Raw genomic sequence first — 51,893 nt, 5'->3', positions numbered from 1 at the left:
ACCGCGGTGGTCGGGGTGGGCATCTGGCTGCTCTCGGCGCCGCTCGGCATCCCGATCCCGCTCCCCTGGGCGCTCGTCTTCGGCGCGCTGATCAGCCCGACCGATCCGGTCGCCGTGCTCTCGACGCTGAAGGTCGTGCGCGTGCCGGCCGCGCTCGAGACCGAGATGAAGGGCGAGAGCCTGTTCAACGACGGCGTCGGCGTCGTCCTCTTCACCGTCCTCCTCGCCATCGCCATCGGCACCGGCCCCGAGCACGACGCGGCGACGCCGCTCGGCATCGCCCGGCTCTTCGTGGTGGAGGCGGGCGGCGGCGCGGCGCTCGGCGCCGCCGCCGGCTGGCTCGCCTACCGCATGATGCGGCAGGTGGACGACTACCCGATCGAGGCGCTGATCACCCTCGGCCTCGTCACCGGCACCTACGCACTCGCGCAGGCGCTGCACCTGTCGGGCCCGATCGCGGTGGTGGTCGCAGGCCTGCTGGTCGGCCACCGCGGCCCGCAGGACGCGATGAGCGAGGACACGCAACGCCACGTCTTCGGCTTCTGGACGCTGCTCGACGAGGTGCTGAACTCGGTCCTGTTCCTGCTGATCGGGCTGGAGGTCCTGGTGCTGCGCTTCGACCCGGGCTTCGCCGGCCTCGCCGCCGCGGCGATCCCGCTCGCCCTGCTCGGCCGCCTGGCCGCGGTGTCGGGCCCGGTCGTCGCGCTGCGCCCCTGGCTCGACTTCGGCCCGGGCACGGTGCGGCTCCTCACCTGGGGCGGGCTGCGCGGCGGGATCTCGGTCGCGCTCGCCCTTTCCCTGCCGGAGGTGGAGGCCAAGCCGGCGCTGCTCGCCGCGACCTACGCCGTGGTCGTGTTCAGCATCGTGGTGCAGGGCTCCTCGCTCGCCGCGGTGGCGCGGGCGGCGTCGCGGCCGGCGGTTCGGTGAGGGGCGCGGTCACGCGGCCGGCTCCGCCTGCGGCGCCTCGGCCGGGTCCGCCAGCTCCTCCCGCAGCCAGGCGGCGAGCAGGCGGCCGTCGCGCTGGCGCAGCAGGCCCGGGCGGGTGACCAGCCAGTAGGCCGTCCCGCTCGCCACCGCCGGCCCGAGCGCGACCACGCGGCGCGCGCCGAGGTCCGCGGCGCAGGCCGGCAGGCGCCCGAGCGCCACGCCGAGGCCCTGCGCCGCCGCCTCGAGCCCCATGTGCGCCGTGTCGAAGCGCAGCCCCCTCCTCGGATCGGGCGGCGCCGCCATTCCCGTCCGCGACGCCCAGGCCGCCCAGTCCTCGCTCACCGTGGTCAGGTGGATCGCCGGCAGCCGCGCCAGCGCCGCCTCGAGCGACAGCCCGGCGAACGCGGGCGCCGCGACCGGGACCAGGCGCTCCTGCACCAGCCGGTGCCACTCGCCCGGCCCCGACGGCTCCCGCGCCATGCGGATGGCCAGGTCGCGGCGCCCGTCGCCGAGATCCACCCAGTCCTGCTCGGTGGTGATGCTGATCGCCAGGGCCGGATGCCGCCGCCGCAGCGCCGGCAGGCGCGGCAGCAGCCAGCGCGCGGCGAAGGTCGGCGCCACGCTGATGCGGAGCCCCGCCTCGTGCCGCGCCGCGACGAGCCGCCCGACCGTGCCCGCGAGCGCGTCGAAGGCCCGGCTCGCCTCGGCCAGCAGCGCCTCGCCCGCCGGCGTCAGCGCGAGGCCGCGCGGATCGCGCCGGAACAGCGGCAGGCCGAGATGGTCCTCCAGCGTGCGCACGGCGTGGCTGACGGCGCTCGGCGTGACGCCGAGTTCCTCGGCCGCGGCGGTGAAGCCGCCGCGCCGGCCCGCCGCCTCGAACACCCGGAGCGCCGCGAGCGGCGGCAACTGCCTGCGCATCATGCCGGTCGCCTCTTTGCTGCATTGCAACCAGAAAGGCCGGTGCCGCTCCACGCCAAGGGCAGCATGACTGACCTGTTCCCGGCGCGCTCCTCGCGACCGCGGGCGTCGCGGCGGGCTGGTGAACGACGCTCATCGCACTTGAGGAGGTCTCGGTCGCGACGGCCGCGCGCGCCGTGCAGGCTCGCATCGCTGCCAGACCGGAGATGCGACCATGACGACCGAGACCGACCTCCGGCCCGCCCGCCGCCGCGCCCTCGCCCGCGAGGCCGAACCGGACCTCCCGATCGCGGGCGCTTGCCGCGCCGGGCCGGCGGGCCCACACCCGCGCCCGTCCGATCCGCGGATGGGGGTGCCTGCGGCCCGGGCCCCCGCCCTCCCGCGTGCCGAACCGGTCGCCGCGCGCCTCGCCGCCCCGGCGGACGCCAACGGCATCGCGACCGGCGTGCCCCGGCGCCGCCCGGAGGGAACCGCCGGCGTCGCCCTCGCGATCGAGCGCGCGTCGCGGACCCTCGGGCTGTGGCTGGAGCGCGCGCGGCAGCGCCGCCGCCTCGCCGCGCTGACCGACGCCGCGCTCAGGGACATCGGCATCAGCCGCCACGACGCGGCGCGCGAGGCGTCCAAGCCCTTCTGGCGCGCATAGGGGAGCGCCATGCACATCGGCCGTCGCGACATCGCGCCCTCCTGCGACCTCGAACGATGCAGCCGGGGTGCCGGCGCGGCCTCCGCCGTGCCCGCGACGCCGGCGGGCAGGCCTAGCTGCCGGCCCCTCGGCGGACGGTTCGCATCGCTCCTGCGCCTTCCGGCAACGCTGTTCCTCCGATGGCGGCGGCGCATGACCGAGGCTCACGAGCTCGCCGCCCTGTCCGACCGCGAACTGCGGGACATCGGCCTGAACCGCTACGAGGTCGCGCGCACGCTGGGCAGGCCGTTCCGGAGCCCGTGGTGACGGCGCGGCCGGACGCCGCCCGGCCGTTCCGCCCGCTCCCGGGCGCCCGTCGGCCGGCGCGGTGCCGCTCGACCCGTCCCGCCGGCGCCGGCCTCCGGCGCCCGCCGCCCGCGCCTCACCGCGTCGTGATGCGCGACCGCGGCCGCCCGCAGCCCGGGCGATGGCGGGCCCCCGTGCCTCGCCCCCATCTTCCGCCCCGCCAGGCCGCGGCGGCGGCGAAGGAGAGGGCGAGAGATGCGGCAGCAGCACCAGTCGGCCATCGCGCAGCCGATGCGCTACCTCGACAGGGCGATGGGCGCGCTGCGCGACCTCGGCCTGCCGCTGCCCGAGCCCTCGGCCCGGGAGAGCCCGATCACCGGCCTGCTCTCGCGCATCGGCGAGCTCGACCCGAACCGTGTCGCGCTGATCGCGCGCGTGCTCAACCAGGCCACCGTCTTCAACGAGGTGGTGCGCGAGCAGATCCGCGCGATGGAGATCGGCAGCCGCTACGAGACCATCACCGAGAGCTTCAACTCGATCCGCGACGACGCGCGGACCATGGTGCGCCAGATCGAGGACGGCCGCATCTCCACCCTCGAGCGCCTGTCCAACATCTGGCAGAAGGCCAGGCGCGGCGACATCGCCCAGCGCTTCGACCGCATCCGCGCCGCCTACCTCGACGTTTCCCGCGACACCAAGGAGAACATCGAGCGCGAGCGCGCCATCCTCGAGGCCTACCGCGACTTCCGCGGCGCGCTGAAGGAGGCGGAGGTGATGGCGCTCGAGCTGCTGCACGCCGCCGAGCGCCACCTCGAGGAACGGCGGCGCGCGATGGAAGCGGCCTCCGCCGCGGTCGAGAACGCCACCCCCGCGGACCCCGCCGCCCGCGCCCGGCTCGAGCTCGCGCGCGACGAGGCGCTGCGCGCGCTCCAGCAGGAGGAGGCGCGCTACCAGATCGTCAAGGACCTCGCCGACAACCTAACCGTCTCCTACAACACCTCCGAGGTCATCATGGCCCGCCTGGTGCAGATCACCAGCGCGAAGGAGCGCGTCTACCAGCAGTCGGTCAGCTTCTTCTCCACCAACGAGGCGGTGCTGACCGCGCTGACCGCGAGCTTCACCGGCATGCACGGCCTGCACGAGAGCACGCGCACGCTGGAGGGCATGAAGGCGGGCGTGGAGCGGAGCCTGGAGACGCTGGCCGAGATCGGCGGCAAGGTGCAGGAGGAGGCGCTGCGCGCCGGCTACGGCCCGACGATCCGCGCCGAGGCGGTGAAGAGGCTCGTGGACAGCGTCGTCAATTACCAGGAACGCTCGCGCGAGATCATCGCCGAGATGCGCCGGCTCGCCACCGAGAACAGCGAGGAGATCCGCCGCAGCGTCGAGGACGCGAAGCGGCGCATGGCGCGCCTGGCGCAGGAGGCGGCCGCCCTGCCGCCGGCGCCCGCCGCGGCCGCGGGGGCACCCGGTCCGACGCATGCCGCCTGACGCCCCCGCGGCGCCGGCGCGGCCCGATGCCGCCCCGCCCCGCCCTCCCGGGGAGCCGCCGCCCCCCGCGCTCGACGAGACCATGCTCGCGATGGACGTGGTGGACACGCTCCGCCACGCCGAGACCCTGGTCGAGCGCGAGCTGCAGGGCGACGCGCGCCGCGCGCGCCTCAAGCAGCGCCTGCGCGAGATCTACGCCACCCAGGGCATCGAGGTTCCGGAGCGCATCCTCGACCAAGGCGTCGCCGCGCTCGAGCAGCAGCGCTTCGCCTACCGGCCGACGCCGCCCTCCTTCCAGCGCAGCCTCGCGACCCTCTGGGCGACGCGCGCGCGCTGGGGGCGCGCGGCGCTGTTCGCCCTCGGCGCCCTGCTCCTCCTTGGCGGCGGCTGGTGGTTCGGCATCCGCCTGCCGGCCGAGCGCGCCCGCGTCGCCCTCCAGGCCGAGCTCGAGACCGGCCTGCCCGGCGCCCTGCGCGCCGAGCGCGAGCGGGTGCTCGCCGCCACCGAGGCGCCGGAGGCGCGCGCCGAGGCCGACCGCCTGGTCGCGGAGGGCGAGGCGGCGGCCCGCGCCGGCGCGGCCGCGGACGCCCGCGCGCGCCTCGCGCAGCTCCAGGCGCTGCGCCAGCAGGCCTCCCTCGCCTACACGGTGCGCATCGTCAGCCGGCCCGGCGAGCCCTCCGGCGTCTGGCGCGTGCCGGAGGACAACCCGCGGGCGCGCAACTTCTACCTGATCGTCGAGGCGGTGGACCGCGACGGGCGACCGGTGGAGGTGCCGGTGACGAGCGAGGAGGACGGGCACCGCGCCACCGTCTCGCGCTGGGGCCTGCGGGTGACGCCCGAGGAGTTCGAGCGCGTGCGCCAGGACAAGCTCGCCGACGGCGTGATCGACCGGCCGGTGGTCGGCGTGAAGCGCGCCGGCGCGCTGCGGCCGGAGTGGAGCGTGGACACGACGGGGGGCGCGATCCTGCGGTGGTGACGATGGACTGGCGGGGCAGCGCGATCCGTGGCGGCGGCCGACGGGGCGCCGACCGCGGCGACGGCGCGTTCACCGGCGGCGACCTCATGCAGGGCGTGGACGAGCGCCTCGCCCGCGCCGAGCGCGAGGCGCGGGCCGTGCAGGAGGAAGCCGACAGCCTCGCCGCCCGGCGCGACGCGCTGCGCGGCGAGGAGGCCGAGGCGCTGCGCGAACTCGCGCGGATGCGGCTCGACGCCCTGCGGCGGGGCGCGGACGGCGGCGTGGTGCTCGAACGGCTCGACGAGGCCGGGCGGAGGGCGCGCGCGCTGATCGAACGGGGCACGCAGGCCCGGACCGCGTTCGAGGCCGAGCTCGCCGAGCGCCAGGCCGCGCTGCTGGCGGCGAACGCGGCGCGCGACCGGGCGGCGGCGCGGCTGGACGAGGCGGAGGCGGCGGCCGAGCGGGCGCTCGAGGAGACGCGCGCGCGGCTTGCCGCCGCCGACCCTGAATGGCGCCGCCGCCGCGACGCGGCCATCGAGGCCGCGCAGGTCGCCCGGCACGCCGACCGGAAGGCCGCCTTCGCGCGCCGCGACCGCGAGGAGAAGGGCAGGCCCTACGAGGCCGATCCGCTCTTCCTCTACCTCTGGCGACGCGGCTACGGCACGCCCGCCTACCGCGCCGGCCCGATCGCGCGGCTGCTCGACGGCTGGGTCGCGCGCGTCGCGCGCTACGAGTCCGCGCGGCGCAGCTACGCGCTCCTGACCGAGCTGCCCGAACGCCTCGCCGAGCACGCCGCGCGGATGCGCGACGCCGCCGAGGCGGCGGCGGCCGACCTCGCCGAATACGAACGCGCGGCGGCGGCGGGCGCCGCGACGGTGCCGGAGGCGCTGCGCCAGGCGCTCGAGCGCGCGGAGGACGCGGTGGAGGCCGCGCACGCCGCGCTCGAGGAGACCGAGCGCCGCCGCGCCGCGCTGACCGCCGGCGAGGACGCCGCCACGCGCGGGGCCGTCGCGGCGCTCGAGGCCGCCCTCGCCCACGCCAGCGTGCGCGAGCTGCGCGAGGCCGCCGCGCGCACGCCGACGCCGCAGGACGACGCGGTGGTCGCCCGCATGGAGCGCGCCGCGGCGGAGCGGGCGGAGGTCGAACGCCGCCTCGGCGAACGGCGGACCGAGGCCGAGGCCGCGCGGCGGCGGGTCGAGGAGCTGCTCGCCATCCGCCAGGAGATGCGCCGGCGCGGCTACGCCCAGGATCGCTGGAGCTTCGGCGACGGCGCCCTGGTCGGCATGCTGCTGAGCGAGCTGCTGCGCGGCGCGCTGAGCCGCGACGGCTTCTGGGACCGCATGGACCAGCACCGCATCCCGCAAGGCGGCGGCGCCTCGCCGGGCGGCACGGGCGGCGGAAGCTTCGGCGGACGGGGCGGCTTCCGCACCGGCGGCACCATCCGCGGCGGCGGCTTCAGGACCGGCGGATCGTTCTGAGCCGGAGCGGGCGGCCGCGCGGCGTCCGGGAAGGGATGCAGGGGCGCGGCGGCGGCCGGAGCGCTGGAATCCGATTGTCGGATCACCTTCCTAATGGTATATATCTCTCGTTAGGTTTCCACCCTTGGTTTAGAAGGAGCCGGCTATGGGCAGCGACCTCCTGGCCACCCTCCGGGCCGAGGAGATGCGACTCTGCGCCGAGTTGCGCGCCACCACGACCTTCCGCCGGCTTGCGGCGGTGGGGCGGGTGCTGGAGCTCTACCGCGACGAGCCGTCCAGTCCGCGGTCGCCGTCGCACGAGATCACCGCGTCGCCCGAAACCGCCCTGCCGGTGGCGGCCGCCATGGACCCGCCGACCGGGTCCGCGGACGCGCCGCCGACGGTGTCCGTTGCGGTCGAGAGCCCCTCCCCACAGACCGAAGCGACGGTGGCCGCGGCCGAGCCGCCGCAGGCCGCCGAGGCCAGCGCCCCGAGCCGCGCCGTGTCCGCCGTGCGCGCCGCGCTGTTCGCGGCGCTCGCGCAGCCCGATCGGGCCGCCGCCCGCGCCTGACGCTCCCGTGCCGGAGGGGCGGCGCGGCCGCTCGCGCCGCGGGCAGCGGCTGATGCCCGCCCGTCCTGCCGGCGGTCCTCGCCCAGGCGCCTCGGAGCCGGTCCCGTTCACGCCGACGATCCACACCCTGGCGTCCGGCTGGCGGTCCGCGGCCGGGACGATCGCGGGTAGGCTGGCGCGCTAGCCCTGCCAAGGGGCAGGCGGCGGCACCGACGGGGCCGCCGCGGCGGCTGCGGTGCGCGAGTTGGCCGTCAGCAGGCGCAGCCGGAGGAACTCCCGGGTGCGGTCGGGCGCCTCCGCCGGGCCCGCCGCCGGCGGCGAACGGCGCTTCCAGACGAGCTGGGGATTGAAGCAGAGCAGGTCGCCGGGCCGCGTCTCCATGCGCAGCGCCAGCGCCGGATCGGTGCACGCCGCGTCCAGTGCGTCGAGCGCGGCGCGCTGCGCCGGCTCCAGCGGAGCAACGCCCGGCGTCGCTGCCGCGTCCTCGATCGCGGCGCGGTTGTAGCGTGCGCTGAACGCCCCGCCCGTCACGCTGAACACCGGCCGCGCCGCCACTGAGCCATCGGCCTCGCGATGCGGCAGCGGCTGGTACAGCGCTTCCAGCGCCGCGCGGTCGCGCTTAAGCAGCGCGTTGTGCACCGCCATGGCCGAGATCAGGGCCGAAGCGCCGGAGGCGGGAGGCTGGCGCAGGCAGAGCAGCAGCACCGCGTCGCAGGGATCGGCGTGGAACGGCGCGGCCGTCGCGCCCCCGATCGGCGCGCTCGCCAGATGCGTCACCGGGCCGCCGGGCTCCGCCGCATCCTGCGGCAGGGGGATGCCGAGGTGCAGGCCGAGCGCGAGCAGCAGCGCCTCCGCCCCGGCCGTGCCGTGGCGGTCGAAGGGCAGGCCGCGCAGCAGGGCGAAGCCGCGCCCGTGCTCGAGCCGCGCGCGGAGGTCGGCGATCACCGGGGAGAGGGTCGGCAGCGGCACCTCGGCCGCGCGCTCCGGACGCCGGCCGCCGAGCGCGGTGATCGCCGCGTCCAGCTCCGCCTCCGCCTCCTGGCCGAGCGGGATCATCCAGTCCGAAGGCGACAGCTCGCCGGCCTGCCAGAGCGCCGGACCGGTCTGCGGGACGAGGCGCGGCGGGCGCACCCGGGGGGTGCCGAGCGGGGAGGACATTGCGGCACCCTAGCAGCCCCGCCGGGCCGCCGGGGAGGGTGTAGCGTGACAGGCGAATTTGGACGCCGTGCCATCAGATTTGGAATTGGCGGGGGTGTTCCTAAGCGGTATTTAGGACATTTCTCCCAGTCCTAGTTAGGACAAATGTCCTGCCACCGGCTGACACGGCCGGCCGGCGGCACGCGCCCGCCGATCAGTCCCCCGGCAGCAGGCCGCGGGCGGCGTGCCATTCCCAGGCCCGCCGACCGTGGTCGCGCTCCTTCCAGCGGAGCGCGAGGTCCATCGCCGCGCCGCGCCAGGTCCCAGGCGCTCATGCCGGGCTGCCGGCGGCCTCGTCCGGGGTGCCGTCGGCGAGCACCGCCGCGGCCTCGCTCTCGGTCAGGAGCCCGGCGGCGACCATGGCCGCCACCCCGGCCCGGGTCTCCGGGGCGTCGAGGTCCACGAAGCGGCTCGCGGCCAGGTCGTCGAGGAACACCTGCAGCGTCGGGTCGCCGGCGGCCAGCGCCTGCGCGGCGGCGAGGGTGATCGCGGCGCGCGTAGCCGGCGGGAAGCGCCGGCGGAAGGCAAGCGGCGCGAGGCGGCGCACCGGCGGCGGGGGCGGCGGCGCGGGCGGGTCGGCGAGCTCCGGCCGCCCGTCCGCCCCGGGGATGATGCGCTTGCCGGCGGCCTGCCCCGCGAGCAGGGCGGCATGCTCCTCGCGCGAGATCGGCACCGCATCCTCCGGCACGCTGGCCGGGGCATGCAGCTGCGGGTCGTAGAAGCCGCGGGTCGCGGCAGAGAAGAGCACAGCCATCGTCTTGCCCCCTAAACCCCGATCCCGAGTGCCCATAGGGTCGTGGGATTGATGCTATCGGCCCACTCTTGCAGCCGCCACGTGATCCCGGACGCGGTCTTGGTCGTCACGCGCGCCACGGACTTCCCCTCACTCGCAGCATCGTCCTGCAGCGAGACGAAGGCCGCCAGGCAGGCGGCGGGGAAGACGATGGGCCAGGCGAGCGTCCCCGCCGCCTCGCCGGTGCCGGCGCCCCAGTCCGGCACCGCCGTGCTCGCCCACTGCAGGATCAGCCCGCCCGGGAACACCTTGTACCCGGCGGCGGTGAGCAATTGCGGCGTGTTCAGGGCGGCGGCCACCGCGCTCGCCGCACCGGCCGCGACCAGGCCCTGGATCGCGGCCAGCAGCTGGCCCCAATTGGCCTCGTTCGGCGTCAGCCCCGCTCCCTCGATGACGCCGAGCACCTCCTCCTGCAGCCCGTTCAGGAACGCGGCGGTGACCTGCGTCCCGCTGAGGCCGGCGAGGAGGTTGCGGTCGCGGAAGCCCCTGCGGCCCCCGCCGATGTCCACGGTGTTGGCGCCGTTGATCCGGTCCATCAGGCAGCCTCCGGGTAGGAGAAGACGGGCGTGGTGTGGGCGGGGGCGAGGCGGCGGATCACGCACTCCACCAGCGCGGGCACGATCTCGCCGAGCGGCGCGCCGGCTTCGGCGCCGCCGGCCTCGAACTCGATCACCCGCGTCGGCGGCAGGTGCATCCGCCAGACGAAGACCTCCGCGGGCGGGACGAGCTCCATGCCGGCCTCGGCGCCGCCGCAGACGAACGGGCGGCTCTCCTCGACCCGGGCCTCCGGCACGCCGAGCTGCGCCGCGATCGCCTCGAAGTAGGCGGGCGTCTGCAGCCCGCCGGCGGTCCAGCGCTGGTGCGCGGCGCGGCGGCGTTCGTCGAGGCCGGTCAGGAGCAGGTCGCGGCCGCACGGGTCGGGGCCGAGCACCCGCTCGTAGTCCGGCAGCAGCGCGTCCGCCGCCCGCAGGTCCACCTGCGCCAGCAGCGCCGCGGCGGCGGCCTCGATGCGGGCGATCTCCGCCGCCGCCCCCCGCAGCAGGCGGGCGAGCGCGCTGTCGGCCTCGCGCGGCCAGGCCCAGCCCGAGGGCAGCAGCGCCAGCAGCTCGGCGAGGACGTCCTCGGCGCTGCGCAGGCGCGTCTCTGGCCCGGCGCCCGGCTCGGGGCCGGGGGCGGCCGCCGCGCCGGCCGGTGCGGTGGCGAAGGGGGCGGTGGCGACGGGCCAGGTGGCGGGCGTCATGGCGGGCCCCTACTGCAGGAGCGCGACCACACGGCGACGACGGAGGGCGACGGCGGAGCCGACGAACCACACCTCGGCGCCGGCCGCCGTGACCAGCATCTCGGTGCGGTTGAAGAACCACACCTCGGCGCCGGCGGCATCCATCCGCAGCGTGCCGGGATCGCGCGCCCACACCTCGGCGCCGGCGGTGCTGGCCACTGCGTGGGTGATGGCAGTATCGGTGGTCCAGCCGGCGGTGAAGCCGCCCGGCACGGCGCCGACCAATGCGCTGGCGCCGAAGTTGGCCACGGCCTGGTCGTTGGCGGCGCCGAAGCCCGCCATCGGATACCAGTTGGCCCCGCCGCCATAGCCGAGGCTCGCCAGCGACACCCCGCCCTGGCCGGTGGCCGGGTTGTGCGCGGTCGAGCCGTTCCAGTTGCCGCTCGCCCCGGCGCGGAACCACACCTTGCCGGCGTCGAGGTCGAGGGCGATGCCGATCACGTCGCCATTGGCCCGCGCCCCCAGCGAGAGGCCGGTGCTCGCGCTCCCCAGATAGATGCCGCCGTCGCGACGCACCGTCACGGCGAAGGCGGGCGGCGTGCTGGCGCCGAAACTGCCGACCGTCGCCGCCGCCGTGCAGGCGCCGACCCTGGTGTTGGCGTTGGCCCAGGTCGGCAGCGTGATCTCCCAGTACCACTTGCCGCTGCGGTTGGTGCCCTGGCCGCGCACGCCGCCGGCGCCGCTCGCGGTCGCCGTCAGGTTGCCGTTGCTCAGCGTGACGGCGCTGAGCTGGCCCGGGTCCCAGGTGGCGAACGGCATCGGCTAGGCGCTGATCTTGGGGCCGAGCTGCAGCGCGTCCACAGCACTCGGCGTCCACGCCGCCGAAGTCGCCGGGTCTGTGCCCAGGAACCCCACCAGGCGCTGGTAGGAGAGCGACACCGCGTCGCTGCCCGCCGCCGCCGCCTCGACACCACCGGACTTGGCGATCACCTGCAGCGTGCGTGTACCGCTGTCGGAACGCTTGGCGACCACGAACGGCGCCACCCCGACGATCGAGGCCGGCGCGACCCCCTTGCTGGCCAGCGTCTCCACCCCGTAGAGGTCCTGGGCGCCAACCGTCGCCGCGTAGACGTAGCCGGCATCGCCGTCCGTCGGATGGCGCAGCAGCGAATGCTGGACCGGGTTGGCGAGCGCCAGCGCCAGCACAGGCTGCGCCGCCGATCCTGGCGTTCCCGGCACCATCGGGTTGGGGAAGCTCGCGCCGTAGGTCAGCGACTGGCCGGCGCGTGTGCCGCTGGCGCCGGCCGCGAAGGTGCAGTTGGCGCTGGCCCACAGCGCTACCCACACCGGCCCCTGCGGCACCGTCACCGGTGCGCCCTGCAACGGGATCGTCACCAGCCCGGCAGTGGGGTTGGTGACGCCCGATCCCTGGGCGATCAGGGCGCCGGGGGCGCCGTTGTTGTCGGCGTAGAGCGCGGCGTTGAGACTGCCGGTGATGGTGGAGGTCAGCGTTACGCCGATGCTGCTCGCATGCCCCTGCGCCGGCGACTGGTAGAGGAAGGCAGCGATGGTGTTGGCGTTCTCGCTGCGCGTCGTGGTCTGGGTGATGTTGCCGATCGCGGCCGGGCCGGGCGTGAACTGCGCCTGCACGGTGCTGGCTGGGGCGAGCGTCACCGCCCGCACGTCGCCGAGCCAGTCGTTGGGCGCTGCGCCGCTGCCGGACCACACCAGCAGGTCGTCGCAATGCGACACCGCCCCGCCGTTGTTGGTGCCGAGCACGAGCCCGTTGGCGTAGGCGTTGGTGCTGCCGCCACGGGTATTGACACCACCGACCAGCAGGGTCGGGGTAGCGCTGCCGTTCTTGCGCACCTCGACGCTGCCGGCGGTGTCGTGGACCACCGCCTTGATCTGCCAAGAGTCCCAGACGTTCTGGGCGGTGGCGCCGGTGGCCTGGCCCCGCTGCGTGCCAGTCGCACCGCCGGTGTGGACGGTGAGCGAGCCGTCATCGTTCCAACGCACCGTTGCCTGCGCCGCAGCGCCGTCCAGCAGCTGGAGGTAGAAGTAGTGGGAGGAGGAGGTGGTCCGCTTGAGGCGGAGATTGACATAGAGGGTACCAACATTCTGCCCCAGTGCTCGAGTCAGCCTGAAGCCGCCGAGGTTTGCGATGGTCGCCACCGCACCGCCGAGGCCAAAGGCGGTGGCGGAGGCCGGCAGGACGATGTTGCCGGTGTGGCCGTCCTGGAAGATGCTGTCCCAAGCCGTCAGCAGGTCGCTGGTGGTGCTGTAGACGTCGAAGCCGTCGCCGAACAGGTAGGCCATAGGTCAGCTCCCACGGAGGAAGGCCAGGGTGACGGCGAGGTCGGCGAGCGTCGCATCAGCGGTGGCCGGGCACGCCAGGTAGACCGTCGTGCCGGCCGGGATCGCGGTCTGCGCGTTGCCGCCGCGGGTCGCGGTGGTGGCGGCGGCGGCAAAGGTCAGGGTCGCATTCGCGATCGGCGTCGCCCCGGCGCGGAGCTGGAACACGCTGTTGGCGGTCGCCGCCGTCGCCGCAGTGGCCGAACACACCGCCGGGGCGGTGGCACTGCCGACCGTGACGCTGCCGGAGAGGCCCGCCGGCAGGGTGAGGTCGACAGGCGCGACGAACAGCGGGATCAGCTCGCCGTCCGCCGGCTTGCCCGCGATCCCGACCGTCACCCGGAACACCCGGGCCGCGGCGGTGGCCTCGTCGGCCACGCCGGCGGCGGCCTTGCCGTCGAGCGCCGCCTGGATCTCGCTCCGCCGCATCGCCGCGGCCGCGGGCAGGGTGATGAAGACGTGCTTCGTCCCGCCGCTGAAGGAAACGCGCCCCCCGCCGCTGCTGCTGCTGTGGATCGCCCCGCGCTGCAGCGTCGTCGGCCCGACCAGCGTCGCCTGGCAGACCTCCCACTCCCCGCTCGCCGGGTCCTCGATGCAGACGTCGGTGGTGTCGCCGATCGCCATGACGGCGGCGAAGGTGGCGAACCCGCCCGGCGCGGCGCCGCCGAGCGTGAGGGCGCCCGGGCCGGTGCTGGCGGTCACCTCCTTGACGCGGTCGGCGTAGACGTGGGCCAAGGCTCGCTCCCTCCTAGGCCGGGCTCTGGAAGGTCAGCGTGCCGAGCACGGGCAGCTCGGTCGGGCCCGGCTCGACGTCGGCGGCGGGGGCGATCAGCTGGTGGCTGTACTCGCCGGCGGCGGCGCTGATCGCCTCGGAGAGGCGGGAGCGGGCGAGCCGCGCCCCGATGCGGGCGTCGCGCGCGAAGTGGGTCTCGAGCGCGGCCTGCACCGCGGCGCGGGTCTGCACCGTGTCGGGATCGAGCACCAGGGTGACGTCCACGGGCAGCGGCACCGCCGCCAGCACCGTCACCTGCGCCGTCACCGGGCGCAGCGGCGCGAGCGCCGCCGCCACCATGTCCAGCTCGGCCGCGGTCGGCGCGCGCGGGCCGCGCATGCCCACCACCACGCCGACGCCGCCCGGGCCCGCCCAGGACGGGTGGACGGCGACGTGCGCCACCTCGGGCGAGGCGGCGCGGGCCCAGGCCTCGTAGTCGAAGGCCGCGCCGCCGTGCGGCGGCTGGCGGATCCGCGCCAGCAGCCGGGCGCGCAGCGCCTCGTCGTCCTCGGCGTCGGCGCCGCCGCTGAGGCCGCCCGCGGCCACCACCGCGGTCTGCGGGGCGAGCCCGGCGACGGGCGAGACGAGGCTCAGCGCCGTGCCCTCGGCGAGGTTGCCGGCGGCCCCGGCCGCCGCCGCCCGGACCGCGACGGTGGCGGTGCCGCCCCCGATCGTCGCCGCCTCTGTCGTCAGGTAAAGCGCGCCGGAGGGGGCGCGCAGCGCGATCCCCACCGGCAGGGCGGTGCCGTCGGCGCCGGTGAACACGGCCTGGCCCACCGCCGCGGCGGCGGGCAGGCGCGCGATCCCCCAGACGTCGGCGTGGCGCTGCAGCGCCTCGCCGGTCGCCGTGTCGGGCATCAGGTCCTCGGCCAGCGCCCGCTGGTGGAGCCAGAGGTCGAACACCGCCATGGCGAAGACGCGCGCCAGCACGCCGAGCACGGTGTTCGGCGAGCGCGCGTCCACCCGCGTCTCGCCGGCCTCGAAGGCCTGCTCGATCGCGGCGCCGACGCGCTCGGCGATGGCCGCCGGCTCGGGGATCGGCCAGGTCACGCGCCGGCCTCCGCGGCCGTGGCGGGGGCGGCGACGGGGCGGCGGATCGTGATCCGCGCCGCGCCGGGGCCGGTGCCGGCGCGGGCGGTGATGGCGAGCAGGCCGGGGCGCGCCCAGTCCACGGCGAGCGCAAGCGCCAGGCCGCGCTCGGCGCGCAGCCAGTCGAGCCCCTCGGCCGCGTAGGCTTCGGCGCGGCGGCGCGTCTGCTCGCCGCCCTTGGCGCGCTCGAGCAGCCAGAGGCGGCAGCCGATGCGCCGGCCGCGCCGGTCGAGCGCGTCGCCGCACCAGCCGCGGCGCGGCGCGAGCGCGGCGGGCTCGGCCGCGTCCGCGGCGGGCGTGGCCGAGGGCTCGTCGGGCAGCGCGTCGTCGGCGCGGGCGCGGCCGTCGCTGCCGAGCGAGACCAGCATGGCGGTCGCCGCGGTCCGGTCCAGCGCCAGGTCGCCGTCCTGCACCACCAGGTCGCAGCGGCGCGCGGCGGGATCGTGGCGCAGCATCAGGTCGGCGATGGGGACGGCGGGGCCGGGCATGGCGCGGCAGCCTCGCGCGCGCGCGGATCCGGCGCGACGCGCGCGGGCGCGGGCGTCAGTCCATCGGCGGCGTCGGCGGCGGGCCGGCGCCCGGGTGGCCGTGCGCGTTGTAGCGCTCGCGCATCTCCTGCATGGAACCGGCGTGGTCCTCGACCTCGCCGCTCACCCGCAGGTTGCCGACGATCTCGACGTCGCCGGTGATCCGCAGCCCCTCGGCGCTCGCCTCGATCTCGACCCGCCTGGTCGAGACCAGCACCCTGGCGCCGACCTTCAGCTCGCAGAGGGAGCCGTTGCGGAAGTGCAGGCGGTTGCCGGCAGCGTCGTAGAGCACCGTCTCGCCCGGGGCGAGGGCGCCGAAGCGCACGCTCGGGTGGGCGAGGGGCAGCGCCACCATGTCGGCCGGATCGCCGCCGAGGGCGAGCAGCACGGCGAGCGCCCCCTCGCCCTGGGGCACCGAGCCGAGGCCGAAGGGCTGCAGCACCTCGACGCTCGAGCGCACCACGCCCTGGTGGGTCTCGACATCCACGGTCTGCGTCTGGCCGCCATCGGCCACGCGCACCACCAGGCCGCGCACGGCGAGGCCGCGCAGCGCCATCGCCAGCTCGGTCAGCGCGTCCATCTCAGCGGCCTCCCGCCGCGGGCGGCGGGGCGGCGGTGAGCTCGCTCGCCGTGCTCGCGCCGCCGGCCGCCGGCCGGGCGCGGGCGCGGCGCTGGTCGGCGCCCTCCGGCAGGATCTCGAAGGCCTCCGGCCCCACCAGCGTCAGCGTGGTGCGGTGGCCCTCCGCGCCGTAGGCGTAGCGGACCGCGGCGACCAGCCGGTCGCCGTGGATCCCGGCGTAGGGGTCGTCCACCAGCACCAGCTCGTTGGGGCGCCAGAGCCGATCCTCCTCGCCGGCGCGCCAGTCGGCCACGGTGTAGGTCAGCCGCTCGGCCTCGGCGCGCGCGGTGCGCATCAGCCACTCGGCCTGCTGCTGCACCGAGACGCCGCCCGACTGGGTCTTGGCGACGACGACGCGCGGCCGGTGGCGGTCCACTGCGGCGTCGCGCGCCCGGCCGGTCATCACCACCCCCGCGCGCTCGCCGGCGCCGGGCAGGCGCGCCGGCGCCGGCATCTCCGGCGTCAGCGGGCTCGCCGTGGCGCTGAGGGCGGGGGCGTCGCCGCGGCCGCCGGCGGCGCGTTCGGTCTGGCCCTTGACGATGGTCTCGCTGAACCGTCCCTTCCAGGAGAGCAGCGCCGTCGCCTCCATCACGGTGCCGGGCAGCGCGAGCGGCGCCGGGCCGCGGCGCGCGCCGGAGCGGGTCAGCACCAGGCCGCCGGTGCCGTCGGAGACGACCAGCAGCGCCCGCTGCCGCGCCGCCTTCTCGAGCGCGGCCATCGCCGTCTCCGCCGGGTCGATCGCGAAGCGCGGCAGCGGCGGGCCGACGTCCACCTCGGCGCGCACCGCGATGCCGAAGGGGGCGCAGAGGCGCTGGGCGATCTCGCTCACCGTCAGGCCGCGGTACTCCGCCGGGCCGTCGGGGGCGGCGGCGCAGTCCACCAGGTCCCCGGTGCGGTCGCGCCCCGCCACGCTCGCCCGCAGCTCGGCGCCGCTGATGCTGAGCTTGACCTCGTCGAGGTAGCCGGTGAGCACCGGCTCGCCGTCGATCGCCAGCACCACGGCCTGGCCGGGCTTGAGGGCCGCCGGGACCGGCGCCGGGCCGGCCGCGGCCGGGAGCGTGGCGCGGCTGCGCGCGGCGTCGTGGTATTCGAGCAGGAAGGAGCCGGCGATCTCGGCGAGGTCGCGGACGATCTCGACCTCGGTCCAGGCGTCGAACTGCTGGCCTGCGACCTTCAGCGCGACGCGGCGGGTGGGGGCGAACTCCCGGCGCTCTCCCGCGCCGGCGCTGTGATCGCCGCGCGCGCCGCTCATGCCGGCCGCCCTGCGGGCGCGAGGTATTCGAGGCGCGTGCCGCCCGCCACCGCGCCGGGCAGGCGCAGGCGATTGCGGCGCACCAGGTCCTCGAGCACGGCCACGACGCGGCCCGGATCGTCGCCGGCCAGGTGGTGGGCGGCGAGCCAGGCCGGCATGGCCGCGGCGCCGGCGGGCAGGCGCAGCGTCGCCACGCCGGGCAGGCGGCCGATGCGCTCGTTCAGGTCGGCGGCGAGGGCGGTGCGCAGGGCGGTGGCGGCGCGCCACAGCGCGCCGGGCGCGGCCACCCGTCCGGTCGCGGCCTGGCGTGCGGCCTCGGTCGCGGTGGCGGCGAGCGCCGCGTCGAGGCGGGCGCGCCAGGCCAGCGCCTCCTGCCGGCTCTCGAAGGCGAGGTCGGCGACGCAGGCGGCGGCCTCGGTGCGGGAGGCGGCGGCGAGGGCGAGGGCGAGGCTGGCGGCCGGCTCCTGGTCCGCCGCGGCGGGCGCGAGCGCGGCGGCGGCCTCGAGCAGCACGCGGGCGGCGTCCGCGGCGGCCACGCGGGCGCGCGGCGCGGGCGGCGCGGCGAGCGCCTCGGCGGCGGGGCCGATGGCGGGCGCGGGCGGCGGGGCGGCGGCGGCGGAAAGCGCCGCCGGGGCGGCGAACAGCCGCGCCGCCACCGCATCGGGGTAGCCGTCGTCCAGCGCCAGCGCGCCGATCGCGCCGAGCCCGCCGAGCGGCGCGGCGAGCGCGGCGCGCAGCGCGCCCGAGCCGCGGCCGGCGGCGGCGAGGCGCGCCCAGAGGGCGCCGGTCGCGGTCGCGAAGTCCTGCACCGCGGCGAGGGCGGCGAGCGGCAGCAGGGCCGGCGCGAGGGCGGCGCGCAGCAGGGCGCGCGCCTCGGCGCGCAGCCCGTCCACCGCGGCGAGCAGCCCGCCCAGCGTGTCGAGCCGGGCCGGGACGCGCTCGATCCAGGGCTCGAACAGGGCGTCGAAGCGGGCGAGGCGGAGCTCGCGCTCGGAGAACAGGATCTGGGCCGGGCGGGCGAGCACGACCTGCAGCTCGCCGAGCCAGGGGTGCACCAGGGTGCCCGGCCCCGGCGTGCGGAACGCCTCGGCCAGCGCCTCGGCGCGGCGGACGTAGTCGTCGCCGAGGAGGAGGCCGGTGACGGCGATGCCGCCGTCGAGGGCGCCGAGGTCCTCGTGGACCGTCGCATCGAGGCCGGGGAAGAAGAAGCGCACGACGCGGCGCCCGACCTCGTGGCGGACATCGGGCATGTGGAAGGCGACGCCGCGGAAGGAGGCGGGGAAGAGGCCGTCGAGCAGGGCGCCGAGAGGGGTGTTGGCGAGCAGGCCGGAGGCGGCGAGGAGGCTGCCGGACATGGTCAGGGCCTGCCGAGGATGCGGCCGCGGTCCACCGTGATCGGCACCGCCGGGTTGGTGCTGCGCGTCTCCACCACCTCGGTGCCGGGCGCGGCGCGCACGACGATCTCGCCGCCGACCGCGGCCCGCCCGCCGCCCGCCGGGGCCGGCAGGGCGGCCTCGGGCGGGTAGTATCCGCCGGCGCGGCCGCGCTCGCGGAAGTTCTGGCGGCGCGCGGCCTGCGCCTCCGGCTGGAACGCCGGGCCGGCGCCGCTGCCCTGCAGGCTCCGCGCCGCCCGCTCGATCTGCTCGATGGCGGGGCGGATGCGCTCCCACACGGCGCTGAAGGCGGCAACGACGTCGTCCCACAGGCCGCGGAAGAACGCGCCCACGCGCTCCCAGGCGCGGAGGATGCCCTCGATCGCCGCCGTCATCGCCCCGCCGGTCCAGCCGTCCACCCAGGCGGTGAAGGCGGTGAAGGCGCTCCGCACCACGCCCCAGAGGGTGTTGAACCAGGTCGTCAGCACCCACCAGGTGCCGCGGAGGAGCCACACCGCGTCGGCGACCGCGCCGGCGATCCAGCCGCGCAGCCAGGCCACCCAGCCCTGGAAGGCGCCGACGACCCGCTCCCACAGGCCGCGGAAGAACGCGCCGACGCGCTCCCAGTGGCGCCAGAGCAGGGCGGCGGCGGCGGCGGCGGCGAGCAGCAGCCCGCCCGGCGAGACCAGCAGGCCGAGGCCGCTCGCGATCGCGCCGAGCACCGGCACCAGCAGGCCGAGCGCGCCGGCCGTCACGGCGAGGGCGCCGGCCCAGCCGAGCGCGCCGTCGACCAGCCCGGGATAGGTGTCGTCGAGCCAGCGCAGCAGGTCGCGCAGCCGGAACAGCAGCGCCACCAGCGGCCCGAGCTGCGCGGCGAGCCCGGCGCCGAGGCGGTTGCCGAGCTGGGTCAGCGCCTCCTCGAAGCGGACCATGTTGGCCGCGACGCCGGCCATCCGCAGGGCGAGGCTGTCCTCGATGATCTGCGGCGTGGCGCCGGCGACGCTCTCCCGGATCCGCAGGTAGTCCTGCACGAACTGGATCAGGGGGCGCAGGGCCTCGATCGCCTGCATGTCGCCGAACAGCTCGCTCATCCGGAAGGGGTCGTTGCCGGCGATCTTGCGGATTTCCTGGATCAGCGCCTCGAACGGGTTGATGCCGCGCCGCGCCGCGTCGGCGAGCAGCCCGGGCAGGTCGACGCCGAACTCGCGGAAGTGCCGCACCGTCTCCGGCGCGGTGAACTTCTGCAGCAGGTTGCGCAGGTTGTTGGCCGCCGTCGCCTCGTCGCCGGCGCCGCGGCGGGCGATCTGCAGCGCGGTGGCGAGGGTGCGGATCGCCGCCTCGCCGGTCAGCCCGAGGTTGCGCGCCGAGGCGCCGAGCACCGGGAAGTACTCGGCCATCGCGCGCATCTCGAAGGAGCCCTCGCGGCCGGCCTGGATCATCATCGCCATCGCCTCCCGGATGCGCTCGGGGGCGATCTCGAAGGTCTGCAGCGCGGTGACGCCGAGCCGGGCCAGGTGCTCGAGCGACACCCGCTCCGCCTGCGCCACCTCGGCCAGCGCGGGCAGGATGCGCTCGATCTGCTCGGTGGGCAGCGCGTTGGCGATCAGGATGCCGGCGGCGTTGGCGATGTCGAGCGCGCGCAGGGCATAGGTCTGCGCCAGGTCCTCGAAGCGGCGCTGCCAGCGCCCGATCGCCTGTTCCGCCGCGGCCCCGGTCAGGGCGGCGGTGTTGGCGACGTCGCGCAGCGCGGTGTCCAGGGCTGCCGCGCCCTGCGCCGGCCCGGCGAAGGAGAGCCCGCCCACGATCGCGCCGATCGCGCCGATGCGCCGCGCCACCGCGGAGAGGCGCTCGAAGCGGCGCTGGATCGCCGAGAGGCCGGCCGAGAGGCCGTCCACCAGCCGCAGCGTGAAGCGCGCGGTCAGTTCCCGTCCCGCCGCCATGGCCTCATGCCTCCTGCTGCCGGCGCCGCCGCTCCAGTTCCGCCGCGGCCGCGTGCCAGAACCTGGCGTCCTCGTCCGTCAGCCCCTCCAGCTCGGCGCGCGACCAGCCGTAGTAGGCGCCGAGGGCGGCGAGGATCAGCGGCCAGTCTTCCGGCCAGGCCCGAAAAAATGCTCGAGCACCCGCGCGGCGGCGTCGAGGTCGGCGGCGTCCATGCGGTCGAAGATGGCGCCGAACTTGCCCTCCGGGATGCGGGCGGAGCGGGCGATCGCCACCACCGCCCGGTTCGCCTCGCTGGCCGCCGTCACGGCGCGCAGATCGGCGCCGGTGAGCCGGTGCAGCACCAGGCGCTCGATGCGCTCCTCGCGCACCGCCTCGGTGCCGGCCGTGCGCCAGCGCAGCACCACCGGATGGCGCAGGGCCAGGGCGATGCTGCCGTCGGCGCGCCGCGCCGCCTGCCGCGGCAGGCCCTGGCCGTCCTCTCCGTCCTCGCCGAGCTCGACCACGTCGGGCGCCGCCGCCGGCGCGGTCTCCGCCGCCGGCGCGGCGAGCGGATGGCCGTCCTCGCCGAGCTCGATCACCGCCTCGGCGGCCGGCGGAATGTCAGCCATTGAGCAGCTCCTCCGGCGCGCCGGCCGCCCACTTCAGCTCGATCTTGCCGCCCTCGCCGGAGGTCATCTCCGGACGGTCGGTGAGGAAGGCGTCGGCGAAGACGTAGGTCTGGCCGGTGTCGCAGATCACCTGCAGCTCGCCCTCGTCCACCGCGTAGAGGTCGCTGAAGCGCTGGCCGCGCCGGAGATGCGTCGTGGCCGTGATCTCCGAGGGCTCGAACTCCTGCGCCCGCCCGACCTGGCGGCCGTAGGGGATGGCGTTGTTCTTGAGGCCGCCGAGCTTGAGCTTCGCCCCCTTCTCGACGGGGATGCGCCGCCCCTGCCAGACGATGTCCACGATGCCGAGGAGCTGCATGGGCCCCGGTCCTCCTCCGTCGCGCTCACGCCTCGAACTGCAGCATCGCCGCGAGCACCATCAGGTTGCCGATCACGCGCACCTTCTGGCGCGCCTCGAGCCGGTTGCGGTCCGAGGCGCTGCGCTGGAACACGCTCTCGGCGACGGTGCGCTCCGCGTCCTCGATCCAGCCCTGGCGCTCGTAGAGCTTGCAGCGCGCCGCCCAGGCGCCGTGCATCTGCCGCGGCGTCACCACCGCCTCGGCGTGCTCGGCCGCCGGGCTGCCGTCGTCGGCCAGCTTGTGGCGCGCGTAGGTGAGCGAGACGTAGCCCGACCAGTCGTAGCGGATGCGGCTGAGGGTCTTCGGCACCATCACGTCGAGCCAGGCGGTGTCCTCCACCGCGAGCGGCGAGGTCTGGTAGGTCGTGATGACGCGCGACAGCCGCACCGCGCCGTCGCGCGCCACGTCGAAGGTGCTGATCCCGTCGCGCAGCAGCAGGTCCTGCTCGGTCGGGGTGAAGCGGTCGGCCTGCGCCGGCGCCGCGATGCCGGGCAGCGCCAGGCTGCGCAGCTGCCGCGCCGGGTCGTTGGCCAGGTGGAAGGTGGCCACCCCGCAGAGCGCCGCCGCCCAGGCCCAGGGCGGGCTGGGCGAGGCCCTGGCGCCGATCAGCGTCAGGTGCGGGCTGTTGAGGGCGGCGCCGGCGGCGGCGAGCTGCCCGAAGCTGCCGGCGAGGCCCGCATAGGCGTGCGCGTCGAGCCTGCCCATCGCGGCGTAGCGGGCCGCGAGCTCGCTGGTCAGCGCGAGGAGGTTGGCGCTGTCGGTCCAGGCGACGGCGATGTCGGTGTACCACTCCGCGGCGATCGCGGCGAGCGCGGCGCCGACGTCCGGCGCCCCGGCGCCGCCCGAGAGCGGGGTGATGGCGACGGCGAGCCCGGGCGGCGTCGCCTCGCCCGGCAGCCGGTTGAGCCGCACGTCGATCTGGTTCCCCACCGCCCCGGCGTGCTTCGCGGTCAGCGTGACGGTGGCGAGGGTGCCGCTCGCGGTCACCGGCAGGTCGGGATCGGCGGCGATCGCCGCGCGGATCGCCGCGGCGATGTCGTTGAGCGCGGCGCCGGCGGCCACGGTCACCGGCACGCGCCGCCCGGCGATGTAGAGCGCGAGCACGCCGCTGGCGCCCGGCGTGCCGGACAGCGTGAGGCTGCCGCTCGCGGCGACGCCATCCCCCGGGTCGGCGAGGCCGATCATCGTCAGGTCGGAGGTGGTGTTGGCGGCGAGGAAGGCCTCGGCCATGGCCGCCGCCACCGAGCCCGCGCCGAACAGCCGCTTCGCCTGGTCGAGCCGGGTGATGCGGTAGGGCGTGGCCGGCGTGGCGGTGCCGGCGGCGAGCTGCTGGCCGATCAGCAGGGCGCGGGCCGGGAAGCCGAGCACGCCGAGGTTGGTGTAGCTCGGCCGCACCTCGACATAGGTGCCGGGCACGCGCCAGTCGTAGGGGATCTCCTCGAAGGAGAGGGCGATCGTCTCGGACATGCGGCTCTTGGCCCCTCGCTAGTCGCGGTCCGCGCGCCGGCGCGGCGTGCCGATGGGGGACGCGGCGGCCGCGGGGCGCTCCCCCTCGCCGGTGGCGGCCGCCGCGTCCGGCGCGCGCGCGGCCTCGGCCGGCGGCGCGATCTCGAGGTCGCCTGCCGCCAGCAGCCGGCGCACGAAGGCGTCGTCCGGCAGCTCGGCGCCCTCCGCGGGGATCGGCCGCCCGTCCAGGGGGCTGCGCACGCGGCGCCCCGCGGCGGGCCGGACGCGCACCCGCGGTTCGGGCGTGATGGTCGTCATGCGCTGGACCTCATGTCGTAGCTGTCGTCGGCGCGGGGCGGCGCCGCGGCGGCGTCGCCGTCGAAATGCCAGGCGGCGCCGAGGCGCAGGAAGTCGTCGAGCTCGGCCGGGTCGGCGAGCGCGCAGCCGAGGCTGAGGTTGAGGCCGGCGACCGCCGCCGCCTCGTCCTGCCAGTGGTCGGCCTGCAGATGGGCCACCTCCTCGACGAGGACCGTCCCGACGGCGGTGCGCGCCGGCTCGGGCCCGAGGATGGTGAAGCCGTGCAGGGCGAGCGCGGCGACCTGGACCATGCCGAGCAGGCCGGGACCGAGGCGGTCGCCCTCGAGCCGCGCCGCGGGCGCGCCGAGGTTGCGCGCGATGAGGAACACGGTCCACTGCGCGCTGCCCCGGAGCAGCCGGCCGTTCTGCGCATCCGGCCGGAGGCCGCGCCAGCCGAGGCCGACGAAGGGCGTGCGGCGGGTCAGCGCGTCCCAGCCGCGCGGCGAGAGGTTGGCCGGCACCACGGCGTGCGCGAACTGCGCCTCCGGGAAGAAGGCCCTGAGGCGGGCCTGGATCTGCCGCTGCGCGCGCAGCAGCGGCCCGTCGGTGGTGAGGTCCGCCATCACCAGCCCCGCAGGCTCTCGGCCGAGAAGGCGCGGGCGCGGTCGCTCGCCATGGCGCCGGCGCCCGCGGCGCCCGCCGCCGGCACCGCGCCGTCGAGCGCGGCGGCCCCGTCGGCGAGCGCCGCCAGCCACTCGATGACCTCCTTGCGCGCGAGCCGCATCTGCTCCGAGGGCTCGCGCTGCTCGCCGTGCGCCAGGTCGTAGCGGGCGAGCACGCAGCAGGCGCGCACGATCTCAACCGGCACCGGCGCCGCGAGCGGCACCGCCCAGCGGCGCCGCAGGTAGCTGTCGATCAGGCCGGTGGCCTCGGCGAGCGCGGTCTCCACCCGCTCGGTGACGACGCCGCCGTCGAGCGCGCCCTCGGCGGCGGTGAGGCGGGTCAGCTCCGCCTCGCCGAACCGCGCCAGCATGTCCGCGACGGTGGCGTAGGGCATGGCGTCAGCCCCGCTGCCGGGGGGCGGGCGCGGCGCGGGCCGGCCTGGCCGGCGCCTCCGCCGCCGCCTCGCCGGCGGCGAGCTCGCGCACCTCGAGCATCGGCTCGGCGCGCAGCTGCGCGAGCTGCGCCGCCGTGAAGAAGCCGGCCGGATACTCGGCCCGCTCCGGATGCGCGAGGCCGGCCCGACGGAAGCCGGGCCGGCGGCAGCGGATCACGATCAGGCCAGCCACGGCACCACCAGCAGCTCGGCCGTGCCCCGGTAGACGTTGGTCGCGCCGGCGGCGTCGCGCTCGGCGTTCAGGATCTCGAGCGCGCTGCCCTCGAGCGCGGGCGGCACCACGAGCAGGTTCGGCATGATGCCGAGCGGGCGGCCATGGTCGCCCTTCATCGCCATCAGCGCCTCGCGCGCCGCCTTGTAGGCCGCCTTGTCGAGCGTCTGGCGGGAGCCGTAGGCGAGCTGCCAGAAGCCGAAGCCGACGTTGCAGCGGCCGTCCACCCCGTAGCGGTACTCGGCGCGGTCGAACACCACCTCGTCGGTCGGGGCGTCCATGCGGCGGAACTCGAAGGCCCGGCGCTGCTGGAAGATGATCGGCTTCAGCGGGCGGCTGACGTCGAGCAGGAACCACGGCGTCCCGCTGCCGCCGCCGCTGTTGCTGACCGAGACGGTGTTGCCGTCCGCGTCCAGCACCGGGTGGTCGGTGTCGAAGAAGTACTGGCCGTCGTAGCAGGGCGTGGTGAAGCCGGCCTTCAGCAGCGGCCAGACCAGCTCGTCCGGGAAGGCGGCGGTGGCGCGCCCCATCTCCTGGAACAGCGGCGTGAGGATGCCGACGTTGTCGTCCTCGATGTCGTCGCGCTTGACCGCGATGGTCAGCTCCCAGGACTTGTTCTTGATGGCGTAGTCATGGGTGGCCAGGCCGTGCACGACCCGGTCCCCGATCCACTCGCGGATGCGCGGGAACTGGCCGAGCCAGCCGTACTCGTTCTGGCGCGTCGCGCTCGGCACCGTCGTCGCGACGCGGGCGTAGAGCGGCTGCACCCCGGCGAAGCCGTCCTGGAAGGCCGCCGAGAAGCCGGTGTAGAGCGTGCGCAGATTGGCGCTGTTGATCAGCATGGCGGGGCGGCCTCCTCAGATCTCGACCCAGACGCCGGCGGCGTCCACGCCCCGGCAGATGCCCGCGGCCGAACGGGTGCCGCCGCCGCTGGTCCGCGCGACCGTCTGGTCGTCCACGCAGTAGACCGCCGCGCCGTAGTCGGCGTCGGTGACGGCGTCGCCGCCGCCGGCGTTGGCGAAGCGGAACACGCCGCGGCGGACGGTGACCCGGCCCGGATCCTCGGCGGTGCCGGTCTCGGCGCGCCCGGCGGCGACCAGGCCGGTCGCCGTCCGGCCCGCCACCGCCTCGCCGGCCTCGAGCATGACCAGGGCGCCGCGCCAGATCGTCTCGCCGGCCTTCACCGGGAAGGTGTAGGTGTGGCCCGAGCGCTCGGGCGTGTTGCGGTCTCGGCTCAGCGCGGTCATTCAGGCGGCTCCCGCGATCTGGCCCAGGCGGGCCTTCTCCTTGGCGAAGGCCTCCGGATCGAGGCCCAGCAGGGCGACGACCTCGGCCTCGTCCGCGCCCAGCCCGGCCTGGCCGGCGCCCGGCGGCGGCGGCACGCGGCCGCCGAGGCCGCCGCCGTGCAGCGACGGCAGGGCCGCGAGCTCCTTCTCGACGCCCGCCGGATCCTGGACGTGGCGCGCGATGTAGTGCTCGCGCAGCACCGCCGGGATCGGCTTGCCGGCGCGGATCGCCGCGTCCACCGCGGCGATCGCGCGCTCGCGCGCCCGCTCCTGCTGCAGCGCCGCGATCTGGGCCTGCAGCGCCACCACCTCCCGCGCCAGCTGCCCGGCGTCGGCGGCGGCCGCGGCCTGCGTCTGCAGCGCGGTGACGATCTGCTCGGCGTCGGCCGCCTCGGGGTTCGGCACCTGCGCCGCCTCGGCGATCCGGCGGAGCTGCCGCGCCTGCGTCTCGACGGCGATCCGCGCCGCCTCGGCGGCGGCGAGAAGCGCCGCCTCGTCCGCATCCTCCGCCAGGCCGAGCGCCTTGCGGAGCTTCGTCAGGTCCATCGGAAGCCCCTGCTCCTGGGTGGTGTGGAGGGTGGCGAGCTGCGGCAGGTTCGGCGTGTTGGTCAGCGCCGCCCGCAGCAGCTGCCGGACCTCGCCCGTCGCCCGGTCCACGACGAGGGCGGGCGAGATGCCGCGGTAGGCGCGCTCGGCGAGCAGCGCCTGGCCGGCCGGCGTCCATTCGACCCGGCCCCAGATGCCGTCCGCGCGCGCCTCCAGCGCGACGATCCAGCCGCGCGCCGGGGCGGCGCCGCCGGTGCGCATGGCCAGGTCGGTGGCGTGGTTCTCGTCGATCGGCAGCCGCCCCGCGGCCATCGAGGCGCGGATCACCGCCGCCGGATCGCGCAGCGTGTAGGGCCCGCGGCCGTCGGCGCCGCGCACCGTGCCGGCGGGGATCAGGTGCACCCACTCCGGCACGCCGGCGGTGCCGGCCTCGGGCAGCGTGCCGTGGAGGGAGACGATCAGCATCGCGCGCACAATGGGCGCCCGGGCACCCCGCCGCGACGCCCGCCGATGCGGGCGCGAACCGCAGGCCCCCGCGGAGGGGTTCCGGGGGCTGTCCGCGCCCGACCGATTTTCCGGGCCGTAGAGGCCGCCTTCGCGCGGGGGGGTAGTGCCCTAGCCGGAAGAATTTAGAACCGCCTCTTAGTGGCCTCTTTGGGCCGGCGCGACCCATGTCCCGGGGCCGCCTGGGGGGCGCGCCCCGCCCAACCACTCCGGGTCCACACCGAGGGCGGCGGCGAGCGCCACGAGCTCGGCGGCCTCCGCCGCGCCATCGCCCCACTCCCAGGCGCGCAGCCGGCCGATGGGCACCCTGGCCGCTGCGGCGAGCGCGGCAAGGGTGAGCCCGGCGCCGACGCGCGCCGTGGTCAGCCGATAGGCGAAGCTCCCGCTCGCCCGGGGGTCCTGAGGCGGCCGGACGAAGGGGCTCGGGCCGATGCCTTCGCTCAGCCATTCGCGGGGCACGCCGAGCGCACTCGCGAGGAGCCCCATCAGCGTGCTCGGCGGCCGGCTCCTGCCGGCTTCCCAGCGCACGATCTGTGCCGCGCGGAGGCCGAAGCCGACGGCGCAGGCGAGGCCATGGACCGTGAGGCCGCGCGCGGCGCGCGCCTCGGCGATGCGCGCGCCGACCGCGCGGCGGTCCGCCGCCGCCATTCCGCCCGCCCCTCGTCGCACCGCCCGGCGCATGCCGACCCTCCCGTCCCGTCCCCGCGATGATGCCACGGCGCCGCCTTCCCGGGCGATGGCGGCCGCCGCTCAGGGCCCGCGCGCGAAGAACGTCTCGGCCACCTCCAGGATCGTCCCCTCGTCGGCCCGCGAGAGGCCGAGATAGGGGCGGGCCGGGATCGTCACCTCCTGCGCCGCGCCCCACGCCTTCCCGTCCGGCGTGCGGAAGACCAGCCGCGGCGCGCGCTTCGCCCGGATCGTGGCGCCGAACTGGTGCGCGGCGCCGTAGATCTTGCTGGTGCCGACCGCGACCTCGCGCCCCGCGACGTCGAAGGTGACGCTCCCCTGCAGGCCGCCGCGCATGCCGGCCTCGCGCAGGATCCCGGGCCCGCGCTTCAGCGCCGCGTAGGCGGGGTGGAGCGGCGTCCAGGGGTTGCCCTCCGGATCCTCGCCGGCGGCGATCCGGTCGCGCACGTTCTCGGCCAGGCCGACGCCGATCGCGCGCAGCAGCGGCCGCGGGTCGCGGTCGAGGCGGATCCACCGCGCGAGGGCGCGGCGCAGCGCGCGGTCCTGGATCTCGACGCGGATGGTGGCGCCGGCCATCAGCCTGGCCGCCCGGCCGCTGGAAACGGCCCGCCGCGCCTCCCATACTCCAGGGCGTAGCCGGGTCCGCGTAACGCTGTATCGGCCTGGTCGTCCGGCCCTGGCAGCCGTCGAGACCTTGAGGGGCGTGGCGTACCCCCCCGGCTACACCCGACCATCAATCACCTCGTATTCGCTCCGGCGGCGGAGCTGGCCGGGATCCACCAGTCCGCCGCTCTTCACCCCGTTGAAGAGGCGCGCGCGCCGCGCGCCGCCCGCCGTGCCCTCCCGCACCTTGGCGACGAAGTCGAGGTGCACGACCAGCTTGCCCACGCGCGCCAGCGCCGGATCGGAGGGGGTGAACACCAGCAGCAGGGCGCCGGTGCGCCGCTCGATCAGAACCGCCTCCGGGGCGGCGACCAGCTCGGGCAGGCGCCGCAGGTCGGCCAGCGGGATCGCCTTGCCCGCCCGCGCCTTGGCATCGCGGGCGAGGTGGCGCAGCTGCTCGGCGGTGATCGCCACCGCCGTCGTGGCGGGCGGCCGGCCGCGCGCAGCCAGCGCCGCCACCGCGGCCTGCGGCAGCTCGCCCAGCGGCTGGACACTGCCGTCCGGCCGGAAGCCCGCCGCCTCGCGCCGCGCCAGCCACGCCCGATAGGTCTCCCCCGGCGCCGAGGCCGGCGGCGGCAGCGGTTCCGGCGCCGGCGGCGGGTAGCCGCGCGGCGGGGCCTGCCAGCGCCCCCCGCCCGGGATCTCGGGCGGGCCGCGCCAGGCCTCGCCGGGGTTGTAGTCGAAGCCGGGATCGATCCCCTCCGGCACCTGCTCGACCCGGCCGGTGCTCGGGTTGGTCCAGGGCCGCGTGACGACGGGTGGCGCCGTGTCCGGCCCGCTGCGGCCCTGGCGCGCCAGCCCGCGGGCCGAGAGCGGGCGCACCCGGCAGCCGCAGCGCCAGCCGTTCGGGGGGTAGTGGGTCTTCCAGAACGGGTCGTCGGCGCGCAGCACCAGCCCGTCCCAGGCCTGGTGCTGGCGGCGCGGGTGCCGCGCGCGCGAGTGCACGTACTGCCAGTACGGGTAGGCCGCGAGCGTCTCCGGCTCGGTCATCTGCGCGTAGCGGCCGGCGCTGTAGGCGGTGGAGAGGTTGGTCTCGTAGATGATGCGCGCGCGCCAGCCCGGCGCGCCGGCGTGCACCCAGCCGTGGCGGGCGACGATCTCGTCGAAGCGCGTGCGGAACTCGGCCAGCGTGGTGCCCTGCTCGAGCGCGCGCGCGATCTCCGCGCGGAAGTCGGCGAGCAGCGCGTCGGAGGCGGCCCCGGCCACCATGAAGCTGCGGCTGTGCGCGGCGCGCCAGACATCGGTCCAGCGCCGGGTCGGCGTGTTGGTCTTCTGCAGGAAGAACGCGATCGCCTCGCGGAACGGCAGGCCGATGCCCGCCGCGGTGCCGGTGGCGGCGGTGCTGCCGGACATGCTGCGCCCGCGCTCAGCCGCGCCGCAGCTCGTCCAGCAGCGCCGCCTGGCCGACCAGGTGGGCGAGGGCGAGGCCGCGCCCCATCGCCTCGGCCAGCGCCCGCGGGTCGAGCTGCAGCAGGCTCAGCCGCCGCGCCAGGTCCTGCATGTCGGTGGCCTCCTCGAAGGCGCGGCGGATCGGCGCGGCGAGGCCGGCCAGCGCGCCCTGCGCGTCCTCGGCCAGCCGCTCGGTCAGCGCCTCCACCAGGTCGGGCTCTGGCTCGCGGAGATGGCGCGCGAGCAGGCCGCGCAGCGTGGTCTGCAGCGCCGGTGCGGGTGCCGGCGGCGGTCCGCCCCCCGGCGCCGGCGCCGCGCGGCCGCCGAGCACCTCGGCCTCCGGCGCCGGCTCGGAGAGGCCGAGCCGGTCGCGCACCTCCGCCGCCTCGACCGTGAGGCCGAGCGGGACCAGCTTGTGCAGCGCCTCCACCTGCTCGCGCAGCGGCACCTCGTCCGGGCGGCCGATGCGGATCTGCGGATAGGCGGCCTGCGGCCCGAAATTGAAGGCGATGATCGGATGCGCGACCTGGCGCGTCAGCGTCACCGCCACCATCGCCGCGTCGGCGCGCTCGATGTCCTCCTGGACCAGGCGATGCTCCTGCGCCACCGCGTGGCCGCCCGAGATCGCCTCGGTGGTGGTGGTCTGCCCCAGCACCGCCTTCGAGATCTCGCGGTTGAGCCAGTCCGCGCGCTTCAGGTAGAGCTCGGCGCCCTCCTTCAGCCCGGCGGCCTCGACGAACTCGATCTCCATCCCCTTCGGGATGATCGCGGCGCAGTCGCCGGCGATGTTGGCGACCGCGCGCCACAGCACGCGGCGGTCCTCCTCGCTCGCCTCCGGCCCGTAGCGGCCGAGGCGCAGCGGGGCGCCGTAGTTCTGGCAGAAGATCGCCCAGTCGCGCAGCGTGAAGCTCTTGTACATCCACGCCCAGGAGACCAGCCGCGCCAGGCCGGAGCGCATCGGCAGGCCGCTCTTGGCCGGGTGCTTGTGCACCACGAACTTGTGCGGGGCGAGCGGGGCGAGGCCGACGCCCTCGCGCAGCATGATCGTCTCGCCGTCCTCGAGGGGCACGCCGAACCACCGCTGCGGGCGGTAGATCAGCCGGGCCGGCACGATCATCCCGGGCTCGGTGCGCCACTCGATCTCGAGCACCGAGAAGCCCTTGCCGATGGCGTCCAGCAGGTCGAACAGCGCCGCGCCGAGCACCCCGGTCTTCAGCCACTCGCGCAGGAAGTCGGCGTGCCGGACGTGCTCGGGATCCTCGCTCGCCGCCTCCACCGTGACCGGGAGCTGGCAGAGGGCGCGCTTGCGGGTGCCGAGCACCGCGGCGTAGTGCAGGTCGCGCTCCTCGATGTCCTCGGCCAGCTCGAGGTAGGCGAGCGCGTCGCCCTGCGCCGCGGCGCGGTGGATCGCGGCGAGCCGCGCCGGCGTCAGCCCCTCGGCCGGATGGCCGGCGAACACCGGGCGCACGCCGGCCAGCGTCGGCCCCGCCACCGGCTCGCCGAGGCGCCGCAGCGCGGCGGGCGGGACCGGCCGGCCGGACGGGTCGAGGATCGTCGCCGCCATCTATCCCTCCGCCGCGGCCGCCGGCCCCCGGCCGGATCGCGCCGCCGCCCGCAGCGCGAGGCGCATGCGCCGCGCGGCCAGCTCGGCCAGGCGATGGCGGCCGCCGCGCCGCCCCGGTCCGCGGTAGAGGGCGCGCAGGAGCTGGCGCGCGCCCCGTTCGAAGCGGTCGGTCATGCGAACACCCTCCCCCTCAGCCCGCCGCGGCCGGCGCCGAAGCCGCCCTCGCGCAGCGCGTCCTCGCGCTCCTCGTCGCGCGCCGTCGGCGGCGCCCCCGCGCCCCGGGCCCCGAGGCCGAGGCCGCGCGCCGGCGCCGCCTGGTAGCCGTACTCCTCCGGCTCGGCCCGCGAGGCGGCGTAGGCGAGCGCCGCGGCGATCGCCGCGTCGCCGTGGCGCTGCCCCGCGGCCGCCTGCGTCCGCTGCTCGGGCAGGCGGGCGACGCCGCGCACCAGCCTCAGCGCGCGCAGGTCGGAGAGGATCTCGCGATCCCGCGGCACCTCGATCGTCGCATCCTCGAACGCCGCCTTCAGGGCCGGCATGTGCTCCCGGTACCAGGCCTCGGTCAGCATCACCTGCTCGATGCGCGCCGCGCCGTAGCGCTGCATGGCGCGCTCGGCCAGGAACTGGCCGTTGCCGCGGGCGTCGAGCTTGCCGGCGCGCAGCCGCGGCAGCCGGTCCGCCAGGTAGAACAGCACCTGCTCCTGCTGGCTGAAGGGCACGTTGCGCAGCTCCGCCACGAAGGGGGTGCGGCGCACCAGGTCGCGGCCGATCGCGAGGGGCCAGATCACGGTCAGGTCGCCGCTGCGCCCGAAGTCCTCCCCGAAGCAGTGCGGCGTCGCCGGGTCGAGCCGCTGCAGCTGCGGCAGCAGCTCCCGCTCGCACCACGCGCGGGCCTCGGCCTCGCGCAGGTGGTCGGGCCAGTGGACGAAGTCCGGCCGGCACTCCCAGCGCAGCACCGGGATCTCGGCCACCATGCGCGCCTCGATCAGCGGCGCGGGCAGGAAGCTCCCGCTGCTGGCGGAGGGGATGCAGAACAGCTCCTCGTCGGCGTTGCCGGCGTAGCGGGAAAGGATCGCCGCCCGCCACTCCGCCTCGGCCTCCGGCGACCAGGGCTGGCCGGTGGTGAAGCAGATGCGCCGGTACAGCCCCTCGGCCAGCGCCTCGTCGAAGGTCAGCCGCTCGAGGTGGTAGGGCAGGCGCCCGGCGCGGATGTCCTGCACCAGCGCGTTGAAGGGGCTGCTGTCGCCGTTGTGGGTCGAGACGACGACCACCTTGCCGCCCCAGATCAGCAGCGCCAGCGCCGCCTTCAGCACCTCGGCCAGGTCGTCCATGAACGCCGCCTCGTCGAGGATGACCAGGCCCTGCTTGCCGCGCAGCGCGCGCGCCACGCTCGGCAGCGCCACCACCTCGAAGCCGGAGGCGAAGCGGATGCGGAAGGCGCCGATCGCCGCCTCGGGCCGGTCCGGATCCGCGAAGACGAACTCCTCCACCGCGCCGGCCGCGAGCTGGAACGCCTTCGCCCAATCGGCCACGTAGCCGATGAACTCCCGCGTCATCTCCTTCTCGTAGCCCATGTAGAGCACGTCGGAGCCGCCGGCGGCCCGGGCGAGCGCGGCGCGCGCCGCGGCGATCGCGCCGAGGGCCCAGGTGTAGCCGGTGCGGCGGCTCTTCTCGACCACCACGACCGGATGCGCGTCCACCGCCGCCCACAGGCGCTGCTGGTAGGGCAGGAAGACGTCGGGAAGAGGCGTCGGCGTCATGCCGGCCGCGCCGCCGCCGTCGGCGCCGCCCTCACCCCGAAGATCCCGGCCTTGATCGCCGCCGCCATCTCCGCCGAGAGGCCGCGCTCCCGCGCCACCGCGTCCACCGCCGCCGCCGCCTCGCGCTTCGCCCGCGCCGCCGCCCGCGCCTCCACCTTCTCGATGAACTCCTGGTCGTGGCGGCTCGCCTTCGTCAGGTGCTCAAGCGCCTTGGCGAGCAGCATCGCGCCCATCGGGTTGCCGGCCAGCGCGGCGCGGCCCTCCCCGTCCACGCCCTCCTCCTCGCCCTCGCCCGCCTTCATGAACAGGTCGAGGATCGCGGTGTGCAGCAGCTCGATGTTCAGCCGCGCCGTCCGGCTCTCCGGCGCCTCGCCGAGCTGGCGCACCAGCGCCTCCGCCACCGCGCGCGAGCGGCGCAGCTTCTCGCCGAGCTCGGCCAGCCCCTTGACGTGCCGGCCGAGCGCCGAGCGGCTGACCGCGACGTCCATCGCCCTGAGGTGGGCGAGGATCTCGTCGATCGTCCGCCCCGCCTCGCGCAGGCGCCCGATCTCCGCCCGGATCTCCGGCGGCAGGCGGCTGATGCTGGACGGGCGCGGCATGGGCGGGGCGTCCTGGCCCGCTCAGCCCGGCGCCGGCCGGGCCACGCCCGGGTGCGGCCGCCCGCGCGCCACGTCGGCGCCGTCCTCGGTCAGCGTCGCGACCCACAGCTCGCCGCCCCCGCCGCCGATCCGCTCGAGGCGCAGCAGGCGCTGGTCGGCGAGCCACTGCAGGTCGCCGCGCACCATGGAACGCGAGACGCCATGGCCGAAGTGCGCGAGCACGCGCTTCAGCGTGCCGTCGTTGAGGCTGAAGTCGTGGTCCTCGGCGAGGGCCCGCAGGATCACCAGGCGGCGGTCCTCGGCCAGCAGGTCCGCGAAGCTCATCCGCCCGCCTTCTCCCCCTGCAGCTGGTGGCGCACCAGCAGGTCCACCATCCGCTCGACCCGCTTCACCACCTCGCCGGTGCCCCGCACCGCCTCGCCGACGACCGCGACGCCGCGCTCCACCTCGCCGACGCGGGCGGACAGGCGGGCGATGTCGTCGTGGCTCGGCATCCCCGTCAGGCGCGCCTCCACCTGCGCGAGCCGCGCCCGCGCCTTCTCGACCTCCTCCCGCACCGCCGCGATGTCGGCGGCCGGCGCGAAGTCCCCGGCGAGCCTGAGCTTCAGCCAGGCGAACAGCAGGCCGCCGACCGCGATCAGCGGGCCGATCAGGCTCGCGATGTCCTTCCACTCCTGGCTGATCACCGGCCCATTTCCCTCTCGATCGCCTCCTGGCAGCCGACGCAGGCGCACGCCTCCGGCACGGCGCGGCGCCGCGCCTCCGGGATCGCGGCGCCGCAGGCAAGGCAGGTCTCCCGCTCGGGCGCGGCGTCGCGCGGGCGCAGGCCCGCGTTCAGCCGGCGCAGCGCGACCTGCAGGTACAGCTCCGCGACGCGCTGCGCCTGGTCTGCCGCGTCCGTCATGGCGGCGCCGCGCCCCGCTGCGCCTCGACCCACGCGCGCGCGCGGCCGAGGCGCGCGCGGCAGTCCTCGCCGGCCTCGTCGAGGTCGAGGATCCAGGCGGCGAGGTCGGCGTCGCTGCGCATCTCAGCGGGCGGCAGCGGCCGCGGCCTGCAGCGCAGGAGTTCCGCCGGCGGCGCCAGGACCACCGTCCGCGTCTCCGGCGGGCCAAGCCCGCAGGCCGTCAACAACAGCGCGCACGGCAGGAGCGGCAAGGCACGCGGCGGTCGTCGGGGCGGCATGGACGGCCCTCCGGATCGGGACGGCGCGGGCGGCGCGCTCGGCGATGTCCTGGGCGACGCCGGCGAGCGCGGCGACGGTCGCCTCGCGCTCCCGCCGCAGCGCCGCCAGGGCCTCGGCATTGGCGCGGGCGACGCGCTCGGCCGCCTCGGCGCGGGCCGTGGCGGAGAGGCGCCCGGCACGCTCGGCCTGGGCCCAGGCGCACAGGCCAAGGACGAGGACGGCGGCGCCGAGCAGCGCGTGGAGGCGCGGCACTCAGCCCTCCCCGGCGGCCGCCAGCAGGCGCCGCCAGTGGGCGATGCGCGCGACGTAGGTGGCGGTCTCCCGCGCGTTGCGCTCGCCGGTGACACGCGGCAGGCATGGCGCGATGGCGGGCCAGTCGCGGCCCCCGGCGCACAGCGACTGCGCCCGCAGGATCGAGCCGAGCCCGGCATTGTAGCTCGCCTGCGCCAGGGTGTGCCGCTCCCCCTGCGGGCGCGGCGCCGACCAGGCGCGGCGCAGCTTCGCCATGTAGTAGGCGCCGGCCTCGATCGCGATGTCCTGGTGCGGCGAGGCGCCGGGCGGCAGGCGCAGCTCGCGCGCCACCTCGCGCCAGGTCCCCGGCATGAACTGCGCCAGTCCCGCCGCTCCGGCGGGGCTCACCGCCCGCGGGTCGAGCCGGCTCTCCTGGTAGAGCTGCGCCTTCCAGGCGAGCCAGTCCGGGTAGTCCGGCCAGTAGCGCTCGACCGCGCGGCGGATCGTCGGGTCGTAGCGGTCGGCGAACGGCGGCCCGGCCTGCGCCGCCGCGCAGCCCACCAGCAGGCCGATCAGCAGGCACACCGCGAGGAAGCGGCCGGCGTAGTAGAGCGCCGCCGCCACCGGATGGGTGCCGATCACCGCGCGCAGCATCGCCCCGAAGCGCACGCCGAGCGTCCAGTCCAGCCAGCGCAGGAACAGCACCGCGAGGATCAGGCCGACCCCGGCGTAGAACAGCCGGATCGCCATCGCCTGGAAGAGGAAGTCGTCCATCGCCCGCTCCGCCGCGCCGCCGCCGGCGCGCGCCAGGCGCCAGCATGCGGGGCGGGGCGGGGCGCGGCGACGCCCGCGGGCGCGGGCGCGCGCCGCTCAGGTCTCGGAGAACAGGTCGGTCTGGCGCGCCTCGCCGGTCATGCGCGCGGCGTGGAGGATGCGCCAGACGCCGCTCTCGTCCATGCCGAGCCGCCGCGCGATCGCCTTGTAGCTCTCGCCGCGGGCGCGGTAGACGCGCACCCGCCAGTGCCGGCACAGCGGCACCTTGAGCCAGGTGCTGCCCCACTCGGCGGCCAGCGCCCGCGCCGCCTCGAGGCCGATCGTCCGCGCCAGCGGGTGGCCCTGGTTGGGCCGCGCCGGCACGAAGATCCGCGTCCCGCCATGCGCCTCGATCAGGCGCAGCGTCGCCTCGCCGCCGATCAGCGCGGCGAGGCGCGACAGCTCGGCCGGGGGCGGGATCTCGACCATGCCGGACGCCGCGGTCAGCCCGCCTGCGGCGCGGCGAGCAGCGCCAGCGCCGTGCGCAGCGGCACCGAGAAGCTGTGCTCGACGACCAGGCACTGGGCCTCGCCGCCGACGCCGCGCCGCCGGTGGGCCCGCACCGCGGGCTGTAGCGTGAAGCCGGCGCCGCGGAGCGCATGGTGCATTTCGGCGAGGAAGGAGGGCACAAGCTGCGGGATCAGCGCCGCCTCCACCGCCTGCAGGCGCCGGCCGCGCCGGCGGCGGCCGGCGTGGCGGCGCAGCAGCGCCGCAACCTCGGCCGGGCGCGACGCGGCGCTCACGGCGCGGCGCTCCCCGCCGGCGACGGCGCGCCCGCCGCGCGCCGCTCCGCCGCGCGCAGGCCGGCGAGCGCCACCAGAACCTCGGCGGCGAAGCCGGTCTGGGCCAGGCGCGCCCGGGCGCGGTCGCCCGCCGGCGGCCCGGCGGCGCGCGCCCGCGTCGAAGACCTCTCCGACGACGCGGATGATCCGCTCTCTCAGCGCGGCCTCCGTCACGACACCACCTCGATCGAGACCGTCATGCGCAGGCGCCGCGCGCCGTCGGCCTGCGAGGCAGGCCACCCGGCGAGGTCGGCCGAGAAGCAGGCGAAGCGCATCCCGCCGCTGGCCTCCGGGTCGGCGAGCAGGGCGGCGCTCCGCGCGGCGCGCCGGAACAGCAGGCCCAGCCGCTGCGCGACCGCCGGCTCGGGGGCGCTGGCGGCCGGCGCGGGCGCGGCAGGCCCGGGCAATCTCGGCATCGGGTCCTCCTCCGGCGTGGTGGTGGGGATCGGCGTCGTCACAGCGCCACCCGGCTGTTGCGCGCGCCGCAGGGGTCGCACAGGAAGCGGTGGCGGTGCTCCGGCCGGAAGGGGCGGCGGCAGTTCAGGCAGCGGCGCGGCGCGAGGGCGGGCGCCGGCGGCGCCGCCTCGGCCGTCGCCCAGGAGCCGTCGGCCGCGGCGACGACGCGGAAGGGCCTGGTCCGCAGCCGCCGGATCGTGATCAGCCCCGCCGCCTCCGCCGCCCGCAGCCGCCACTGCACCTGCTGCGGCATGCCGAGGCCGAGCGCCGCGGCGAGCTCCCGGTTGGAGGGGCACGGCTCGCCGCGGCGGGCGGCCGCCGCGAGCTGGCGGAGCAGGGGGCCGGCGAAGCTGTCAGCCATGGCACGCCGCCGCCGGCGGCCGCTGCAGCCGCGCGCGCCAGGCCTTGAGCCCCTCCAGCACGCGGTTCGCCATCGCCGCGTCGAGGAATTCCGGCGCGTCCACGCCCTCCGGGTGCAGCGGCGTCCGGGTCTGGCGCCGCACGAAGGCGCGCAGCGCCCGATCGGCGTCTTCCGCCGCGAGGTGCGGGCGGATCTCGGCCCACACCGCGTAGATCATGCGCAGCTGCGGCCTGGCCGCGCGCGGCCGGCGCGGCCTCGCCTTCCAGCCGAGCCGGCGGAACTCGGCGAGCACGGCGTCGAGCCCGCTGGCGGAGAGCGCGGCGGCGCTCTCGGCGCCGGTGACGCGGCGCAGCACGTCGCGATAGGCCTCGTCCGAGAGGCCCATCTGCGTCTTCGCGACGTGCACCTTGGCGAGCATGGCGCGGCGCTCGCCAGGGACGGGCGCGGCGGCCATCGCCCGGCGCCTCAGCCGGTGGCCGCCGCCGGCCGAGGCGCGAGCGCCAGCGCCGCCGGCTGCACCACGAAGTCCTCGCCGCCGGAGGCGATGCTCACCCCCGGCACCGCACGCGCGGCCTCCGGCTCGCGCAGCATCGCCTCCTTGTCCACCTCGGTCTTGATGCGCAGGAAGCGCGTCAGGCCGAGGCGCTGCAGCGCCGCGATCACCTCGGCGGTCCGGGCGATCCGCACGCTCGGCGGCCGGGCGCGCCAGCCGATCTCGCCGGCGGGCAGCTTCACCGTCTTGATGCGGCCGCCCTCGGTCAGCGCCGCGCGGTTCGCCTCGGCCCAGAGCTGCAGGCCGCGCGTCAGCCGCTCCGCCTCGGCCGCGAGCGGCGCCGCCTCGGCCTCCGCCTGCGCCTTGCGCCGCGCCACCTCCTCGTCCAGCGCCGCCTGGATCAGGGCGCGGACGCGCGCGATCTCGCCGAGCCGCGCCAGGTAGCCGTTCGCCTCCTCCCGGTCGCGCGGCGCCGGCACCGCCTCGGCCGGGCGCTTCAGCCTCGTCGTCACCCGCTGATCCTCCCCTGCTCAGGAACCTCCTCGCCCCCGCGCGCGGCCGCCTGCCGCCGCGCGGCGGCGGCGATCGCCTCGAGCCGCGCGGCGAAGGCGGGATCGGCCGCGGCGCGCGCCGCGATCCGCCGCACCGCGTAGAGCACGGTGCTGTGGTCGCGCCCGAAGGCGCGGCCGATCGCCGGCAGGCTCGCCCCGGTCAGCCGCCGCGCCAGGGCCATCGCGACGTGGCGCGGCGGCGCGCCCTGCCGCCGGGCCGAGCGGATCTCCGCCTCGGGCAGGCCGAACGCCGCCGCCGTGGCGGCGATGATCGCCCGCAGCCGGGGCGGCGCCGGCAGCGGCTCCGCCGCCGGGGCCGCCGCCGCGCCCGCCGGCCGCTCCAGCCGGCCGACGCGCGCCTCCAGCCGGGCGAGCCGCAGCGCCAGCGCCGCCGTCGTCGTCGGCTCCGCCCCGCCGCTCATCGGTCGCTCCAGGCGAAGCGCGGCGCCGCCGCGTCCGCGGCGCGCCCGCGCCGCGCCTCGGCCTCGTGGCGCCGGCTGTGCGCGGCGCAGGCGAGCAGCTCGATGCGCAGCAGGCGCACCTCCTCGGGCCCGAGCCGGCAGCCGGTGTCGATGTACTTCTCGAACAGCCCGGCGACGGCGAACAGGCGGTCGGAGACCGCGGGGATGCCGCTCATGCCGCCGCCTCCGCCGCCGGCTGGCCGCCGACCGGCGCGCCGGAGAGGCGCTCCCAGGCCATGCGGATGTGCGCCTCGGCCACCGCCGCCGCGCCCTCGCCGCCGGCCAGCATGTGCGCGACCCGCAGCACCTTGGTCAGGTTGCGCAGCGCCCCCGGCTTGCGGGCGATGACCTGCAGCAGGCCCCGCTCGCCCTTGCCCGCCACGCCCCAGGCGTCGAGCAGCGCCTCGATGTCGCCCCGCTGCGGCCGCGGCCGGGCGAGGCGCATCCCCACCCGGCTGAACAGCTGCGCGTAGTGCGCGGCGCGGGCGCCGCCCTCGAGCCGCGCATAGACGGTCTCGTTGCCGACCAGCGCCACCCCGACCTCGGCCAGGTCGTGGATCATGCGCAGCTGGTCGAGCGCGACCGAGGGCAGGTGCTGCGCCTCGTCCACGACCACCAGGCCGCCGCTGCCGCGCAGCCGCTGCGCGATCGCCCGCGACAGGCGCTGCGAGGACAGGCCGCGGTCGGCGATGCCGACCGCCTCCGCCAGGTCGTCGAGCAGCGCCCGCGGCGTGGCGTGCACCGGCTCGGCGGTGAGGATCCACACATTGGGGGCGCGGGTCTGGTAGGCGCGGCAGGCCGCCGTCTTGCCCACCCCCGGCGCGCCGGTCACCACCACCAGCTCGGGCAGGTGCTGCGCGTGCTCGAAGGTGGCGAAGATCGCCTCCGCCGTCGGCGTCGCCACGAAGCCGGGCGCCGCGGGCAGCAGCGCGCGGGTGCGCGCCTGCGCCTGGCGCGAGGCCAGCCATCGGCGCGCCTGCTCCGCGATGCGCTCGCCGCGCCCCTGGTAGTGCCCGCCCATCCAGGCGGTCAGCGAGCCATAGGCGATGCCGGCCTGGCGCGCGATCTCGGTCATCGCCAGCCGCTCGGCGGCCATCACCGCGCGGATCTCGGCGCGGACCGCCTCCTGCGCATCGGCCGCCGGCGCGCCGGCCTCGGCACGCTCGGCGGCGGCTTCTGCGGTGTCCACTGGCATGCTATGAACCCCCCGTTGCCGGTGCGATGCGGCCGGGGCGCAGGCGCCGTCCCCCACGGATCAGTCCTCCGCCCCGGCCTCCTCCTCGGCCACGACGCGCAGCTGCGGGCCGGACCGCCCGGCCCGCAGCGCGCGCACCGCGGCCACGAACAGCCGCTCGTCCAGCGGCGTGTCGTCCTCCTCCTCCGCGGCGGCAGGCCGCAGCGCGGCGCCGCCCTGCACCAGGCGCACGACCTTCGGCGGCGGCGCCGGCGGCTCGGCCGGCGCCTTCGGCAGCAGCGCCGCGACCTGCTCGACCGAAAGCGTGCGCTCGGCCGCCGCCATCTGGCGGTAGCCCTTCAGCCAGGCGCGCCGGCGGCGCGCATGCTCGCGCGCCGCCGCGACGTCGGCGAAGCCCGCCGCCTCGACGCAGGGCGCGGCGCCGAGATAGGTGCCGTCCAGCCGGTAGACGTGCACCTCCTCCTGCAGCGCCTGCGGGTCGAAGCGCACCACCGCGCGCCTCCCGCGATGGGCCAGCAGGAAGTCGGCCCAGTAGCGGTTGCCCTCGAGGTGGATCGAGGCGTCGGCGCGCCGCACCATCACCCCCTCCGCCGCCATCAGCCACAGCCGGCGCTGCTCCGCGCTGGCGCGGCGGATCGGCGCGCGCGCGTAGCTCTCCGCGAAGGCCTCGGCGAAGCTCCGCCCCCGGCAGACCTCGGACTTCCGCCCGGGCCGGGCGTTGTGCTCGGCGATGCCCGCCGCCACCACCTCGAGGAAGGTGTCGAGCGGCACCGCCCGCGAGGCGTAGTTCGCGGGCTTCGCCCTCGGGTCGTTGCCGGTCCAGGCCCCGGCGAAGGCGGGGTGCTTGGCGAGGCCCTGCGCGAAGTCGCGGAACGCCCGCTCGATCGGCTTCGACTGCCCGCTGTAGGGCGTCGTCCAGTGCACCTGCACGCCGAGCGCGGTCATCAGCCCGTGCGGCTCGTCGTCCCGCACCTTGAAGCGGTAGCGGTTCGGGACGCCGCCGGTCAGCCACTTGCTCGCGAAGTTGCGGCCGTTGTCGAGCCAGCAGTGGTCCGGCACGCCGTAGCGCTCGACCAGGTCGCCGAAGGCAAGCCGCACCGCCTCCTTGTTCTCGGTGCGGTCCACCCGCCAGGAGAGGATCATCCCCGAATAGATGTCCTGGAAGGCGACCATCACCGGCCGCGCCACCTCGCCATCCGGCCAGCGCACGAACACGTCCCACACGTGGCCGTCGGCGTTCACCGCCTCGAGCGCATGGAACACGCCGCGCTCGCGCGCCTGCGCGGGGTAGAGCCGCTGCAGCGCCGCGGCGCCCTGGCGCGTCAGCACGCGCAGCCCCTCCGGCAGCGCCGCGAGCCGGCGCAGCAGCGTGCGCGCGGAGGGGACGGTCCAGCCCGCCTCGGCGGCCGTGGCGGCGAGGCGGCGATAGCAGTCGGCGAAGTTCGGCTGCTCCGGGCGGAGGTAGTCGGCCTTGAGGAACTCCCACGCCTCGGGGCTGCACGCGGCGCCCCGCCCCGCCGTGCCGTACTGCGGCGCGAGGCGCGGCAGCCAGTCCTGCCGCGGCACGCCCGCCACCAGCCGCTGCCAATTATAGAGTGTCGTCGGCGCGACGCCGCGCAGCGCCGCGACCTGCCGCACCGCCGCGCGCCTGCCGACGCCGCTGCGCACCAGCGCCGCCACGGCCTCGAGCGCCTCGAGCCGCGCGCGGGCGGTGGCCTTCTTCGTCTCGGGCTGCCGCTCGAACCACGCCCAGAGCTCGCCGGCGACGAGCGCCTCCCGTGCCGCCCCGCCGGCGGCCCCCGCCGCGCCGGCGGCGAATATCCGCGCCAGCGCGGCCTGCGCCTTGGCGGGCAGGACCGAGCAGTGGTATTCGATGCCGCCGCCGCCCCCCCGGCGCCGCCGCCAGAGCCGCCCCTCCGCCTCCGGGTGCTGCCACCCCGCGCGCTTCGCCAGGGCGGTGACGTTCTTCTTGGCCCGCGGCAGCCCCGGCAGCGCCAGCGCCGCCAGCGCCGCGGCGGTGAACCACTCCCGGCTCAGCATCCGGCGGCCCCCTCCCCGTCCGCCGGCGTCTCGCACAGCACACCGTAGAGCGCGGCCGTCCACCGCCGCAGCCGCGCCGCATCGGGCTCGCGTCCGAACCGCTCGCGGTGGACCTGGCGGGCGATGGCATGGGCGGCCACCAGGGCCTCCAGATCCACCGCCGCCAGCAGCGCGAGCAAGGCCGCCCGGCCGTCGCCCTCCGCCGCGCCGGCGGCGGACATCCGCGCCAGCACGGCCTGCGCCGCGGCGGGCAGGACCGAGCAGTGGTATTCGACGCCGCCGCCGCGCCCCCGGCGCCGCCGCCAGAGCCGCCCCTCCGCCTCCGGGTGCTGCCACCCCGCCCGCTTCGCCAGGGCGATGACGGCCGGCTTGCTCCGCGGCAGCCCCGGCAGCGCCAGCGCCGCCAGCGCCGCGGCGGTGAACCACTCCCGGCTCAGCATCCGGCGGCCTCGCGGGCCAGGGCGGCGAAGCGCCGCGCGTCGCGCCGGTGCGCCGCGGCCAGCGCGGCATCGCCGGCGGCGAGCGCCGCCCAGGCGTCGGCCCGGCAGCCCAGCGCCAGCAGCCGCAGCTGCGCCGCCGCGCGCTGCGGCGTCGCGCGCGGCATCGCCTCGGCGGCCGCGCGCGCCGCCGGCAGCGCGGCGAGCAGCGCCAGCGCCCGGCCGGCGCGGCGGATGCCGGCCCGCGCGGCGCGGCGCCGGGGGGCTTCGGGGGCGCGCCGGGCCGTCATGGCGCCAGCCCCGCCAGCACGGCGCGCAGCGGCGCGCGCATCGCCTCGGCCGCGGCGATCAGGCAGAGCAGCAGCGGCACCCCGACCAGCCCGCAGGCCAGCGCCAGGATCAGCACCCGGTGCCCCGGCGTCGGGTCCGGCAGCCGCGGCTCGCGCCACAGCTCGCGCGCCGGCGCGCGCCGCGTGCAGGGCGCGATGCGGATGTCGCGGCGGGCCATCTCACGCGCCTCCCCGCCGCGGGCGGCGTCCACGGCGCCGCTCTCGACCATGTGGTCCACGAACAGCCGGCGTGCGCTCGGCCTCGATCAGGTCGAGCGGGATCTGCACGACGGCGCCGGCCGGGTTCATCGGGCGCCTCGCTTTTGACGGTGCGGGGAGGAGGGCGAGCGGCTAGCCTGCGCCGTGCCAGGGCGGCGCCCGCGGAGGGGCTGCCCGGAGGCGTCGTAGCGGCTGGGCCAGATGTCCTGGGGCCGGCGGCCGAGGTGGGCGGCGACGATCGCCTCCACCCGCGGCCAGGGCTTGATCAGCGTCACCCGCACGGCCGACCCGGCGAGGCCATGCCGCTGGGCGAGCGCGGTCAGGGTGACGCCGGTCTTGCGGACCGCCGCCTTGATGTCCTCCGGGTGCCAGTCGGTCGGTTCGGTGGCTGGGCTGGGCATTCCGGCCTCTCCAGAGCGGCGCGTGGCCGTTAGAGAGTGACCGTTTGGTATCTGATGTCAACACCAAACGGTTCTGCCTGACTGGTCGAAATGTTCGTTGGGTGATTGCGCCATGCCACAGCGCAGCGAAGCAACTGGCGAGACGGCCAAGGTGGGGGGACCACCTGGGGCTATAGCTCCAAACGGTGATTTTGGTGATTACCCCAACGAGGAAGCGGGAATAGCCGCGCGCGCCGCACGGCTCCGGCAGGCGGTGAGGCGCGCCGGCGGTAATCAAGCGGTCGCACAGCGGGCCGGAATGCCCGTCGGCACGCTCAATCGCTACATCGCCGGCCGCGACATGAAGGCCTCGGCCTTGGTCGCGCTCGCCGCCGCCTGCGGTGTCCGCGTCGAATGGCTTGCCACCGGCCGCGGCGCCATGACGCCCGGCGAGGCGCTGCAGCGCGAGCGCGCCCGCGCCGAGGAAGAGCGCGCGGCGCCGGCGGCGGCGCCCCCGGAACCGCTGGCCCTGGCCGGCATCCCGCTGCCGCCCGAAGCGCTCGCCCAGCCCTGGCGTTGCCTCCTCGACCTGCGGGCGCTGGCCTGGGCGCTCGCCTTCGCCGAGCAGCTCCTGGCCGCCCGGGGCGGCGGCCTCGCCACGCCGGAGGTGCGCCTTCACCTCGCCTTCGACACCCTCGAGGAGCTGCGCCGCGCCATCGGCCGCCCCCTGCCGGATGGCTGGCGCGCCGGGCTCGACCTCGACACCCTCGCCCGCATGCTCGGCCTCGTCGAGATGGTGCGCGCCCCGCGGCCGGAGCGCGCCGACGCCCTCCGGCGCCTGCGCGGCGCGCTGATCAATTACGACCTCGCGCTCTACGACCACACCCCCGGCGCGGAGCCCCCCGCCGACCAGGCCGACGAGGGCTGGGAGCTGCTGCCGCCCGAGCCTCCGAAGGAGCCGCCCCCGTGAGCCCCCGCCCCCCGGCCGCGCCGCCCGGGTCGCCCCGCGCCCGCCGCCCGGCGGGAAAAGTCTAGGAAAATGATCCCAGACGCTTCTTCCGTCCGCTCGCGGAACGAAATCGCGCCTAACCCATTGGTTTTCAATGACAGTTACGATCAATATGGCGAAATTGTGATGCGTACCAGTTCGCCTTGGTGTTTCACGCGTGAAACGCGCCGCCGTTCCGCGCGCGGAACATCGCCGCGCCGCAGAAAACCGCCACTAAGAGCGCCTTGAGAGACCCCCTGATGGCCCCTCTCGGAAGTCTAAAATCAAATGGCAAAACCGCCGCCTCTTTCCATAATGTCTGACATTCCAGAGCTGGAACGAGGCCGCGCCTGATATGCCCGAACCCCGCAGACTTCCGCGAAAAATCCCACTCCATCCCCAGTCGTCCCGCCGGGGCCCGGAATTCCAAATTCCTGTGTCAGACGACAGAGGGTCTCGCTGCGGGCCGGCGTGGTGCAGTGGCGCGGATCACGCCCCGGCACCGTCCGGGCCCGGATGCCCGCCTGCGCCGGATCGCCGCGCCTCCCGCCCCGGGACGCGGCCGCCACCCCGCCCCCTTGCCCCGCCGCCCGGTCGCGCGCAGCCTTCCCCCGTCACTTCCGGAGAGAGAGCCGCCGCGATGCCCGCCGACCCGATCGCCGCCGTCCTGGACCTGCCCTTCGACCAGGAGGCGATGCTTGCCGGCCTCTGCCGCTGGGTCGCCTGCGAGAGCCCGACCTTCGACGCCGCGGCCGTCGAGCGGATGCTGGACATGGCCGCGCGCGACCTCGCCCTGCTCGGCGCGCGCATCGAGCGCATCCCCGGCCAGATGGACTTCGCCGGCTGCGTCCGCGCCCGCTTCCCGCACGCCGCGCCGGAGGGCACGCCCGGCGTGCTCGTGCTCGCCCACCTCGACACCGTGCATCCCGTCGGCACGCTGGAGAGGCTGCCGATCCGGCGCGAGGGCAACCGCTGCTACGGCCCGGCGATCCTCGACATGAAGGGCGGCACCTACATCGCCCTCGAGGCGATCCGCCAGATCCTGCGCGCCGGCCTCGCCACGCCGCTGCCGGTCACCGTGCTGCTGACCAGCGACGAGGAGGTCGGCAGCCCCTCCACCCGGGACCTGATCGAGGCCGAGGCGGCGCGCCACAAGGTGGTGCTCGTCCCCGAGCCGGCGCGCCCGAGCGGCGGCGTGGTCACCGGCCGCTACGCCATCGCCCGCTTCAACCTGCGCACCACCGGCCGGCCGAGCCACGCCGGCGCGCGCCTCGCCGAGGGCCGCAGCGCGATCCGCGAGATGTGCAGGCAGGTGGTCGCCATCGAGGCGATGACCACCGACGACTGCACCTTCTCGGTCGGCGTGATCCGCGGCGGGCAGTGGGTGAACTGCGTCGCCACCCATTGCGACGCGGAGGCGCTCTCCATGGCCAAGCGCCAGGCCGACCTGGACGCGGGCGTGGCGCGCATGCTGGCGCTGAAGAGCACGAATCCGGACGTGACGCTGGAGGTGACGCGCGGCGTCACCCGCCCGGTCTGGGAGCCGGACGAGCGCGTGATGGCGCTCTACCGCCTGGCGCGCGGCATCGCCAACCGCATCGGCTTCGACATCGGGCACGAGAGCAGCGGCGGCGGCTCGGACGGCAACTTCACCGGCGCGCTGGGCATCCCGACGCTCGACGGCCTCGGCGTGGCCGGCGCCGGCGCGCACACGCTCGAGGAGCACATCCTGGTGGACAGCCTGGTGCCGCGCGCGAGGCTGTTCGCGGGGCTCCTGGCCTCGGTGGAATAGCCGCGCGCCGGGGAGGCAGCGACCCGCGCCCCGGTCTCCCGCTCCGCCCTGCGTCCCGGCCGCCGTCCGGCCCCCAGGGCAGATCGCGGGCGGCCGGGAGCGTGGACCGGCTCGGCGAACAACGCGCCGGAGCCGTTGCCGCGGGCGCAGCCGAGCGAAAGCGGCCCTAGCCTTCGGTCGTGCGGTGCACCTCGTTGACCGTCGCGTAGAGCGGGAACCGGCCGAACAGGTCCGCCAGGATCGCGTCGAGCTCGCCCAGCTCGCCCGCATACTCCCCGATGTTCGGATCGAAGGCGTGGATCGAGGCCCGGTGCACGTTCCCGCTGACCGGGACGAGCCCGCGGAAGCCGGCGATCGCATGGCCCCCGCCTCCGGCGAAGCGCATGGACCAGGTCGCCGCCGCGCCGATCCGCCCGAGGTCGGCGGCAAGCCGGGCACGGATCCCGACCATGCCGACGCAGGCCCGCATGACGGTGGTCTGCGCCGCGTAGTCGAGCCCGAGTCGCGCCCCCGCCTCGCGCCGCGCCGCGTCGCGGCCGACCGCGGCCCGCCGCAGGGCATAGGCCTGCTGGTGCCGCAACGCCTCGGGGATGCGCTGCGCCAGCATCCGCATGCGGTTCACCGGCGGCAGGTCGGGGAAGCGCTTGATGATGGCCAGCCAGTGGTCGCAGAGCGCGACGCAGACGCCGTTGCGCAGGACCGGATCCTTGACCGACCGCAGATGGGCGTCCTGCGAGAACGGGGCAAGGGTGAACATGCGGCCAGCTTCCTCACGTCGGGCGGCCCGGCACATGCAGGATAGCACCGCGCCCCGCGCCCACCAACGAGCGCGCCATGCGCATCGTCGCGGCGCGCCCCGGACAGGCCCGGTCCGCCCGGCGGACGCGGCCGCCGCGCTGTCTCGGCCGCATCGCCGCCGGGGCCGGCGCGCAGCGGACCGCCCTGGCGCCGAGCGGCGCTTCCGGCAAGCATGCCGACCGCCGTGGTCGTCCTCCTCCTGCAAGCCGCGCCTCTGCTGCTGCTGATCGGGCTGCTCGCCTCCGGGCGCGCGGGCCCGGTCGCGGCCTGCCTCCTCGCGCTGGCGCTGGCCGTGCCGGCCGCCCTGGTCTCGCTGCCGTCCGGCGCCCACGGCGCCCTCTTCCTCGCCGAGGAGACGCTGCGCGGCGCCTTCCTCGCGGCGCAGCCGATCGGCGTGGTGGCGGGCGGGCTGCTGTTCCACGCCGCCGTCGCACCGAATGCCGCCGCGCCGGGCGCCGCCGCGCCCTCCGCGCGCCGCGTCTTCGCCGCGACGCTGCTCGCCGGCAATTTCCTGGAGAGCGTGACCGGCTTCGCGGTCGGCGCGGTGTTCGCCCTCTCGGCGCTGCGCGGCATGGGGATCGGCGGCCCGGTGGCGGGCGCCATGGCGCTGCTGTCGCTGAGCCTCGTGCCGTGGGGCGGGCTCGGCCCCGGCACCGCGCTCGGCGCGGCGCTGATCGGCCTGCCGGCGCAGCGCATCGCGCAGGTCGCGGCCTGGCCGAACGCGGCCTGGCTGCTGGCGCTCGGCCCGGTGCTGTGGCGCCTCTGCGCCGCCGCGCGCATCGAGGTGACGCCGCGCGAGAAGGCGGCGCAGCTCGGCCTGCTCGGCGCCATGGCGGCGATCCTGCTCGCCAGCAACCACGTCCTGCCCTTCGAGGTCGCCGGCATCCTCGCCGCGGGCCTGCCCCTGCTGTGGACGCTGTGGCGGCTCGATCCGCCGCGCGGCGCGGCGGCGTGGCGCCGCGCCCTCTCCGCCATGGCGCCCTACCTGGCGCTGACCGCGGCGCTGCTCGGCGCGCGCGCGCTTCCCGCGGCGCCGGCGCTGAAGCCGTGGGAGGACCTGCCCGGCTTCCCGATCACCCATGTCGCGGTGGTGCTGTGGCTGGTCTCCGGCGCGCTCCTCCTCGCGCGCCCGCATCCGGCGCGCGAGGCGCTCGAGGCGCTGCGCCGCGCCGCGCGGCCGGCCCTCGCCATGCTGCTCTACGTCGTGCTGGCGCGCCTGCTCGCCGGCAGCGGCGCCGCGGCGGCGCTCGCCCAGGCGGCGGCGGAGGCGCTCGGGCCGCTCGCTCCCTACGCCGTGCCGCCGCTCGGCCTGCTCTCGGGCGTCGTCACCGGCAGCAACGTCGGCTCCAACGCGGCGCTGATGCCGGTGCAGGCCGGGCTCGGCCAGGCCGCCGGCATGCCGGACTGGCTGGCCCCGGGCCTGCACAATTTCGCCGGCGCCGCCGGGGCCGGCATGAGCTTCGGCGTCACCGCGCTGATCTGCGGGCTGCTCGCCGACGGCACGCGGCCGGCGCAGCTCTGGCGCCTGCTCGCGCCGTCGCTGCTCGCCGTGGTCGCCATCGGCTGGGCCTGCGTGTGGTTGCTGACCTGATGCCGTCGCGCTAGGCGGAAGCGATACCGCTCCGCGTCCCAGGGAGAAGCGAGACTTGCCCCCGCGTTTCCGTCGCCGCGCCGCCCTCGCCGCGCTGCCCGGCCTGCTCGCCGCCCCCGCCGTGGCGCGCGCCCAGGGTGCCTTCCCGACCCGCCCCCTGCGCCTGATCGTCCCCTACCCGCCCGGCGGCGTCACCGACATCATGGGCCGCCTGATCGCCGAGCCGATGGGCAAGCATCTCGGCCAGCCCATCGTCGTGGAGAACCGCCCCGGCGCCGGCGGCAACATCGGCGCCGTCGCCGCCGCGCAGGCCGAGCCGGACGGCTACACCCTGTTCCTCGGCACCATGGCGACGCACGGCGTCAATCCGGTGATCTATCCCGACGCCCGGCTCGATCCCGTGCGCGACTTCGTCGGCGTCGGCATGATGTGCGACATGCCGAACGTGCTCTCCTGCAATCCGCGCCGCCTCGACGTCACCTCCGTCGCGCAGGTGATCGAGCGCGCGAAGCGCAGGCCCGGCGAGCTGATCTTCGGCTCGGTCGGCAACGGTTCCTCCTCCCACCTCTCGCAGGCCCTGTTCGCGCGCATGGCGGGCCTCGAGTTCACCCACGTCCCCTACCGCGGCTCCTCTCCCGCCCTGACGGCGATGATCGCGGGCGACCTCGACCTCCTGTTCGACGCTTCCGCGACCTCCACCGCGCACATCCGCGCGGGCGCCATCCGCGCGCTCGCGGTCACGACCAACCGGCGCATCTCCTCGCTGCCCGACGTCCCGACCATGGACGAGGCAGGGGTGCCCGGCTACCACCTCAGCGTCTGGAACGGCGTCTTCACCCAGTCGCGCGTGCCGGCGCCGGTGCTGGAGAAGCTGCAGGCCGCCTTCAATGCCTAGATGGACGAGGCGATGCTGAAGCGGCTGCGCGACAACCACACCGAGCCGCTCCTCATCCCCTCCGCCGACCTCCAGCGCTGGCTGCGCGAGGACCAGGCGCGCTGGATGCGGATCGCGCGCGAGGTCGGGCTGCGGGTGGACTGATGACGCCGGAGGCGCTGCGGCACCTCCGGCGCGACCCCGTCCTCAAGCGGGTGATCCGCGCCGTCGGCCCCTGCACCCTCGCGCCCGTGCGGCGCGAGCCCTACGAGGCGCTGGTGCGCGCCATCGCGCACCAGCAGGTGCACGGCCGCGCGGCCGAGGCGATCCTCGGGCGCTTTCTCGCCCTCTACCCGGGCGAGCCCTTCCCCTCGCCGGCGATGGTGCTGGCGACCGAGGTCGGGGCGCTCCGCGCCTGCGGCTTCTCCGCGAGCAAGGTCGCCGCGATCCGCGACATCGCGGAGAAGGCCGTCGCCGGCGTCGTCCCGACGCGCCGCGGCGCCGCCCGCCTCTCCGACGAGCAGCTCATCGAGCGGCTCTGCACCATCCGCGGCGTCGGCCGCTGGACGGTGGAGATGCTGCTGATCTTCACCCTCGGCCGCCCCGACGTCCTCCCGGTGGACGATTTCGGCGTGCGCGAGGGCTGGCGCGTCGCCGCCGGCCTCGCGGCGCAGCCGAAGCCGCGCGCCCTCGCCGCGATCGGCGAGGCCTGGGCCCCGTTCCGCACCACCGCCGCCTGGTATCTCTGGCGCGCCGCCGACGCCGCCAAGCGCAGCGCCTTCAAGCCGCAATAGAGCCGATCGCGGATGGCCAGGAACCGCCGGGAGCGTGAATCAGCCCGGCAGACGACGCGCCGGCGCCGTGCCGCATGCACAGCCGCGCGAAGGCGGCTCCGGGGCGCGACGCGCTCAGTCCGCCAGGAACGGCCGCACCACCGCCAGGAACCCCTCCGGGTTCTCCGCGTGCAGCCAGTGGCCCGCCCGCGGCACCGTGGCGAAGCGCGCGTTGGGGAACAGCGCGCGGAAGAGCGCATGGTGCTCCGGCCGGATGTAGTCGGAGCGCTCGCCCGCCACCACCAGCACCGGGCCCTCGTAGCGCGCCCCCTCCGGCACGCCGTCGAACCCCTCGATCGCCGGCATCCCCGCGGCGATCCCGTCGAGCCCCAGGCGCCAGCGCGGCGGGTCCGTCTCGAAGCGCAGGTTCTGCAGCAGGAAGCCGCGCACCGGCGCCTCCGGCACCGCGGCGGCGAGCGCCGCGTCCGCCTCGCGCCGCGTCAGCCCGGCGCGCAGCGGCAGCGCGCGCATCGCCGCGACATGGCCGCGCAGCCGCGGCGGGTAGCGCACCGGCGCGACGTCGGCGACGACCAGCCGCGCCACCGCCTCCGGCCGCGTCAGCGCCAGCATCATCGCCGCCTTGCCGCCCATCGAGTGCCCGAGCACCGCCGCCGGCAGCGCGCCCGCCGCGGCGAGCGTCTCCGCCACGTCCGCGGCCATGGCCGGGTAGTCCATCGCCGCCGCGCGCGGCGAGGTGCCGTGGTTGCGCAGGTCGAGCGCCAGCACGCGGTGCCCCGCCGCGGCCAGCGCCTTCTGCACCGTGCCGAAGTTCTGCGCGGCGCCGAACAGCCCGTGCAGCAGCGCCACGGGACTTCCCTGCCCCGCCTCGACCCAGTTCAGCCGCATCCTCGCCTCATCCCCGCGCCGCCAGCGCCACGCTGGCGACGATCAACGCGCCGCCGGCCAGCACGTCCCACCCCACCGGCTCGCCGAGCCAGAGCGCGGCGAGGATCACGCCGACCGCCGGCACCAGCAGGAAGCCGACCGAGCTGACCGCGCCGGGCAGCCTGCGCCCGACCTCGATCACGCACCAGGTCCCGACCGGCGCCGCCACCCCCCCGACGGCCAGCATGTGCGGCCAGGCCGCCGCCGGGATGCCGCCCCGCGGCTCCGCCAGCAGCGCCAGCGGGCCGAGCACCAGCGTGCCGAGGCCGAAGCACCAGGGCAGCTGCTCCAGCATCGGCCGATGCGGCGGCCAGCGGCGCGTGACGACGATGGCGACGCTCCACAGCAGCGCCGCGAGCATCAGCATCCCGTGCCCGAGCAGCTCCCGCGCCGAGCCCCAGTCCACCGCCCAGGGCCCGGCCAGCGCGCCGACGCCGGCGAGGCCGAGCGCCGCCGCCACCCAGCGCCGGGCGGAGACGCGCTCGCCGAGGAACAGCATGGAGAGCGGGATCAGCCAGTAGGTGACGACATTCGCCAGCACCGACGTCCGCCCCGCCGGCACCACCAGCAGGGCGAGGTGCGCCAGCGCGAAGAAGCCGCCGATCTGCAGCAGCCCGATCGCCGCCACCACCCGCCAGTCCTGCCGCGACGGCAGCCGCAGCCGCCCGAGCGCCGCGAGCAGCATCGCCGCCATCAGCGCCGCGAGCCCGGCGCGCGACAGCCCGAACCAGAGCGGCGTCGCCCCGGCGTC

At 76.7% G+C, this 51,893-nt stretch carries 67 protein-coding genes (2 of these 67 running past the window's edge); 13 read left to right on the top strand and 54 right to left on the bottom strand.

The annotated features are described in order from the left end of the window. Positions 1-927, top strand: partial view of a cation:proton antiporter gene (locus IEX99_RS09410; RefSeq protein WP_188899753.1) — the 3' portion only. 339 nt of this gene lie to the left of the window's left edge; the window shows 927 of its 1,266 coding nt (coding positions 340-1,266); its start codon lies off the left edge, out of view; its stop codon occupies positions 925-927. Positions 928-936: 9 nt separating this feature from the next. On the opposite strand, the gene IEX99_RS09405 is transcribed toward IEX99_RS09410, so the two are convergent. After that, positions 937-1,848, bottom strand: coding sequence for a LysR substrate-binding domain-containing protein (locus IEX99_RS09405; RefSeq protein ID WP_229677901.1), 912 nt, complete (start codon positions 1,846-1,848; stop codon positions 937-939). Between the two features lie 349 nt (positions 1,849-2,197). On the opposite strand from IEX99_RS09405, the gene IEX99_RS09400 reads away from it, so the two are divergent. From IEX99_RS09400 to IEX99_RS09375, 6 genes are all read left to right on the top strand, one after another. Beyond that, positions 2,198-2,488, top strand: a complete 291-nt coding sequence (locus tag IEX99_RS09400) for a DUF1127 domain-containing protein (RefSeq protein ID WP_229677900.1) — start codon at positions 2,198-2,200, stop codon at positions 2,486-2,488. A gap of 9 nt (positions 2,489-2,497) precedes the next feature. Next, positions 2,498-2,794 (top strand): DUF1127 domain-containing protein, encoded by a 297-nt coding sequence (locus IEX99_RS22680; RefSeq protein ID WP_188899751.1) that lies wholly within the window; start codon positions 2,498-2,500, stop codon positions 2,792-2,794. Between the two features lie 234 nt (positions 2,795-3,028). After that, positions 3,029-4,261 (top strand): cell surface protein, encoded by a 1,233-nt coding sequence (locus IEX99_RS09390; RefSeq protein WP_188899750.1) that lies wholly within the window; start codon positions 3,029-3,031, stop codon positions 4,259-4,261. Beyond that, positions 4,251-5,237 carry a DUF6384 family protein gene (locus IEX99_RS09385; RefSeq protein ID WP_188899791.1) on the top strand — a complete coding sequence of 329 codons (987 nt, stop codon included), beginning with the start codon at positions 4,251-4,253 and terminating at the stop codon, positions 5,235-5,237. The genes IEX99_RS09390 and IEX99_RS09385 overlap by 11 nt, the downstream gene beginning before the upstream one ends. Next, the gene (locus IEX99_RS09380) at positions 5,234-6,694 is read left to right on the top strand and encodes a coiled-coil domain-containing protein (RefSeq protein ID WP_188899749.1); all 1,461 of its coding nucleotides are present in this window, start codon (positions 5,234-5,236) and stop codon (positions 6,692-6,694) included. Before IEX99_RS09385 ends, IEX99_RS09380 begins: the two co-directional genes overlap by 4 nt. 145 nt (positions 6,695-6,839) lie before the next feature. Next, entirely contained in the window at positions 6,840-7,244 is a 405-nt protein-coding gene (locus IEX99_RS09375) for a hypothetical protein (protein WP_188899748.1), read from the top strand. A 180-nt stretch (positions 7,245-7,424) separates the two neighbouring features. On the opposite strand, the gene IEX99_RS09370 is transcribed toward IEX99_RS09375, so the two are convergent. The 50 genes from IEX99_RS09370 to IEX99_RS09130 form a co-directional block, all read right to left on the bottom strand. Continuing rightward, positions 7,425-8,402 (bottom strand): TauD/TfdA family dioxygenase, encoded by a 978-nt coding sequence (locus IEX99_RS09370; protein WP_188899747.1) that lies wholly within the window; start codon positions 8,400-8,402, stop codon positions 7,425-7,427. Between the two features lie 310 nt (positions 8,403-8,712). Beyond that, on the bottom strand, positions 8,713-9,189 hold the full coding sequence (locus IEX99_RS09365; RefSeq protein ID WP_188899746.1) for a hypothetical protein: 477 nt from the start codon (positions 9,187-9,189) through the stop codon (positions 8,713-8,715). 17 nt (positions 9,190-9,206) lie between these two features. Then, the gene (locus tag IEX99_RS09360) at positions 9,207-9,770 is read right to left on the bottom strand and encodes a gp53-like domain-containing protein (RefSeq protein WP_188899745.1); all 564 of its coding nucleotides are present in this window, start codon (positions 9,768-9,770) and stop codon (positions 9,207-9,209) included. Then, positions 9,770-10,474: a putative phage tail protein gene (locus tag IEX99_RS09355; protein ID WP_188899744.1), complete on the bottom strand. Its 705-nt coding sequence runs from the start codon at positions 10,472-10,474 to the stop codon at positions 9,770-9,772. The genes IEX99_RS09360 and IEX99_RS09355 overlap by 1 nt, the downstream gene beginning before the upstream one ends. Before the next feature lie 9 nt (positions 10,475-10,483). Continuing rightward, entirely contained in the window at positions 10,484-11,272 is a 789-nt protein-coding gene (locus tag IEX99_RS09350) for an SPRY domain-containing protein (protein WP_188899743.1), read from the bottom strand. Between the two features lie 3 nt (positions 11,273-11,275). Then, positions 11,276-12,772 (bottom strand): hypothetical protein, encoded by a 1,497-nt coding sequence (locus IEX99_RS09345; protein WP_188899742.1) that lies wholly within the window; start codon positions 12,770-12,772, stop codon positions 11,276-11,278. Positions 12,773-12,775: 3 nt separating this feature from the next. Beyond that, a complete protein-coding gene (locus IEX99_RS09340) occupies positions 12,776-13,543 on the bottom strand; it encodes a hypothetical protein (RefSeq protein WP_188899741.1) in 768 nt (255 codons plus the stop codon). 13 nt (positions 13,544-13,556) lie between these two features. Then, positions 13,557-14,630, bottom strand: a complete 1,074-nt coding sequence (locus tag IEX99_RS09335) for a baseplate J/gp47 family protein (protein ID WP_188899740.1) — start codon at positions 14,628-14,630, stop codon at positions 13,557-13,559. Continuing rightward, complete coding sequence (locus tag IEX99_RS09330; RefSeq protein WP_229677898.1) at positions 14,627-15,157, bottom strand: phage GP46 family protein; 531 nt, start codon at positions 15,155-15,157, stop codon at positions 14,627-14,629. The genes IEX99_RS09335 and IEX99_RS09330 overlap by 4 nt, the downstream gene beginning before the upstream one ends. 55 nt (positions 15,158-15,212) lie before the next feature. Beyond that, on the bottom strand, positions 15,213-15,776 hold the full coding sequence (locus tag IEX99_RS09325) for a phage baseplate assembly protein domain-containing protein (RefSeq protein WP_188899739.1): 564 nt from the start codon (positions 15,774-15,776) through the stop codon (positions 15,213-15,215). Between the two features lies 1 nt (position 15,777). Next, positions 15,778-17,067: a phage baseplate assembly protein gene (locus IEX99_RS09320; RefSeq protein ID WP_188899738.1), complete on the bottom strand. Its 1,290-nt coding sequence runs from the start codon at positions 17,065-17,067 to the stop codon at positions 15,778-15,780. After that, entirely contained in the window at positions 17,064-18,422 is a 1,359-nt protein-coding gene (locus IEX99_RS22675; RefSeq protein ID WP_188899737.1) for a DNA circularization N-terminal domain-containing protein, read from the bottom strand. The genes IEX99_RS09320 and IEX99_RS22675 overlap by 4 nt, the downstream gene beginning before the upstream one ends. 2 nt (positions 18,423-18,424) lie before the next feature. Continuing rightward, positions 18,425-20,380, bottom strand: a complete 1,956-nt coding sequence (locus IEX99_RS09310) for a phage tail tape measure protein (protein ID WP_188899736.1) — start codon at positions 20,378-20,380, stop codon at positions 18,425-18,427. Positions 20,381-20,515: 135 nt separating this feature from the next. Next, positions 20,516-20,989, bottom strand: coding sequence for a phage tail assembly protein (locus IEX99_RS09305; protein ID WP_188899735.1), 474 nt, complete (start codon positions 20,987-20,989; stop codon positions 20,516-20,518). Beyond that, a complete protein-coding gene (locus IEX99_RS09300; protein ID WP_188899734.1) occupies positions 20,982-21,344 on the bottom strand; it encodes a phage tail tube protein in 363 nt (120 codons plus the stop codon). Before IEX99_RS09300 ends, IEX99_RS09305 begins: the two co-directional genes overlap by 8 nt. Before the next feature lie 25 nt (positions 21,345-21,369). Next, a complete protein-coding gene (locus tag IEX99_RS09295) occupies positions 21,370-22,851 on the bottom strand; it encodes a phage tail sheath subtilisin-like domain-containing protein (protein ID WP_188899733.1) in 1,482 nt (493 codons plus the stop codon). An 18-nt stretch (positions 22,852-22,869) separates the two neighbouring features. Then, positions 22,870-23,148: a DUF2635 domain-containing protein gene (locus tag IEX99_RS09290; protein ID WP_188899732.1), complete on the bottom strand. Its 279-nt coding sequence runs from the start codon at positions 23,146-23,148 to the stop codon at positions 22,870-22,872. Continuing rightward, positions 23,145-23,750 (bottom strand): hypothetical protein, encoded by a 606-nt coding sequence (locus tag IEX99_RS09285; protein WP_188899731.1) that lies wholly within the window; start codon positions 23,748-23,750, stop codon positions 23,145-23,147. The genes IEX99_RS09290 and IEX99_RS09285 overlap by 4 nt, the downstream gene beginning before the upstream one ends. Further along, a complete protein-coding gene (locus tag IEX99_RS09280) occupies positions 23,750-24,184 on the bottom strand; it encodes a DUF1320 domain-containing protein (RefSeq protein ID WP_188899730.1) in 435 nt (144 codons plus the stop codon). Before IEX99_RS09280 ends, IEX99_RS09285 begins: the two co-directional genes overlap by 1 nt. A gap of 4 nt (positions 24,185-24,188) precedes the next feature. Next, a complete protein-coding gene (locus tag IEX99_RS09275; protein ID WP_188899729.1) occupies positions 24,189-24,416 on the bottom strand; it encodes an HI1506-related protein in 228 nt (75 codons plus the stop codon). Next, positions 24,404-25,297 (bottom strand): Mu-like prophage major head subunit gpT family protein, encoded by an 894-nt coding sequence (locus IEX99_RS09270; RefSeq protein WP_188899728.1) that lies wholly within the window; start codon positions 25,295-25,297, stop codon positions 24,404-24,406. Before IEX99_RS09270 ends, IEX99_RS09275 begins: the two co-directional genes overlap by 13 nt. Positions 25,298-25,312: 15 nt before the next feature. After that, positions 25,313-25,702 carry a hypothetical protein gene (locus IEX99_RS09265; protein WP_188899727.1) on the bottom strand — a complete coding sequence of 130 codons (390 nt, stop codon included), beginning with the start codon at positions 25,700-25,702 and terminating at the stop codon, positions 25,313-25,315. Continuing rightward, a complete protein-coding gene (locus IEX99_RS09260) occupies positions 25,703-26,752 on the bottom strand; it encodes a phage protease (protein WP_188899726.1) in 1,050 nt (349 codons plus the stop codon). A 177-nt stretch (positions 26,753-26,929) separates the two neighbouring features. Next, positions 26,930-27,439 (bottom strand): helix-turn-helix domain-containing protein, encoded by a 510-nt coding sequence (locus IEX99_RS09255; RefSeq protein ID WP_188899725.1) that lies wholly within the window; start codon positions 27,437-27,439, stop codon positions 26,930-26,932. A 102-nt stretch (positions 27,440-27,541) separates the two neighbouring features. Next, positions 27,542-28,054, bottom strand: a complete 513-nt coding sequence (locus IEX99_RS09250) for a phage virion morphogenesis protein (RefSeq protein WP_188899724.1) — start codon at positions 28,052-28,054, stop codon at positions 27,542-27,544. A 144-nt stretch (positions 28,055-28,198) separates the two neighbouring features. Continuing rightward, positions 28,199-29,494 carry a phage head morphogenesis protein gene (locus IEX99_RS22440; RefSeq protein WP_229677897.1) on the bottom strand — a complete coding sequence of 432 codons (1,296 nt, stop codon included), beginning with the start codon at positions 29,492-29,494 and terminating at the stop codon, positions 28,199-28,201. Positions 29,495-29,507: 13 nt separating this feature from the next. Beyond that, a complete protein-coding gene (locus IEX99_RS09240; protein ID WP_188899723.1) occupies positions 29,508-31,094 on the bottom strand; it encodes a DUF935 domain-containing protein in 1,587 nt (528 codons plus the stop codon). Beyond that, a complete protein-coding gene (locus IEX99_RS09235; protein WP_188899722.1) occupies positions 31,095-31,268 on the bottom strand; it encodes a hypothetical protein in 174 nt (57 codons plus the stop codon). Beyond that, the gene (locus tag IEX99_RS09230; protein WP_188899721.1) at positions 31,265-32,851 is read right to left on the bottom strand and encodes a hypothetical protein; all 1,587 of its coding nucleotides are present in this window, start codon (positions 32,849-32,851) and stop codon (positions 31,265-31,267) included. The genes IEX99_RS09235 and IEX99_RS09230 overlap by 4 nt, the downstream gene beginning before the upstream one ends. Then, a complete protein-coding gene (locus tag IEX99_RS09225; protein ID WP_188899720.1) occupies positions 32,848-33,450 on the bottom strand; it encodes a phage protein Gp27 family protein in 603 nt (200 codons plus the stop codon). The genes IEX99_RS09230 and IEX99_RS09225 overlap by 4 nt, the downstream gene beginning before the upstream one ends. Positions 33,451-33,471: 21 nt before the next feature. Further along, positions 33,472-33,774, bottom strand: a complete 303-nt coding sequence (locus tag IEX99_RS09220) for a VpaChn25_0724 family phage protein (protein ID WP_188899719.1) — start codon at positions 33,772-33,774, stop codon at positions 33,472-33,474. Continuing rightward, the gene (locus tag IEX99_RS09215) at positions 33,771-34,136 is read right to left on the bottom strand and encodes a DUF2730 family protein (protein ID WP_188899718.1); all 366 of its coding nucleotides are present in this window, start codon (positions 34,134-34,136) and stop codon (positions 33,771-33,773) included. The genes IEX99_RS09220 and IEX99_RS09215 overlap by 4 nt, the downstream gene beginning before the upstream one ends. After that, the gene (locus IEX99_RS09210; protein WP_188899717.1) at positions 34,133-34,354 is read right to left on the bottom strand and encodes a TraR/DksA C4-type zinc finger protein; all 222 of its coding nucleotides are present in this window, start codon (positions 34,352-34,354) and stop codon (positions 34,133-34,135) included. The genes IEX99_RS09215 and IEX99_RS09210 overlap by 4 nt, the downstream gene beginning before the upstream one ends. Then, positions 34,351-34,539, bottom strand: coding sequence for a hypothetical protein (locus tag IEX99_RS22670; RefSeq protein ID WP_456304524.1), 189 nt, complete (start codon positions 34,537-34,539; stop codon positions 34,351-34,353). The genes IEX99_RS09210 and IEX99_RS22670 overlap by 4 nt, the downstream gene beginning before the upstream one ends. Next, a complete protein-coding gene (locus IEX99_RS09205) occupies positions 34,478-34,885 on the bottom strand; it encodes a hypothetical protein (RefSeq protein WP_188899716.1) in 408 nt (135 codons plus the stop codon). Before IEX99_RS09205 ends, IEX99_RS22670 begins: the two co-directional genes overlap by 62 nt. Next, positions 34,886-35,638 carry a transglycosylase SLT domain-containing protein gene (locus IEX99_RS09200; RefSeq protein WP_188899715.1) on the bottom strand — a complete coding sequence of 251 codons (753 nt, stop codon included), beginning with the start codon at positions 35,636-35,638 and terminating at the stop codon, positions 34,886-34,888. Positions 35,639-35,734: 96 nt separating this feature from the next. After that, on the bottom strand, positions 35,735-36,106 hold the full coding sequence (locus tag IEX99_RS09195) for a hypothetical protein (protein WP_188899714.1): 372 nt from the start codon (positions 36,104-36,106) through the stop codon (positions 35,735-35,737). A 14-nt stretch (positions 36,107-36,120) separates the two neighbouring features. Further along, entirely contained in the window at positions 36,121-36,420 is a 300-nt protein-coding gene (locus IEX99_RS09190; RefSeq protein WP_188899713.1) for a hypothetical protein, read from the bottom strand. A gap of 209 nt (positions 36,421-36,629) precedes the next feature. Beyond that, the gene (locus IEX99_RS09185; protein ID WP_188899712.1) at positions 36,630-36,917 is read right to left on the bottom strand and encodes a hypothetical protein; all 288 of its coding nucleotides are present in this window, start codon (positions 36,915-36,917) and stop codon (positions 36,630-36,632) included. Further along, a complete protein-coding gene (locus IEX99_RS09180; protein ID WP_188899711.1) occupies positions 36,914-37,276 on the bottom strand; it encodes a LexA family transcriptional regulator in 363 nt (120 codons plus the stop codon). Before IEX99_RS09180 ends, IEX99_RS09185 begins: the two co-directional genes overlap by 4 nt. Then, positions 37,269-37,730 (bottom strand): regulatory protein GemA, encoded by a 462-nt coding sequence (locus IEX99_RS09175; protein WP_188899710.1) that lies wholly within the window; start codon positions 37,728-37,730, stop codon positions 37,269-37,271. The genes IEX99_RS09180 and IEX99_RS09175 overlap by 8 nt, the downstream gene beginning before the upstream one ends. 11 nt (positions 37,731-37,741) lie before the next feature. Beyond that, on the bottom strand, positions 37,742-38,281 hold the full coding sequence (locus IEX99_RS09170) for a host-nuclease inhibitor Gam family protein (RefSeq protein ID WP_188899709.1): 540 nt from the start codon (positions 38,279-38,281) through the stop codon (positions 37,742-37,744). Continuing rightward, the gene (locus IEX99_RS09165) at positions 38,278-38,742 is read right to left on the bottom strand and encodes a helix-turn-helix domain-containing protein (RefSeq protein WP_229677896.1); all 465 of its coding nucleotides are present in this window, start codon (positions 38,740-38,742) and stop codon (positions 38,278-38,280) included. The genes IEX99_RS09170 and IEX99_RS09165 overlap by 4 nt, the downstream gene beginning before the upstream one ends. Next, positions 38,739-38,957, bottom strand: a complete 219-nt coding sequence (locus IEX99_RS09160) for a hypothetical protein (protein ID WP_188899708.1) — start codon at positions 38,955-38,957, stop codon at positions 38,739-38,741. Before IEX99_RS09160 ends, IEX99_RS09165 begins: the two co-directional genes overlap by 4 nt. Continuing rightward, positions 38,954-39,976, bottom strand: coding sequence for an AAA family ATPase (locus IEX99_RS09155; protein ID WP_188899707.1), 1,023 nt, complete (start codon positions 39,974-39,976; stop codon positions 38,954-38,956). Before IEX99_RS09155 ends, IEX99_RS09160 begins: the two co-directional genes overlap by 4 nt. A 60-nt stretch (positions 39,977-40,036) precedes the next feature. Next, positions 40,037-42,016 carry a transposase domain-containing protein gene (locus IEX99_RS09150; protein WP_188899706.1) on the bottom strand — a complete coding sequence of 660 codons (1,980 nt, stop codon included), beginning with the start codon at positions 42,014-42,016 and terminating at the stop codon, positions 40,037-40,039. Then, complete coding sequence (locus IEX99_RS09145; RefSeq protein ID WP_188899705.1) at positions 42,010-42,456, bottom strand: DNA-binding protein; 447 nt, start codon at positions 42,454-42,456, stop codon at positions 42,010-42,012. The genes IEX99_RS09150 and IEX99_RS09145 overlap by 7 nt, the downstream gene beginning before the upstream one ends. Then, complete coding sequence (locus IEX99_RS09140; RefSeq protein WP_188899704.1) at positions 42,450-42,743, bottom strand: hypothetical protein; 294 nt, start codon at positions 42,741-42,743, stop codon at positions 42,450-42,452. The genes IEX99_RS09145 and IEX99_RS09140 overlap by 7 nt, the downstream gene beginning before the upstream one ends. Further along, on the bottom strand, positions 42,740-42,961 hold the full coding sequence (locus IEX99_RS09135) for a hypothetical protein (RefSeq protein WP_188899703.1): 222 nt from the start codon (positions 42,959-42,961) through the stop codon (positions 42,740-42,742). The genes IEX99_RS09140 and IEX99_RS09135 overlap by 4 nt, the downstream gene beginning before the upstream one ends. A 126-nt stretch (positions 42,962-43,087) precedes the next feature. Beyond that, a complete protein-coding gene (locus IEX99_RS09130) occupies positions 43,088-43,402 on the bottom strand; it encodes a helix-turn-helix domain-containing protein (RefSeq protein WP_188899702.1) in 315 nt (104 codons plus the stop codon). 151 nt (positions 43,403-43,553) lie between these two features. Between IEX99_RS09130 and IEX99_RS09125 the strand changes: the two genes are divergently transcribed. Next, positions 43,554-44,351: a helix-turn-helix domain-containing protein gene (locus IEX99_RS09125; protein WP_373285174.1), complete on the top strand. Its 798-nt coding sequence runs from the start codon at positions 43,554-43,556 to the stop codon at positions 44,349-44,351. A gap of 658 nt (positions 44,352-45,009) precedes the next feature. Further along, positions 45,010-46,161: a M20/M25/M40 family metallo-hydrolase gene (locus IEX99_RS09120; RefSeq protein ID WP_188899700.1), complete on the top strand. Its 1,152-nt coding sequence runs from the start codon at positions 45,010-45,012 to the stop codon at positions 46,159-46,161. A 166-nt stretch (positions 46,162-46,327) separates the two neighbouring features. Here the strand turns inward: IEX99_RS09120 and IEX99_RS09115 are convergent, their stop codons facing one another. Beyond that, on the bottom strand, positions 46,328-46,918 hold the full coding sequence (locus tag IEX99_RS09115; protein WP_188899699.1) for a YopT-type cysteine protease domain-containing protein: 591 nt from the start codon (positions 46,916-46,918) through the stop codon (positions 46,328-46,330). A gap of 225 nt (positions 46,919-47,143) precedes the next feature. Between IEX99_RS09115 and IEX99_RS09110 the strand changes: the two genes are divergently transcribed. Genes IEX99_RS09110 through IEX99_RS09095 form a run of 4 tightly spaced genes read left to right on the top strand, consistent with a single transcriptional unit; the run spans position 47,144 to position 50,218 of the window. After that, on the top strand, positions 47,144-48,550 hold the full coding sequence (locus IEX99_RS09110) for an L-lactate permease (RefSeq protein ID WP_188899698.1): 1,407 nt from the start codon (positions 47,144-47,146) through the stop codon (positions 48,548-48,550). Between the two features lie 55 nt (positions 48,551-48,605). Further along, positions 48,606-49,445: a Bug family tripartite tricarboxylate transporter substrate binding protein gene (locus IEX99_RS09105; RefSeq protein WP_188899697.1), complete on the top strand. Its 840-nt coding sequence runs from the start codon at positions 48,606-48,608 to the stop codon at positions 49,443-49,445. Further along, positions 49,446-49,589: a hypothetical protein gene (locus IEX99_RS09100; RefSeq protein ID WP_188899696.1), complete on the top strand. Its 144-nt coding sequence runs from the start codon at positions 49,446-49,448 to the stop codon at positions 49,587-49,589. After that, a complete protein-coding gene (locus IEX99_RS09095; protein WP_188899695.1) occupies positions 49,589-50,218 on the top strand; it encodes a DNA-3-methyladenine glycosylase family protein in 630 nt (209 codons plus the stop codon). Before IEX99_RS09100 ends, IEX99_RS09095 begins: the two co-directional genes overlap by 1 nt. Before the next feature lie 114 nt (positions 50,219-50,332). Here the strand turns inward: IEX99_RS09095 and IEX99_RS09090 are convergent, their stop codons facing one another. Both IEX99_RS09090 and IEX99_RS09085 read right to left on the bottom strand, forming a co-directional pair. Continuing rightward, on the bottom strand, positions 50,333-51,103 hold the full coding sequence (locus IEX99_RS09090; RefSeq protein ID WP_188899694.1) for an alpha/beta fold hydrolase: 771 nt from the start codon (positions 51,101-51,103) through the stop codon (positions 50,333-50,335). Between the two features lie 7 nt (positions 51,104-51,110). Further along, a protein-coding gene (locus IEX99_RS09085; protein ID WP_188899693.1) for a DMT family transporter crosses the window boundary here: on the bottom strand, positions 51,111-51,893 show its 3' portion. Its footprint extends 78 nt past the window's final position; 783 of the gene's 861 nt are visible here — the last part of the coding sequence; the start codon falls outside the window, past its right edge; its stop codon occupies positions 51,111-51,113.

Source organism: Caldovatus sediminis (assembly GCF_014644455.1).
In the GTDB taxonomy this organism is placed as follows: Bacteria; Pseudomonadota; Alphaproteobacteria; order Acetobacterales; family Acetobacteraceae; genus Caldovatus; species Caldovatus sediminis.
Note: the sequence above shows the minus strand (reverse complement) of the source record. Positions and strands in the feature narration are given on the sequence as shown.

Excerpts from the sequence above, each read along its gene's own strand:
- IEX99_RS09405 (WP_229677901.1), bottom strand. The coding sequence starts at position 1,848 with ATGATGCGCAGGCAGTTGCCGCCGCTCGCGGCGCTCCGGGTGTTCGAG.
- IEX99_RS22680 (WP_188899751.1), top strand. The coding sequence starts at position 2,498 with ATGCACATCGGCCGTCGCGACATCGCGCCCTCCTGCGACCTCGAACGA.
- IEX99_RS09390 (WP_188899750.1), top strand. The coding sequence starts at position 3,029 with ATGCGGCAGCAGCACCAGTCGGCCATCGCGCAGCCGATGCGCTACCTC.
- IEX99_RS09385 (WP_188899791.1), top strand. The coding sequence starts at position 4,251 with ATGCCGCCTGACGCCCCCGCGGCGCCGGCGCGGCCCGATGCCGCCCCG.
- IEX99_RS09375 (WP_188899748.1), top strand. The coding sequence starts at position 6,840 with ATGGGCAGCGACCTCCTGGCCACCCTCCGGGCCGAGGAGATGCGACTC.
- IEX99_RS09370 (WP_188899747.1), bottom strand. The coding sequence starts at position 8,402 with ATGTCCTCCCCGCTCGGCACCCCCCGGGTGCGCCCGCCGCGCCTCGTC.
- IEX99_RS09360 (WP_188899745.1), bottom strand. The coding sequence starts at position 9,770 with ATGGACCGGATCAACGGCGCCAACACCGTGGACATCGGCGGGGGCCGC.
- IEX99_RS09355 (WP_188899744.1), bottom strand. The coding sequence starts at position 10,474 with ATGACGCCCGCCACCTGGCCCGTCGCCACCGCCCCCTTCGCCACCGCA.
- IEX99_RS09350 (WP_188899743.1), bottom strand. The coding sequence starts at position 11,272 with ATGCCGTTCGCCACCTGGGACCCGGGCCAGCTCAGCGCCGTCACGCTG.
- IEX99_RS09345 (WP_188899742.1), bottom strand. The coding sequence starts at position 12,772 with ATGGCCTACCTGTTCGGCGACGGCTTCGACGTCTACAGCACCACCAGC.
- IEX99_RS09330 (WP_229677898.1), bottom strand. The coding sequence starts at position 15,157 with ATGCCCGGCCCCGCCGTCCCCATCGCCGACCTGATGCTGCGCCACGAT.
- IEX99_RS09325 (WP_188899739.1), bottom strand. The coding sequence starts at position 15,776 with ATGGACGCGCTGACCGAGCTGGCGATGGCGCTGCGCGGCCTCGCCGTG.
- IEX99_RS09320 (WP_188899738.1), bottom strand. The coding sequence starts at position 17,067 with ATGAGCGGCGCGCGCGGCGATCACAGCGCCGGCGCGGGAGAGCGCCGG.
- IEX99_RS22675 (WP_188899737.1), bottom strand. The coding sequence starts at position 18,422 with ATGTCCGGCAGCCTCCTCGCCGCCTCCGGCCTGCTCGCCAACACCCCT.
- IEX99_RS09310 (WP_188899736.1), bottom strand. The coding sequence starts at position 20,380 with ATGGCGGCGGGACGGGAACTGACCGCGCGCTTCACGCTGCGGCTGGTG.
- IEX99_RS09305 (WP_188899735.1), bottom strand. The coding sequence starts at position 20,989 with ATGGCTGACATTCCGCCGGCCGCCGAGGCGGTGATCGAGCTCGGCGAG.
- IEX99_RS09300 (WP_188899734.1), bottom strand. The coding sequence starts at position 21,344 with ATGCAGCTCCTCGGCATCGTGGACATCGTCTGGCAGGGGCGGCGCATC.
- IEX99_RS09295 (WP_188899733.1), bottom strand. The coding sequence starts at position 22,851 with ATGTCCGAGACGATCGCCCTCTCCTTCGAGGAGATCCCCTACGACTGG.
- IEX99_RS09290 (WP_188899732.1), bottom strand. The coding sequence starts at position 23,148 with ATGACGACCATCACGCCCGAACCGCGGGTGCGCGTCCGGCCCGCCGCG.
- IEX99_RS09285 (WP_188899731.1), bottom strand. The coding sequence starts at position 23,750 with ATGGCGGACCTCACCACCGACGGGCCGCTGCTGCGCGCGCAGCGGCAG.
- IEX99_RS09280 (WP_188899730.1), bottom strand. The coding sequence starts at position 24,184 with ATGCCCTACGCCACCGTCGCGGACATGCTGGCGCGGTTCGGCGAGGCG.
- IEX99_RS09270 (WP_188899728.1), bottom strand. The coding sequence starts at position 25,297 with ATGCTGATCAACAGCGCCAATCTGCGCACGCTCTACACCGGCTTCTCG.
- IEX99_RS09265 (WP_188899727.1), bottom strand. The coding sequence starts at position 25,702 with ATGACCGCGCTGAGCCGAGACCGCAACACGCCCGAGCGCTCGGGCCAC.
- IEX99_RS09260 (WP_188899726.1), bottom strand. The coding sequence starts at position 26,752 with ATGCTGATCGTCTCCCTCCACGGCACGCTGCCCGAGGCCGGCACCGCC.
- IEX99_RS09255 (WP_188899725.1), bottom strand. The coding sequence starts at position 27,439 with ATGGCGGCGGCGGACCGCCGCGCGGTCGGCGCGCGCATCGCCGAGGCG.
- IEX99_RS09250 (WP_188899724.1), bottom strand. The coding sequence starts at position 28,054 with ATGGCCGGCGCCACCATCCGCGTCGAGATCCAGGACCGCGCGCTGCGC.
- IEX99_RS22440 (WP_229677897.1), bottom strand. The coding sequence starts at position 29,494 with ATGTCCGGCAGCACCGCCGCCACCGGCACCGCGGCGGGCATCGGCCTG.
- IEX99_RS09240 (WP_188899723.1), bottom strand. The coding sequence starts at position 31,094 with ATGGCGGCGACGATCCTCGACCCGTCCGGCCGGCCGGTCCCGCCCGCC.
- IEX99_RS09235 (WP_188899722.1), bottom strand. The coding sequence starts at position 31,268 with ATGACCGACCGCTTCGAACGGGGCGCGCGCCAGCTCCTGCGCGCCCTC.
- IEX99_RS09230 (WP_188899721.1), bottom strand. The coding sequence starts at position 32,851 with ATGACGCCGACGCCTCTTCCCGACGTCTTCCTGCCCTACCAGCAGCGC.
- IEX99_RS09225 (WP_188899720.1), bottom strand. The coding sequence starts at position 33,450 with ATGCCGCGCCCGTCCAGCATCAGCCGCCTGCCGCCGGAGATCCGGGCG.
- IEX99_RS09220 (WP_188899719.1), bottom strand. The coding sequence starts at position 33,774 with ATGAGCTTCGCGGACCTGCTGGCCGAGGACCGCCGCCTGGTGATCCTG.
- IEX99_RS09210 (WP_188899717.1), bottom strand. The coding sequence starts at position 34,354 with ATGACGGACGCGGCAGACCAGGCGCAGCGCGTCGCGGAGCTGTACCTG.
- IEX99_RS09200 (WP_188899715.1), bottom strand. The coding sequence starts at position 35,638 with ATGGACGACTTCCTCTTCCAGGCGATGGCGATCCGGCTGTTCTACGCC.
- IEX99_RS09195 (WP_188899714.1), bottom strand. The coding sequence starts at position 36,106 with ATGGTCGAGATCCCGCCCCCGGCCGAGCTGTCGCGCCTCGCCGCGCTG.
- IEX99_RS09180 (WP_188899711.1), bottom strand. The coding sequence starts at position 37,276 with ATGGCTGACAGCTTCGCCGGCCCCCTGCTCCGCCAGCTCGCGGCGGCC.
- IEX99_RS09175 (WP_188899710.1), bottom strand. The coding sequence starts at position 37,730 with ATGGCCGCCGCGCCCGTCCCTGGCGAGCGCCGCGCCATGCTCGCCAAG.
- IEX99_RS09165 (WP_229677896.1), bottom strand. The coding sequence starts at position 38,742 with ATGAGCGGCGGGGCGGAGCCGACGACGACGGCGGCGCTGGCGCTGCGG.
- IEX99_RS09160 (WP_188899708.1), bottom strand. The coding sequence starts at position 38,957 with ATGAGCGGCATCCCCGCGGTCTCCGACCGCCTGTTCGCCGTCGCCGGG.
- IEX99_RS09155 (WP_188899707.1), bottom strand. The coding sequence starts at position 39,976 with ATGCCAGTGGACACCGCAGAAGCCGCCGCCGAGCGTGCCGAGGCCGGC.
- IEX99_RS09150 (WP_188899706.1), bottom strand. The coding sequence starts at position 42,016 with ATGCTGAGCCGGGAGTGGTTCACCGCCGCGGCGCTGGCGGCGCTGGCG.
- IEX99_RS09145 (WP_188899705.1), bottom strand. The coding sequence starts at position 42,456 with ATGCTGAGCCGGGAGTGGTTCACCGCCGCGGCGCTGGCGGCGCTGGCG.
- IEX99_RS09140 (WP_188899704.1), bottom strand. The coding sequence starts at position 42,743 with ATGACGGCCCGGCGCGCCCCCGAAGCCCCCCGGCGCCGCGCCGCGCGG.
- IEX99_RS09135 (WP_188899703.1), bottom strand. The coding sequence starts at position 42,961 with ATGGCCCGCCGCGACATCCGCATCGCGCCCTGCACGCGGCGCGCGCCG.
- IEX99_RS09130 (WP_188899702.1), bottom strand. The coding sequence starts at position 43,402 with ATGCCCAGCCCAGCCACCGAACCGACCGACTGGCACCCGGAGGACATC.
- IEX99_RS09120 (WP_188899700.1), top strand. The coding sequence starts at position 45,010 with ATGCCCGCCGACCCGATCGCCGCCGTCCTGGACCTGCCCTTCGACCAG.
- IEX99_RS09115 (WP_188899699.1), bottom strand. The coding sequence starts at position 46,918 with ATGTTCACCCTTGCCCCGTTCTCGCAGGACGCCCATCTGCGGTCGGTC.
- IEX99_RS09100 (WP_188899696.1), top strand. The coding sequence starts at position 49,446 with ATGGACGAGGCGATGCTGAAGCGGCTGCGCGACAACCACACCGAGCCG.
- IEX99_RS09095 (WP_188899695.1), top strand. The coding sequence starts at position 49,589 with ATGACGCCGGAGGCGCTGCGGCACCTCCGGCGCGACCCCGTCCTCAAG.
- IEX99_RS09090 (WP_188899694.1), bottom strand. The coding sequence starts at position 51,103 with ATGCGGCTGAACTGGGTCGAGGCGGGGCAGGGAAGTCCCGTGGCGCTG.